This is a genomic window from Uruburuella testudinis (genome assembly GCF_022870865.1).
GTDB lineage: Bacteria > Pseudomonadota > Gammaproteobacteria > Burkholderiales > Neisseriaceae > Neisseria > Neisseria testudinis.
In genome coordinates, this window is record NZ_CP091508.1 from 1087229 (window position 1) to 1144899 (window position 57671).

Below are 57671 nucleotides of genomic sequence, written 5' to 3' on the forward strand. Positions count from 1 at the left end.
CATGCGGGGTTGATTGATTTGGTGCTTCAGCGCCTTAGTGAAACCAATCTTCTTCGAGCTCAGGCGAACCAATGTTGTTAGGTTATTTTTGTGAATGGGTGTGCATCGTTCTGCTTTGTTGTTCGGCCTGTGTTCAAAGAGAATCGGCATTTTGACAATTTGATTTACGGGTATATCTTGCTCCTGAAAATGTATCTGCCGGGCTGAAAATCCTTGCAATATGCTTAATTTTGCTGTGTTTTTCGTCCGGTATCTGTATTATCAAGAACAAAAACTCCCTCTATAGCGCAGTAGAAGTGTTGCAATTAAGCAGAAATTATCGCCGCTTGTTTTTTAGCATTTGGCCTATTGGAAAAACCTGATTATAATAAACCTTATGAAAAAACATCTTCCTCTCTTATTTGCATTGGCGGCGCTTTCCGGCTGTAGTTCGATTTATCTGCCTACACTCAAAGAAGTGCCTGTCCGGCCAACCAATACCACCGTGGATACCTCAAAAGACACTTATCGTTTGGCTTCACGCCATTGGACTGATGTCTCTAAAATCCGCGATGAAGCCACACGCCTCAGTTATCAGGTAAGCCAAGGCCAGATTACCAAGGTGCAGGCGGCGCAATATCTCAACCGCTACCGTATCCAATTGGTAGGGCGTAATGCGGTGGATGACAGCATGTATGAAGTTTATCTGCGCTCTGCCGTAGACAGCCAGCGTGGTGAAATCAATACGGCACAATCCAAGCTGTATATTCAAAATGCTTTGAAAGGTTGGCAGCAGCGCTGGCCGAGCATGCGCAGCAAACCGTCAAATCCTGCTTTTACCAACTTCCTGATGGAAGTGATGAACATGAAGCCCTTGCAATAAACAGTTTTAAACTCTTGGGTTTATAAATCAAGGCCGTCTGAAACACTGATAAAACCGTGTTTCAGACGGCCTTGATTTGTTTTACAGGTTCATATTCATTCATTCGAAATTAAGCTGACAAGATGGAGAGCTGAAAACAGTATGCGCAGTAAGTATGGCAAACCAACGTGATGATACCCACAAAAGTCAGCTAACCAGGCGGCGAGCCGAAGATAGTGCACACATACGGTAAGACGAGCTAATGCCGTTAGGTTATTTTTATGAATGGGTATGAGATGATTTTTATATTTTTATAAATGAATATCAACCACGATGATATCTCATCTTCGGTTTCGGAATATTTTTTAAGATATACCTATTTGAAAAGCCATGCTGATAATGAATATGGCGAAATGATGGAGGCCGTCTGAAATTTCAGACGGCCTCAATAAACGATATATGCTGAATCAAATTTTGCTTGCGGTCGTGATGTTGATGATGAAGCGGTAAGACAACATAGGCCGGCTTTATCCGGCAAACAACGCATCGTTTGAAAACAAGCTCAGCATATTTGATGGTTTTTTTGTCGGATTTTATTTGCCCAACAACTTGTTGGTGGCCAATCGGGCGCGTTCACGGATTTCATCGGTCAGGTAACTTTTCATTTGTGAATAAACTAAGGCAATCACTGCGACATCATCGGTAAAGCCCAGCGGGCCGAGCAGATCAGGGATGCTGTCAATCGGGCTGAAAAAATATACTAAAGCGCCCAGAATAATCATTTTGGCGCGGCGGGGCGTTGTCGGGTCTTTGAATAAAAAATAAAGGGCATAGAGCTGACGTACGGCCGGCGCACCCAAGCGCCCGGCAAAACGAGCCAGCTTTTTCAAAAAGCCCGGCTCATCGAGCTGCTTGCGGCGGAATTTGGGAATGAAATCTTCCGGTGCAGCATTATTCATAATCAGTCCTTTCAAGTATGGGCCTGCCGGCATGGTGTGGAGCAAATGGTATCCGTTCATTGCGCCGGCAGACTTCAGAAAATCATTGGTAAATAATATAGGGAAAAGATGATGTGTTTCAAGGGCGCGGGTATGGGCTTTGCTTGATTTTAAACATAGGCGGGGTGCCTGGTGGAAGTGTGAACGGGGTTTTGCATGTATTGGGCTAAAAATTATTTAGTCAGTATGCTTAAATATAAAATTTACTATCAAATATATTTACAATGTTTATATTGGTGTAGTATAATTACTCTATATGTGATGGGGCACTCATAATGGAAAAGCACAGCTGGAATAAATTGGTCACCTCTTCGGTGTCTATGGCCTTTTTGGCAATCACAAGCTGGGCAACTGCTTACAGTTATGGCTGGGGGCAGGCGGCGTATTATGGTTATCCTTGGTGGCATGTGGAAGTGGGGCGCAGCAATATCGCGCGCAGTATTGCTTATGTGGGCGTGGTTTCCCTCACGTTGCTGGTCAGCTATATTTTGGGTTATGTGCTGTTGTGTGCTGTCAAGAAGACCCAGCTGTTTACCAATGTGGGCTGCTTGCGTATTTTTGTATTGATTTCGGTATTTTTTGCACCGGTTGCGCTTGGTTTTTATATTTTTGCGGGTCATTTACCGCTTTATTTGTGGTCGGGCTATTTGCTGTTTGGGTTGGCGGTTTCGATTATCTTTCACCGGAAAGGTAATTTATTCACGTTGGATTTCGGCCGGCATAAAAATAAAGAGCAATATTCATTGGCTTTTTTAATATTTATTTTTCTGTATTTTTCTGGATTGGCCTATGGCATCGGTTGGTTGCGGCCGTATTTCAGAACCACTTATGATGTGGTTACTTTTAACCAACGCAGCTATTATTTATTGGCCAGCAACAGTGATACTTATATTTTGGCCGAAAAAATAAAGCATAATCAAAAGTTTGTGTTTTTTAATTATAAAACGCTTATGGGTTATGAAATCAATGTGGTGAATATAAAATAGAGGATGTTTGTAAAAAGTGTAAAGCAAAGGCCGTCTGAAACCTGATGTTCAGACGGCCTTTATGATGCTGATTTTAAATATATTGTTGCTTTTCAGAAGGGGTTACAGCAAATGGGCAACACCTGCTTTTTCTTCTTCAAGCTCTTGCAGGGTGATATTAATACGCTCACGGCTGAATTCATCAATTTCCAAGCCTTCAACCAACTTATATTCGCCATTTTCACAAGTAACCGGGAAGCCGAACATAGTGCCTTCGGGAATGCCGTAAGAACCGTCGGAAGGAATGCCCATGGTTACCCATTTGCCATTGGTGCCGAGCACCCAGTCGTGAATATGGTCGATGGCGGCATTGGCCGCAGATGCAGCAGAAGAAAGGCCGCGGGCTTCAATAATGGCCGCGCCGCGCTTGCCTACGGTAGGCAGGAAAACATCCGCGTTCCATGCCTGATCGTTAATCAAGTCTTTAACGCTTTCACCGTTAACAGTGGCAAAACGGTAATCGGCATACATGGTGGGCGAGTGGTTGCCCCATACACACAGGTTTTCGATATCGGCAACAGCTTTGCCGGTTTTCTCGGCAACCTGGCTTAGGGCGCGGTTATGATCCAGGCGCAGCATGGCGGTAAAGTTTTTGGCAGGCAGATCAGGAGCCGATTTCATGGCAATGTAGGCGTTGGTGTTGGCGGGATTGCCCACAACCAATACTTTGACATTGCGGTCGGCTACTTTATTTAATGCTGCACCCTGCACGGTAAAGATGGCGGCGTTGGCTTGCAGCAAATCGGCACGTTCCATGCCTTTGCTGCGCGGACGGGATCCGATCAGAATGGCAATTTGTGCATCTTTAAAGGCTTCTTCAGGATTATCGGTGGTAAACATGCCGGCCAAAAGCGGAAATGCACAGTCTTGCAGCTCCATCATGACGCCTTTTACAGCATTTTGCGCCTGAGGCAAATCAAGCAGTTGAAGGATGACGGGTTGGTCTTTACCGAGCATTTCGCCGCTGGCAATGCGGAACAGAATAGCATAGCCGATTTGGCCTGCTGCGCCGGTAACGGCAACACGAACGGGTGATTTCATACCAAGATTCTCCTGAGTGAACGGTGTTATTGGAATACAGCATCTTTAAAAACAGTTTGAGAATATATTGTCATATTATTCAGTTATGCTCAATATTGCATATCCGTTTTTAAGGCGCTGCAGGCTGTTTGGCGGCCCGGCGGTTTTATTTCTATAGAATCAAATAATGCTGCCGAAGTGAATTAAGTTTTGTAGGCCGATCTGCAACAATCTGTATCATACCAAAATTATAAAAAGGGGCAATAATATTTTGTAATCGCTTGAAACTTTATCTAGAGGCAGAAAATAGTAAATCTGGGAAATCAATCTATTATGCGGTTATGCTGTTTGTGGGCAAATATTGCAGGTGCCGTCTTGGTTATGTGCTTGCTATTGCTGATAATGCCGACGGGCATAATTGCTGAATATGGCGGTTTTGCTGAATATTTCAAAAAAAGTGATTGTCATATTGGATGCATTGATGGCGAAGCTGAATCATTGTTGTTTGGCCGCAGCATAGTCAATGACAATGAAATTATAGAGTGTGTCAATGGCCGAAGTGGTCGGCAGAACGAAATACGGTTGCTTAAGTTGTTGTTGTTGCTGGATTCTGAGTGGGTGTAATCGGATGAAAGCCCTTTATTTTGTAAGACTGTTGTTAAATTTCATTAAAAAATATCTAGAAAGGGCTGTTCAATAACTGGTAAACGATGTAAATTATGCGCTACCGTAGTTCCGTGTAATCTGTAGTAGCGATTGGCGGATCTGCTTCGGTTTTGAGTTTTTGAGAAAAACATTATAAAGAGGAATTGAAATGCAGACGAAACAGCGCCCTGTATTCCTTGAAATCCCCAACATCAGGTTGCCGATTCCCGGGATTGTTTCTATTCTGCACCGCATCAGCGGGGTCATTTTATTTGTGAGCCTGCCGTTACTGCTGTGCTTTCTGGCCGGTACGCTGAGCAGCGAATCCGCATTTGCCACGTATCAATCGGTCGTTTCCCATCCCTTGGTCAAATTGGCGTTGATCGGCTTGTTGTGGGCTTATCTGCACCACTCGATTGCCGGTATCCGTTTTCTGCTGCTTGATGCCCATAAAGGCTTGGAGCTGCATACGGCGCGTGCTACGGCGAAATTTACGCTGGTAGCCGCTTTGGTGTTGACCGTTATTTTGGGGGCGTGGTTATGGTAGACCGTAAACTGGCCGGCGCGCACTATGGTTTGCGTGATTGGGCGATGCAGCGTATTACTGCGGTAATTATGCTGATTTATACCGTTGCTTTTGTTATTTTTTTACTGGCTTTGCCGAGCAGTTATGAGGCATGGCAGTCGTTTTTTGCCCAGACCTGGGTGAAGGTTTTGACTCAAGTTACTTTTGTGGCGTTGTTTTTGCACGCATGGGTCGGTATCCGCGATTTGTGGATGGACTATGTGAAGTCGTTCGGCTTGCGCTTGTTTTTGCAATCGGCCACCATCGTTTGGCTGGCGGGCTGTTTGGTTTATTCAGTTAAAGTAATTTGGGGGTTGGTATGAGTTTTCCTGTTCGTAAATTTGATGCCGTGATTGTCGGCGGCGGCGGCGCCGGGTTGCGTGCTGCTTTGCAGTTGTCCAAATCCGGTTTGAATACTGCTGTATTATCTAAAGTGTTCCCTACCCGTTCGCATACTGTTGCGGCTCAAGGCGGCATTTCCGCATCGTTGGGCAATGTGCAGGAAGACCGTTGGGACTGGCACATGTACGACACCGTAAAGGGTTCCGATTGGCTGGGCGACCAAGATGCGATTGAATTTATGACCCGCCGTGCACCGGAAGCTGTGATTGAGCTGGAGCATATGGGCATGCCGTTTGACCGTGTGGAAAGCGGCAAGATTTACCAGCGCCCGTTTGGCGGCCATACTGCGGAACACGGTAAACGTGCGGTAGAGCGCGCTTGCGCTGTGGCCGACCGTACCGGTCATGCGATGTTGCACACGCTGTATCAGCAAAACGTGCGCGCCAATACACAGTTTTTTGTGGAATGGACAGCGCTGGATTTAATCCGCAATGAAGACGGCGATGTTATCGGTGTTACGGCGATGGAAATGGAAACCGGCGAGGTTTATATTTTCCACGCCAAAGCTGTGTTGTTTGCTACCGGCGGCGCGGGGCGTATTTATGCGTCTTCCACCAATGCATTTATGAATACCGGCGACGGCCTGGGCATTTGCGCCCGTGCCGGTATTCCGTTGGAAGATATGGAATTTTGGCAATTTCACCCCACCGGCGTGGCCGGTGCCGGCGTGTTGATTACTGAAGGTGTGCGTGGTGAGGGCGGTATTCTGCTCAACTGCGATGGCGAGCGTTTTATGGAACGCTATGCGCCTACCGTGAAAGATTTGGCTTCACGCGATGTGGTATCCCGCGCCATGGCCATGGAAATTCATGAAGGCCGGGGCTGCGGTAAAAATAAAGACCATGTACTGTTGAAAATCGATCATATCGGTGCTGAAAAGATTATGGAAAAACTGCCGGGTATCCGCGAGATTGCCATTCAGTTTGCCGGTATCGATCCGATTAAAGACCCGATTCCGGTGGTGCCGACCAACCATTACATGATGGGCGGTATTCCTACCAATTATCTGGGTGAAGTGATTGTGCCGAAAGACGGTGAATACGAAGTGCCGGTCAAAGGCCTGTATGCCGCAGGCGAATGTGCCTGTGCGTCTGTGCACGGTGCCAACCGGTTGGGCACGAATTCGCTGCTGGATTTGGTGGTATTCGGTAAATCGGCCGGCGACAGCATGGTGGATTATGTGAAGGCGCAAGAGGATTGGAAAGCGCTGCCTGCCGATGCGGGTGCTTTAACGGCACAGCGTCTGGCGCGTTTGGAAAACCAAACCGGCGGCGAAAATGTAGACGAAGTGCGCCGTGATCTGCAACGCATGGTGCAAGGCCATGCCGGCGTATTCCGCACCGATGCCATCCTGAAGGAGGGCGTGGATAAAGTGATGGAAATCGCTGAGCGCGTGAAAAAAACCGAAATCAAAGATAAAAGCAAGGTATGGAATACTGCGCGTATCGAAGCGTTGGAGCTGGATAACCTGATTGAAGTGGCTAAAGCCACACTGGTTTCTGCTGAAGCGCGTAAAGAGTCGCGCGGCGCCCACGCTTCAGACGACCATCCTGAGCGTGACGATGAAAATTGGATGAAACATACACTGTATCATCCGCTCACCAATACCCTGACTTACAAACCGGTTCATACCAAACCACTTACCGTAGAATATATCGAACCGGCCAAACGCGTTTACTAAGGAACACAACACATGGAAAAAATACATTTTCAAGTGTACCGCTACAATCCTGATGTGGATGCCAAGCCGTACATGCAAGATTACGAATTGGAAATCGAGCCCAGCGATGTGAAGCTGCTTGATGCGCTGGTCAAGCTCAAAGCGCAAGACGACAGCTTGTCGTTCCGCCGCTCCTGCCGCGAAGGCATTTGCGGTTCAGACGGCATGAATATCAACGGCAAAAACGGTTTGGCCTGCCTTACTGATATCCGCAGCCTCAAGCAGCCTATCAAGCTGCGGCCGCTGCCGGGTTTGCCGGTGATTCGTGATTTGATTGTAGACATGACTCAGTTTTTCAAACAATATCACTCCATCAAGCCGTATGTGGTGAACGATGAGCCGGTAGATGCCAACAAAGAGCGTCTGCAAAGCCAGGACGACCGTAAAGAATTGGACGGCCTGTATGAATGCATTCTCTGCGCTTGCTGTTCGACCGCCTGCCCGTCGTTTTGGTGGAATCCCGATAAATTTGTCGGCCCGTCAGGTTTGCTCAACGCCTACCGCTTTATTGCCGACAGCCGCGACACCATCACCAACGAGCGTTTGGACGACCTCAACGATCCATATCGTCTGTTCCGCTGCCACACCATTATGAACTGCGTGGACGTGTGCCCGAAACACTTGAATCCTACCCGCGCCATCGGTAAGATTAAAGAAATCATGTTGAAACGGGCCGTGTAAACGATGACCAAGTTTGACGACACCGAGAAGCGGCGCATCCGCTTCCAAACCCGCCGTGGGCTGCTCGAGCTGGATATTCTGCTCGGGCGGTTTATGGATAAGAAATTCCAGCACCTGAGCGATGATGAATTGACTGTGTTTGTAGAAATTTTGGATTTGCCTGACCAGCAGTTTTTAGCCTTAGTCAACCAAAAAGAAGCAACCGACAAACAGCATTTTATCCCGCTGTTGGAAAAAATCAGAAAGGCCTGATGCAGCCTTAGGGTATCCTGACCATTCATATATCATCACCTTTTTTGCGCGAAAAGCACATCTGCTGCGTTAAAAAGCCTTGTAAGATGTTTAATCTTGCTGCGTTTTTTGCCTGGCATCTGTATTTTTCTCACAAGAAATCTGAATCATTCTGAATGGTCAGGGCACCCTAGGGTTTCCAGACGATTTGTTTATGAGGAATTTTTACTCCTAAAATGCAGATTTAAGGCAAAAATACTCAGAAACCGAATGGTTTGGAAACGTTGGCTTCACAAGCATGATGTACTGGCCGTCTGAAACAAAAAACCAAGCAGTTTAGGCTGCAACAGCTTTCACATAAGAAAAAAGGAGTTAAAAGAGATGTCTAAAAACGTTAAATTGCAACTGGAAGGCAAAGAAACTTTAGAGTTGCCGGTATTGGAAGGCACCTTGGGCAATGATGTGGTCGATATCCGCACCTTTACCAAAGGCACCGGCATGTTTACTTTTGATCCGGGCTTCGTATCTACAGCAAGTTGCGAGTCAAAAATTACATTTATTGACGGTGAAAAAGGCCAACTTTATTATCGCGGTTATCCGATTGAGCAGCTGGCTGAAAACAGCGATTATCTGGAAACCTGCTATCTGCTGATTAACGGCGAACTGCCTACAGCCGAGCAAAAAGCCAAATTCGAGCACACCGTATCGCGCCATACCATGGTGCATGAGCAGCTGACCTGGTTCTTCCGCGGCTTCCGCCGTGATGCCCACCCGATGGCGATGATGGTCGGCGTGGTCGGTGCATTGGCCGCTTTTTACCAAGACAGTCTCGACATCAGCAATGCCGATCACCGCCGCATTGCCGAATTCCGCCTAATTTCTAAAATCCCGACGATTGCGGCCATGTGTTACCGTTATTCCAACGGTTTGCCGTTTAATTATCCGAAAAACGATTTGTCATATACAGCCAACTTCATGTATATGATGTTTGCCACACCTTGTGAAGAGTATGTGCCCAACCCGGTGTTGGTGCGTGCGCTTGATCGCATCTTTATCCTGCATGCCGATCACGAGCAAAATGCTTCTACCTCTACCGTGCGCCTGGCCGGTTCTTCAGGTGCCAATCCGTTTGCTTGTATTGCCGCCGGTATTGCCAGCCTGTGGGGTCCTGCTCATGGCGGCGCCAATGAGGCCGTGCTGAAAATGCTGGATGAAATCGGTGATGTATCGCGTGTGCCTGAGTTTATGGAAGGTGTGAAAGAGCGCAAATACCGCCTGATGGGCTTCGGCCACCGCGTATACCGTAATATGGATCCGCGCGCGAGCATTATGCGTGAAACCTGCTATGAAGTGCTGAAAGAATTGGGTCTGGAAAACGATCCGAAATTCAAATTGGCCATGGAGCTTGAAAAAATCGCACTCAACGACGAATTCTTCATCGAGCGCAAACTGTATCCGAATGTTGATTTCTACTCAGGCATCGTATTGTCGGCACTGGGTATCCCGGTATCGATGTTTACCGTGATTTTTGCATTGGCACGCACCGTCGGCTGGATTTCGCACTGGCATGAAATGATCGCTGAACCGGGCCAGAAAATCGGCCGTCCGCGCCAGCTCTACACAGGCTCGCCGCGCCGCGATTATGTACCGGTAGACAAACGCTGAGTGTTCACGACATCAAACGGCCGTTTTAATGGTTTTCAGACGGCCTGTTTGACAAACATCGCATTTTGTCTGTTCGGAGATAAAGTTTGGTGTTGGCGTATATTGATCTGCAACAGTTTTTGGTTAAAGCAGCATAGGTTAAATGTCAACAATATCTGGCGATAGACGACTACGGAGAGTAGAATAGGCCATATTTCAGAAACAGCCGTTTTGTTTTGAAATAAGGCAGGTTCTACTCTTTATTTTTAACAGAAAAAGGGCATAAGCCATGATGGACGACAAACAGAGCTTTTCATATTTATTCGGCTCTAACGCACCTTATATTGAAGAGTTATACGAAAATTTCCTCAACGATCCCAATTCAGTAGACGAGCACTGGAAACAATATTTTACCCAGCTTGCTGCCCAACCCGGCGCAGTAGAGCGTGATGTGGCGCACCGGCCGATTCAAGAATCATTTGCCAACCTGGCCAAACGCAAGGCCACGGCCGCCGTGTCCGGCGGTATGGACTTTAATCTGATGCAGAAGCAAGTGTCGGTGTTGCGCCTGATGTCTGCTTACCGTATTCAAGGTGCCGGCGCTGCCCAGCTTGATCCGCTCAAGCGACGCCAGGCCACCAATATCGAGGCACTCAGCCCGGCCTATCACGGTCTGACCGATGCCGATATGGCGGTACAATTCCGCATGGGCGAGGGCGATTTTGCCGGCAGCGACAAATTGCAGCTGTCTGAGTTGATCAGCAAATTAAAACAAACATATTGCGGCCATATCGGCATCGAATACATGCATATTTCCGATTCCGAAGAGCGCCGCTGGATCCGCAACCGCTTTGAAACCGATCTTTCTACCCCCAAATACAATGCGGAAGAAAAACGCCGTATTCTGAAACAAATCACCGCTGCCGAAACGCTGGAGCGCTACCTGCACACCAAATATGTCGGCCAAAAACGCTTTTCGCTCGAAGGCGGCGAGAGCACCATTGCCGGTTTGAATTATCTGATTCAAAATTCCGGCCAAGACGGTGTGGAAGAAGTGATTATCGGCATGGCACACCGTGGCCGTCTGAATGTGTTGGTGAACACCTTGGGCAAGCTGCCGCGCGATTTGTTTGCCGAATTCGAAGGCAAGGCAGAGGCAACCCTGCCTAGCGGCGATGTGAAATACCACATGGGTTTCAGCTCGGATATCGCTACCCCTCACGGCCCGATGCACGTTTCATTGGCATTCAACCCCTCTCATCTGGAAATTGTCAATCCGGTGGTAGAAGGCTCGGCTCGCGCCCGTCAGCGCCGCTACGGCGCCAACGGCCAAGAAGCCATTTTGCCGGTGCTGATTCACGGCGACTCAGCCTTTATCGGCTTGGGCGTCAACCAAGCGACTTTCAACCTTTCCAAAACCCGCGGCTACACCACGGGCGGCACCATTCACATCGTAATTAACAACCAAATCGGCTTTACCACTTCCGATGTTCGCGATACCCGCTCAACTGCGTATTGCACCGATATTGCCAAAATGGTCGAAGCCCCGATTCTGCACGTTAACGGCGATGACCCGGAGGCTGTCTGCTACGTGATGCAAGTGGCTATGGATTACCGCAAACAGTTTAAAAAAGATGTGGTTATTGATTTGGTATGCTATCGCAAGCTCGGTCATAACGAAGGCGATGATCCCTTCCTGACCCAGCCGATGATGTATAAAGCCGTGTCGAAACACCCGGGCACCCGCGCCATTTATGCAGAAAAACTGGTTAATGAAGGGGTGGTTACCGCTGATGAAGCCGAATGCTTTATCCAGGAATACCGTGATGCACTCGATAAAGGCGAGCATGTCGAGCAAACCCGGATTACCGACTATCAGCGTAAAAACCTGATGGACTGGAGCCAATACAACGGCACAGAATGGGATATGCCGGTAGATACCTCGCTGCCGGCTGCTGATGTGAAGCGTTTGGCCGATAAGTTTACCGAAGCGCCGGAAAATTTCCAGCTGCACAACACCGTGAAAAAAGTGCTGGAAAACCGCAAAGCCATGTCGGTCGGCGAGCAACCGCTTGACTGGGGGATGGCCGAAACCCTTGCATATGCAAGTTTGGTAACCAATGGCACCGGTGTGCGCATTTCAGGTGAAGACTCCGGTCGCGGCACATTCTCGCACCGCCATGCCGTATTACACGACCAAAACCGCGAAAAAAGCGATGCCGGCGCCTATATACCGCTGCAACACATGGCCGACGGTCAGGCCGACTTTATGGTGATCGATTCGATTTTGAACGAAGAAGCCGTGTTGGCCTATGAATATGGCTTTGCCTGCTCTGCACCCGACAAACTCACGATTTGGGAAGCTCAGTTTGGCGACTTTGCCAACGGCGCGCAAGTGGCGATCGATCAGTTTATCACTTCTGGCGAAACCAAATGGGGCCGCCTGTGCGGGTTGACCGTGTTGCTGCCGCACGGCTATGACGGGCAGGGGCCGGAGCATTCCTCAGGTCGTTTGGAGCGTTGGCTGCAATTGTGTTCCGAACACAATATTCAGGTGGTAATGCCGTCTGAAGCGGCGCAAATGTTCCACATGTTGCGCCGTCAGGTATTGCGTCCGTATCGCAAACCGCTGATTGTATTCATGTCGAAACGTTTATTGCGCTTTAAAGATTCGATGAGCCCGCTGAGCGATGTAACCGAAGGCTCCGCTTTCCGCCCGGTTATCGGCGATGTGGAAGAGCGCGACAACAGCAAAGTAAAACGCGTGATTATTTGTGCCGGACAGGTGTATTACGATTTAGCCAAAGCGCGTGCAGAACGTGAATTGGTTGATGATGTTGCGATTGTGCGTTTGGAGCAGCTGTATCCCTTCCCCTATCAGGAAATCAAGGCCGAGCTGGCGAAATACAGCAACGCCCGGGAAGTGATGTGGGCGCAGGAAGAACCGCGCAACCAAGGTGCTTTTTACCAGATCCGCCACCGTATCGAACGCGTGTTGGAGCCGTCGCAAACACTCACGTTTGCCGGCCGTCCTACCAGCGCTTCGCCGGCCGTCGGCTATATGAGCAAACACGTTGCCCAGCTCAAACAGCTGCTGGATGATGCATTAAACTTCAACTAAACACCAAAGGCCGTCTGAAAACTGATTTCAGACGGCCACACATCCCACTGGAGAATAAAATGATTGTAGAAGTAAAAGTACCCGTGTTGTCTGAGAGTGTGTCTGAAGGCACTTTGATGTCTTGGCATAAAAAAGTCGGCGAATATGTGGAGCGCGACGAAATTCTGATTGATGTGGAAACCGATAAAGTGGTGCTGGAAGTGCCTTCACCGCAAGCCGGTGTGTTGGTGGAAATCATTGCACAAGACGGCGAGACGGTGGTGGCCGAACAATTGCTGGCCAAAATCGACACAGAAGCCAAGGCCGAAGCCGGCGCAGCAGCCCCGGCTGAAGACAACGGCAGCGATGAAGCCGCCGCCGAGCCCCAAGCCGCCGCTTCGTCAAACGCCCAAGCCGGCGTAGCCATGCCGGCAGCTGCCAAACTGGCTGCCGAAAAAGGCGTGGATGTGAACAGCGTTCAAGGTTCGGGACGTGACGGCCGCGTGTTGAAAGAAGACGTGCAAAAAGCTTCGGCTGCACCCAAAGCGGCTGCTGCCGTATCCGCAGCGCCTGCGCCTGCGGGCGAGCGCCCTGAGCAGCGTGTGCCGATGAGCCGCTTGCGCAGCCGTGTGGCCGAGCGTTTGCTGGCTTCCCAACATGAAAATGCCATTCTGACAACCTTTAATGAAGTTAATATGCAGCCGGTGATGGATTTGCGGGCCAAATACAAAGAAAAATTCGAAAAAGAGCATGGTGTCAAACTGGGCTTTATGTCGTTCTTTGTCAAAGCCGCGGTGGCTGCGCTGAAAAAATACCCGGTGGTCAACGCCTCTATCGACGGCAATGATATCGTGTATCACGGCTATTTCGACATCGGTATCGCCATCGGCAGCCCGCGCGGTTTGGTTGTGCCCATTTTGCGCGATGCCGATCAAATGAGCATTGCCGATATCGAAAAAGCCATCGTTGATTACGCTGTCAAAGCCAAAGACGGCAAAATCGCCTTGGAAGACCTCACCGGCGGCACGTTCAGCATTACCAACGGCGGCACTTTCGGTTCGATGATGTCTACCCCGATCATCAATCCGCCGCAATCGGCCATTTTGGGTATGCATGCCACTAAAGAACGCGCGATGGTGGAAAACGGCCAAGTAGTGGTGCGCCCGATGATGTATCTGGCGCTGTCTTACGACCACCGCATCATCGACGGCCGCGAAGCCGTGCTGACGCTGGTCACCATTAAAGATCTGCTGGAAGATCCGGCTCGTTTGCTGCTGGATTTGTAATCTCGTTTCAGACGGCCTGAATACATTATTCAGGCCGTCTGAAAAGATACTTTGAAAGGAGTCGTCATGAAATACGCTGTGTTGTTATCTGCTTTGGTGTTGAGCGCCTGTGCCGGTCTGGCAGGCAAAGAGTATTCGGTTGAGGCTTACAACAGCCGCGGCCAATTGTTGAATAAGCGTATCGCGTTAGACAGCAATAAAGCCGGTATTCCGGTGGCGCGTGATTCGCTGTGCAAAACTTATCCGAACGCCACTATCCGTGTTTACAACAATATCACCAAACAAGAATTGAAAGATGCCAGCCCGTATTCATGCCGGCGCTAACTGTAGAAAAGGCCGTCTGAATACCCATTGGTAAAAATAAGCGATAGCCGTTCAATGAAATGATCAACGTGGCGGCGAGCTGGTTGCCTTGCAGAGAGTAGGGCTGCCGGCCGATTTGGTGCTTTACGCTGTGTAAACCGGCTCCCTTTGAGCATAGCTGGGTTATTTTTTGTGAATGGGCATGATACGCGCAGACCGGTTTCAGACGGCCTCTGCTTACCGCATAAAGGATTGAAAAATGTCACAATTTGACGTAGTTGTTATCGGCGCCGGCCCCGGCGGATATATTGCCGCCATCCGCGCCGCGCAATTGGGTTTTAAAACCGCTTGCGTGGATGCCGGTTTGAATAAAGCGGGCGACGCCCCCGCACTCGGCGGCACTTGCCTCAACGTGGGCTGTATTCCCTCAAAAGCCCTGTTGCAATCTTCAGAGCATTTCCATGCCGCGCAACATGATTTTGCCGAACATGGCATTACTGTGGGCGAGGTGAAATTTGATGCTGCCAAAATGATTGAGCGTAAAGATGCGATTGTTACCAAGCTGACCGGCGGCATTAAATTTCTGTTTCAGAAAAACAAAGTTGAAAGCCTGTTTGGTAAAGGCAGCTTCAAAGGCAAAAACGGCGATTTATACCAAATCGAAGTTGATAACCATGGCGAAAAAAGCGTGGTTGAAGCCAAATATGTGATCGTGGCTACCGGCTCTGTGCCGCGCCCGCTGCCGCTGATTGATATTGATAATGTCAACGTGTTGGATAATGAAGGCGCACTGAATCTTATCGAAGTGCCGAAAAAACTCGGCGTTATCGGCTCCGGCGTGATTGGCCTGGAAATGGGCTCGGTGTGGAAGCGCGTCGGCTCAGAAGTTACCATTCTTGAAGCCATGCCCACTTTCTTGGCGGCGGCCGATCAGCAAATCGCCAAAGAGGCACTGAAAATCTTCACCAAAGAGCAAGGCCTGGCGATTGAGCTTGGTGTGAAAATCAGTGAAATCAAAAATACCGATAACGGTGTGAGCGTGTCTTACGAAGCGGGCGGCGCGCAGAAAACCGAAACCTTCGACAAGCTGATTATTTCCATCGGCCGTGTGCCGAATACCGATGGCCTCAATGCTGAAGCCGTAGGCCTGGAAAAAGACGAACGCGGTTTTGTTAAAGTGGATGACGAGTGCCGCACCAATCTGGCCAATGTTTGGGCCATCGGCGATGTGGTGCGCGGCCCGATGTTGGCACACAAAGCCAGTGATGAAGGTGTGGCGGTTGCCGAGCGCATTGCCGGTCAAAAACCGCATATCGATTTCAACAGCATTCCGTTTGTGATTTACACCGACCCCGAAATTGCCTGGGTGGGTCAAACGGAAGAGCAATTGAAAGAAGCCGGCATAGCCTATAAAAAAGGCACTTCAGGCTTCGGCGCCAACGGCCGCGCATTGGGCTTGGGCAAAGCGAAAGGCACTGTGAAAGTGTTGGCCGATGCCCAAACCGACCGCATTCTCGGTATACACATGATCGGGCCGATGGTTTCAGAGCTGGTGGCAGAGGGTGTGATGAGCATGGAATTCAAAGCCAGCAGCGAAGACATCGCCCGCATCGTGCATGCTCATCCGACTTTGTCTGAAGTGTTGCACGAAGCCTCATTGGCAGCAGACAAACGCGCCTTGCACGGCTAGGGTAGGGTTCCTCAGCGTTTTGATTCAGCATCAAGGTTATCCGGCATATTGTCGGATAACCTTGTTTTTTTGAACGGCATCAGGCCGCCTGAAAAATATTTGCTATTATTTTAATGTTAATAAATAAAAAATGGAGGTTGATTAGGCGTTATGGTTGTGATTGTCGGTATAAATCTACAAATGAGCTAATACAAGAGTCATACCCATTCACAAAAGTAAGCGAACAAGGCGGCGGGCCGAAGACAGCACGGTGAGCACGGAGCCGATTGACTTGGCGCTTCAGCGACTTAGTAAAACCAGCCCTCTTCGAGCTCAGGTGGGACAACGCCGTTAGGTTGTTTTTGTGAATGGGTATAAGCGTTGAAAATCATGAATATATAAAATATGCTTATAAAATATAAACCGATTGTTTGAAACCGATTGTTTGTAGTCAAACAGGCAGATGGTTGTCTAACTTGTTGTTATCAATTGTTTAAATGAAGAGTAAGGCCGTCTGAAACATCATTCATTTTAAAGCAGCGAAATTTAATTACTTAAATAAAATGTTGAAATCTAATTAAATTTCTTATGTTTGAGAAGAAATCTTGCAGTAAAATCGGCAGGAACCTGCTTTCAAAAACCACATAAAGTCAGCAGTATCCACAGCAGATTATTCACAAACAAATTTGATATGAAGGAGTAGTAATGATGGCTCAACAATACACTTGGCTGCATATCGGCTTGGGTTCGTTCCAGCGCGCCCACCAGGCATGGTATCTCAATGAACTCATCAAATCGGGGGATGATGCTTGGGCAATCGCGGCGGGTAATATTCGCAACGACAGCGAACACACCATCGAAGCCTTGTTGGCGCAAAACGGCGAATATGTGCTGGAAACCGTCAGCCCGCATGATGAGCGTGAATATGAAGTGATCCGCTCGATTAAAAAGCCCATCCGCTGGCAGGCCGATTTGGCACCGCTGATTGAAGAGGGCGCGGCGGAAAATACCAAAGTGATTGCGTTTACCGTTACCGAGGCCGGTTATTATCTCGACAGCCGTTATCACCTAGACCAAGATAATCCGAGCATTCAGGCAGATTTGAAAGGCGGCCACGAAACCATCTACGGCATTATCGCCAAAATCCTGAAAAAGCGTATGCAGCTGGCCGATGGCAACGTGACTTTATTGTGCTGCGACAATGTGCGCCACAACGGCGAGCGCTTTCACGACGGCCTGGTCGAATTCCTGACCCTCACCGGCCATCTGGATGTGATCGACTGGCTGAAAGACCATGCAACCACGCCGAACACCATGGTCGACCGTATCGTGCCGCGCCCGGCGGAAGACTTGCCCGCACGCATTCAGCAACAAACCGGCAGAATCGACCAAGCGCCGGTGATGGGCGAGACTTTTATCCAGTGGGTAATCGAAGACAATTTTAAAGACAATGTCCGCCCCGCGCTGGAAAAAGTAGGCGTGCAGCTGGTAGATTCGGTGATTCCTTACGAAGAAGCAAAAATCCGCGTGCTCAATGTGCCGCATGCCGCAATTGCGTGGGCGGGCACTTTGCAGGGCGAACTGTTTATCCACGACAGCACCTTAAACGAGCGTGTGCGCCAAGCGGCTTATGATTATGTTACCCAAGATGTGATTCCCAGCTTGGGCGACAACGGCATTGATTTGCCGCAATACCGTGATGTGGTGTTGGAGCGTTTCACCAACCCGCACATCAAAGACACCAATCAGCGCGTAGCCGCCGATGGCTTTTCAAAAATTCCCGCCCAAATCCAGCCGACATTAATCGAGCGCTACCGCAGCGGCGCGCGCCCTGAGGCTACGGCTTTGCTGCCGGCGCTGTTTTTTGTGTTTATGGAACAATGGCACGAAGGCCGGCTGCCCTATACCTATCAAGACGGCATTCTTGACGAAGCAGCGGTGCATGCCATGTATCAATCTGCCGATCCGGTCAAAGTTTTTGCCCAAGATAAAGCCTTGTTTGGCGAATTGGCCGACAACGCCGACTTCGAAGCGCTGTTGCGCGAAAAAATCGAAGAAGCGCGCACATTCTTGATTTTTTAAGGAGCCGGTCATGTATTTAGGTCTTGATTTTGGCACTTCAGAAATCAAGGCGCTGCTGACGGATGAGCACGGTCAAATCGTGCTCAGCCACGGCATGCCCTTGAGTATCCAACGCCCCCATCCGCAATGGTCGGAGCAATCGGCCGATGAGTGGTGGCAGGCAACCAACGATTTAATCACACATTTGCGCCAACAATGCGGTGCGCGCTGGCAAGAAGTGAAAGCCATCGGGCTTTCCGGCCAGATGCACGGCGCGGTGCTGCTCGATGCCGCCGGCCAAGTGCTGCGCCCGGTGATTTTGTGGAACGATACCCGCAGTGCCGCCGAATGCGCCGAATTGGAAACCGCCGCGCCGAATCTGCATGCCGTTACCGGCAACTTGGCCATGCCCGGTTTTACCGCGCCCAAATTATTGTGGGTGAAAAAGCATGAGCCGGAAATCTTCGCCAAAACCGCTGCCGTATTGCTGCCGAAAGATTACATCCGCTTTTTGATGACCGGAAAAAAAGTGTCTGATATGTCGGATGCGGCCGGCACCTTATGGCTGGATGTGGCCCGGCGTGACTGGTCGGATGAAATCCTTGCCGTGTGCGGTCTTAAGCGCAGCCACATGCCTGAATTGACAGAAGGCAGCGACAACAGCGGCACGTTGCTGCCCGAAATTGCACAGCAATGGGGCTTGAGCGAATCGGTGATTGTGGCCGGCGGCGGTGGCGATAATGCAGCCAGCGCGGTAGGTGTCGGTGCGGTACGGCCGGGTGATGCGTTTATTTCACTGGGCACTTCCGGCGTGGTGTTTGTGGTTAACGAAGCTTACCGCCCCGCACCTGAGTTGGCCGTACATTGCTTCTGCCATGCCTTGCCCGGGCGCTGGCACCAAATGAGCGTGATGCTTTCCGCTGCTGCCTGCTTGAGCTGGTATTGCAAACTGGTGGGCGTGAAAGAGGCTGAATTGTTGCAGGAAATTGAAGCATTGAGCGCAGAAGCCAGAGCAGAGGCGCCGATTTTCCTGCCTTATCTTTCCGGCGAGCGCACCCCGCATAACGACCCGCTTGCCAGCGGCATATTTCACGGCATCCGCCACAGCGCCGATCGCGCCGTGATGGGCTATGCCGTACTCGAAGGCGTGAGCTTCGGCATTGCCGACGGCGTGCGCGTGTTGCAGGAAAGCGGCACCGAAATCAATCGCTGTTCACTGCTCGGCGGCGGCGCGCGCAGCACTTATTGGGCGCAGCTGCTGGCCGATATTTTGCAGCTGGAAATCGTTACCCACAAGGGCGGTGAAAGCGGCGGTGCGCTCGGTGCGGCCAGGCTGGCGGCGTTGGCAGACGGCAAAACAGAAGCCGAAGTGTGTAACAAACCCGAAACCGACCGGGTTTACCGGCCCGATGCGCGGCAGTTTGACAGGCTAAACCGGCGTTACCAAACTTTCCGCGCACTCTATCGGCAAGATGAGGCCTTCAGAAATCTAGCGGGATAATTACACCATCTGTGCAGACGGCAGGGTGCTGAAGCACTGCCTGCGCCGGCAGAATGGCTTTAATAAGCCCGGCCGCCTGCGTTACCCCGTTTATCGTTATTTTTCAATCAAGCTTGGCAGCTTGCAAACACAATCTGCAAAGCGCGGTGTGGCTGTTTTCAGACGGCCTTCCGTTTATTTTTATGTTGGAGCAGGTATGAACACTTCCGCAGTCACCAAGCAATGGCTGGGTTTGCCCCTGAATTTATTGTGGGGCTATATCGCCATTGCGTTGTTTATGACCGGCGACGGCTTCGAGCTGGCGTTTCTTTCCCATCACATCACCAGCCTGGGTTTCAGCCAGTCGCAATCTTCGTTGGCCTTTTCGATCTACGGCCTGGCCGCCGCTTTGTCGGCTTGGGTGTCGGGCGTGTTTGCCGAAATCATTACCCCGCGCAAAGCCATGATTATCGGCTTTGTGATGTGGTGTGTGTTTCACACGCTGTTTTTGGTTTTCGGCCTCGGCGATGCCAATTATCCGCTGATTCTGCTGTTTTACGGCATTCGCGGTTTTGCCTATCCGCTGTTTCTGTATTCTTTCATCGTGATGATTGTGCAAAACGTGCACAGCTCGCAAATCAGCCCGGCCATGGGCTGGTTTTGGACCACTTATTCGGTGGGCATCGGCGTGGCGGGCAGCTATATTCCCAGCTTCACCATCCCGATGATTGGCGAACGCGGCACCTTGTGGCTGGCGCTGGCGTTTTGTTTTGCCGGCGGCCTGGTGGCCTTGACCATGCTGCGCAAGGTGAATTCGTCGTCGCATATGCACCATCTTTCCACCAAAGAAAAATTCACCGAATTGAGCCGCGCGGTTACGCTGCTGGTGAGCAACCGCAATATTCTGTATGCCAGCATGATCCGCATCATCAACACCTTGTCGCTGTTTGGCTTTGCGGTGATTATGCCGATGATGTTTGTTGACGAATTGGGTTTTTCTACGCCCGAATGGCTGAAAATCTGGGGTGTGTTTTTCGCCACCACGCTGTTTTCCAACGTGTTGTGGGGCATTGTCGGCGAACGGCTGGGCTGGATGCGTGTGGTGCGCTGGTTTGGCTGTATCGGTATGGCAATCTCGACATTGAGCTTTTACTATCTGCCGCAATATTTCGGCCACAATTTTTACATGGCGTGGATTCCGGCGATTCTGCTCGGCACATTTGTGGCGGCGTTTGTGCCCATGACCGCCGTGTTTACCAGCTTGGAGCCGAATCATCAAGGCGCGGCGATTTCGATTTACAACCTCTCTGCCGGCATGTCGAATTTTCTTGCGCCCACCATCGCCACCATTTTGCTGCCGTATTACAGCTTTATCGGCGTGGTGTATGCCTATACCGCGCTTTATTTGTTTGCTTTCGTGCTCACTTATCTTTTGAAAGTGAAACAGCCGGGCTTCGGTGGTGAGCCGAAGACAATACAATGAGTATTGCAAGGAGGGTGGTTGTTTTTGTGAATGGGCATAAGCACAACCTGCTGCCTGTTAAGCACAATTAAAGCTGTTTTCATCATGAGGCCGTCTGAAAGCATTGTGTTTTCAGACGGCCTTGATTTGAATGGGCAGCCCCATTGCTTTGACCATTCTATATTCTCTATCTCCGCTGCTTTGCAGACCATCAGGCCGTCTGAAAATGTGGCTGCAAAGGCCTTATGCCGATTCGCAAAAGTAAGCGAACAAGGCGGCGAACTAGAGTGTCCTGATGTGTCATATATCATCATCTTTTTTGTGCTAAAAGCACATCTGCTGCGTTAAAAAGCCTCGCAAGATAGCCAATCTTGCTGTGTTTTTTGCCTTGCATCTGCTCTTTTATCACAAAAAATCTGAATAATTCTGAATTGTCAGGACACCCTAGGGTGTCCGGACAATTCGATTTACGGGTGTATTTTGCCCCTGAAAACGCATCTGCTGCGTTAAAAAGCCTCGCAAGATGTCCAATCTTGCTGTGTTTTTTGCCTGGCATCTGCATTTTCAGGAACAAAAATCCCCTCATAAACAAATTGTCCGGACACCCTAGCGCCGTTAGGTTATGTTGTCAAAGGGTATGAGCGAACCATGTGCAGGCAGGTTTGTCAAGCCGGAGTGGAGTCGGTATACTAAAACTGCATGCTGGATATCTAAGTGATGGTTTGCATGATTGGTGATATCGGCAATTCTGCATCGGGCGTTTGGCTGCCGGCTTTTGCTGAGATCGAAGCCTTGCCCTTATCAAGAGGAGAAGAGAAATGCATTTGAAAAAGCTGACTGTTGTAGCCCTTTCGGCATGCTTTGGTTTGAGTGCTTGCCAAAAAGAAGAAGCGCCGCCCGCCGCGCCGCCTGCAAGTGAGGCACCGGCTCCTGCAAGAGCAGAGTCTGCTCCGCAACAGCCGGTGGAATCAATGCCGCCTGCCACAGCCACTGCGCCCGGCTCGGGCAGCAACCTGATTCGTGAGCCGGTAGCCGCGCAAGAGCAGCCGTTGCAGGCGATTCAAACCAAGATGGGGCCGAAAGAATCAGTCATACACTTAACTTCGGCCAAGGTAACCGGCCAGATTCTGACGGTAGAATTTGTGGCGGTGCCAAAGAAAAGGGGTGACGGCCGTTATGAATGGTTGAATTTGACACTGCCCTTGAAAAATGTGAGCTATATTGATGATGCCACTGCCAAGAAAGTATCTTTATTGCAGGATGACGGTGAGGCTTATATGGCCAGCCCGCTGAACGGTACCGGCAAAAGTATCCGGCTGGATGGACACAGCCCCATAACCGCAACGTTGAAGTTTCCCGCCCCGCCGGAAACCTCGCCCACCATCAGTGTGAATTTCTCCGATATCGGCTCGTTTGACGGTGTGCCGGTCAGCCGCTAATGGTTTTCAGACGGCCTCAATTTCATATTGAGGCCGTCTGAACATAAAAAGGAGTCAACATGAAGGCGAAACAACCATTATGGCCGGCCTTGCTGACTGTGATGCTGGCCGCTTGCGGCGCCGAACCTGAAGCACCGCAGAGGCCCGAACAAATCGCGCCGGAGCCTGCCGCCTCGGCTGTGGCCGCCGTGTCGTCGCCGGTGGCGGCACCTGCAACGGCCGTGGCCGCGCAGGCTGCATCAGTTGCGGCGCAGGGCAGCAGTTTGGGCACGGCCGGCAGCAGCTTGTCGGCGGCGGGCGGCAATTTGAGCGCACGGCAAAACGAGTTCAATATCGAAATCAACTTGTCATCTGATGTATTGTTTGATTTCGACAAAGCCGAATTGAAGCCTGAAGCTGATGCCGAGCTGGAAAAAGCTGCCGAAGTGATACGCGAAAAAGGCAAGGGCATCATTTTGATTGTCGGCCATACCGACAGCAAGGGCAGCGATGCCTACAACAAACAGCTTTCACTGACACGCGCCGATGCGGTGAAAAATTGGTTTGAAGCGCACGGCCTGCATCAGGATTACCAAACCGACGGCGCCGGTGCCGCCAAGCCCGTGGCGCCGAACAGCCATGCCGACGGCAGCGATAACCCCGAAGGCCGCGCCAAAAACCGCCGCGTAGAAATTGTGATTAATAAAACCAAAACCTTGGGCGAATGAGGGCATCAATCTACAGTATTTCAACGCCGTAAGAGGCTGGGCCTGCCGAAGCCATTTGGGTTGGAAATATTTTTTAAGAGATACCCATTCAACAGGGCGGCACCCTGCATTAGAATAAGCTGATAAAGCGGCGGCACGGCGCAGTCGGGTTATTTTGATGAATCGGTAGGATGAAAGGCCGTCTGAAAATATTTTGCAACTGATTAATCAGATGTAAAAACTGTTTCAGACGGCCTGATTTTGATTAGAATGCACTTATCTCTGCAACATGCAAAGGAGCCGTTATGGCCACACATTCACCCTCTAAGGGCTTGGTTTTATTGGGCATCACATTGGCAATCGGGCTAATTGCCGCTGCTTTTGTGTTGGGTATGCAGTTTAAAAATTTCCGCCAACCCGGCACCATCACCGTGAAAGGCTTGGCTGAAAAAAGCTATCAGGCCGACCGCGCCGAATGGCAGACCAGCGTGGCTGTGCACGGTGATACCTATGCGCAGGTGCTGGCGCAGCTGCAACAGGCCGAGCCGGTGTTGGCACGATTTTTAACCGCACAAGGCTTCAACGCCACCGAGGTGCAGCGCTTCACGCCGATGGTCGAACCTGCTTACACCGAAGTGCGGCAGGAAGACGGCAGCATACGCCAGGTGCAAAACGGGTATCAAGGCGAACAGCGACTGCTGGTAAGCAGCAGCAATCTGACCGCCATCCAAAAAGCACAGCAGGCCGTTTTACAGTTGCGCGCGGATAACGAAGCCATCCGTTTCGAACAGCCGCAATATCTGCTCGGCAATCTGGAAACCATCAAACATGCGCTGATTACCCAAGCCACGGAAGATGCGCACAAACGGGCGCAGGAATTTGCCAAAACCGGCGGCGCGGCGGTGGGCGCGATGCGTTCGGCTTCACAAGGCTCATTTAATATTTATGCCGAGGGCGGCGGGAGCAGCAGCGACGATTACGGCGGCGTGTATGATAAAACCACCATCGGCAAAAACGTGCGGCTGGTGGTGACCATCGAATACGGCATCGGAAAGGAATAATTTTTTTATAAAAACCATCCGGCTGCATTAGGGTAATAAGATTGCCGCATCAAAAACAAGGCCGTCTGAAAGAATTTTCTTTCAGATGGCCTTGTTTTTTCATCGGATTATTCCACAAGATTTACCCCATCAAACCACCGATATATTTCACCAGCGTGATGCCGCTCAAGACCGCCATCAACACCACCACCACAAGGCCCGCCAGCGTCATCCACAGCGGGTGTTTGTAGTCGCCGACAATTTTGGTTTTATAGGCCGCCAGCAGCATCAGGCCGAGGGCGATCGGCAGAATCAGGCCGTTGAGCGTGCCCACCAGCACCAAGATTTGCGCGGGGCGGCCAACCGTGGCCAATACGGCGGTCGATACGATGATGAAGCCGATAATCCATTTGTTGCGGTGGCGCTCGATGGCGGGGCTGAGGCCGGCGATAAACGATACCGAGGTATAGGCCGCGCCAATCACCGATGTAATCGAAGCCGCCCAAATCACCACGCCGAAAATCAGCAGGCCGACATTGCCGGCCACATGTGCAAACGGTGTGGCGGCAGGGTTTTTCGGGTCGAGCGCCACGCCTTGCGACACCACGCCGAGCACGGCCAGAAACAGCACCACCCGCATAACGGAAGCAATCAGAATCGCCGATACCGAGCTTTTGCTCACTTCCGGCAGCGCCGCCCGGCCTTTGATACCGGCATCCAGCAGCCGGTGGGCGCCGGCAAAGGTGATGTAGCCGCCGACCGTGCCGCCGACCAGCGTGACAATCGCAATCGCATCAAGCTCGAGCGGTGCCACCGTGCGCAAGGCTGCTTCGCCCAACGGCGGATTGGCTTTGGCGGCCACATAAATGGTGAGCGCAATCATGATAAAGCCCATGACTTGGGCGAAGCGGTCCATAATTTTGCCGGCTTCGCGAAACAGAAAAATGCCGATGGCGATGGCGCCGCTGATAATCGCGCCCATTTCCGGGGTGATGCCGGTGAGAATGTTCAAGCCCAAGCCCGCGCCGCCGACATTGCCGATGTTGAAAGCCAGGCCGCCCATCACAATCAGCAGCGCCAGAAAATAGCCCGCACCGGGCAGCACTTTGTTGGCGACATCCTGCGCGCGCAGCTCCGATACGGCGATGATGCGCCAGATATTGAGCTGTGCGCCGATGTCGAGCAGAATCGACAGCAAAATCACAAAGCCGAAGCTGGCCAGCAGCGTTTGCGTGAAGGTGGCGGTTTGGGTGAGGAAGCCGGGGCCGATGGCCGATGTGGCCATCAGAAAAGCCGCGCCCATCAGCGCGCTGCGGTTGGAGGGTTTCGACATGAAGGCTCCTTGATCGGTAAAGTAAAAGTTGTCGGAACGGGCTTAATCATTGCGGTTTGCGGGTCGTTTGAAATCATTCAGGCCGTATTGCTGTATAACCCGTGCTTTTCAGACGGCCTCAATCCTAGGGTATCTTGACAATTCAGAATTATTCAGATTTTTTGTGATAAAAGTGCAGATGCAAGGCAAAAAACGCAGCAAGATTGGGTATCTTGTGAGGCTTTTTAACGCAGCAGATGTGCTTTTAGCGCAAAAAAGATGATGATATATGACACATCAGGATACCCTAACACCGTTTGCTTGCAAGGCGGCACTGATTTTGTCGGCGAATGCCAGCGCGTGCGCACCGTCGCCGTGCAGGCAGATGCTGTCGGCCTGCACGGCAATTTCGCCGCCGCCGTCTACCGTGTTGACCGTGCCTTGCCGCACCATCTGCAATACTTGCGCAATCGCTTCTTCATCGCTGTCTACCTGGGCATCGGCTCTGCTGCGCGGCACCAGCGAACCGTCGGGCAGATAGCGGCGGTCGGCGAATACTTCTGAAATCACTTCCAACCCGGCGCTGCGTCCGGCTTCGAGCAGGCAGCTGCCCGAGAGCCCCATCAGTTTCAAATTAGGATTGAAACGGCGTACGGTATCGGCAATGATATCGGCCAGCGCCTGATTGCGGGCGGCTTGATTGTAGAGTGCGCCGTGCGGCTTTACATAGGCCGTCTGAAGCCCTTCGGCATCGCACAGGGCTTGCAGTGCGCCGAGTTGGTAATTCAAATACGCACGCAATTCGGTTTCAGACAAAGCCATATCGGTGCGGCCGAAATTTTCACGGTCGGGATAGCCCGGATGCGCCCCGATGCGCACATGGTGCTGTTTGGCCCAAACCAGCGCACGGTGCATATCGGCAGCGCTGCCGGCATGCAGGGCACAGGCGATGTTGGCGGAGGAAACGCGTTGCAGCAGGGCTTCGTCGCTGCCGCAGCCCTCGGCAAGGTCGGCATTCAAATCAACGTGCATGTTTGGCTATCCTTTTGATTTGGTTTAAATAGATTTGGTTTTGATGCAGCAGCCGCGCCGCTTTTCCGGTTGAGGCCGTCTGAAAATAAATTTTGCCGCCAAAGCGCACTTGTGCCAGTTTTCCCAAATCGGCGGCAGCCACACAGGCGATTTTGGGGTAGCCGCCGGTGGTTTGGGTGTCGGCCATCAACACAATCGGCTGGCCGGACGGCGGCACTTGAATGCTGCCGAAAGCCACTGCGTGCGAGAGCATTTCCAGCGGCTGCAACAGCGCCAATCGGCTGCCTTGCAAGCGGTAGCCCATGCGGTTGCTGCTGCTTTGCAATACCCAGCCCTGCTGCCACAGTGCCTGCTGCGCTTCGGCGGTGAACGTATAGTATTCGGATGAGGGCAGGGCGTGGATGCGGTTGGTGAGTGGAATCGGTGCGATGCCGATATGCGGCAGTTTGCGGGCGTCGCCGCCCAGCGGAATTTCATCGCCCGCCTGCACGCAACGGCCTTGAAAACCGCCGAATGCCGCTTTTAAATCGGTGCTGCGCGCGCCCAGGATTTCCGGCACATCAAAGCCGCCGGCCACACACAAATAGCCATACATGCCGCGCACGGCACGGGCGAGCGTGAGCGTTTGGCCGCGCCGTGCGGTGTAGCGCCAGTAAGAATGCACCGGTTCGCCGTCGAGCGCGGCTTCATACAGCGCACCGGTAATGCAAAACGGCGTATCACGTGTAAACGAAACGCTGATGCCGCCGAGTGCGATTTCCAACGCCGCCGCGCCGGCCGGATTGCGCAGCAGCAGATTGCCCGCCTGCAAAGCCAATGTATCCATCGCGCCGGCATGGCCGATACCGAAGCGGCGCAGGCCGAAACGGCCGAGATCTTGAATATGAGCGATGGCCTGCACCGCCTGCACGCGCATCATATACATACCTCGCCGGCCACAAAACGCACTGTATCGCCCGCCAGCAAAAGCGTGGGCGGATATGAGGCCGTCTGAAACAAAGCCATATCGGTGCGGCCGATAATCTGCCAGCCGCCGGGCGAGGCAAAAGGATACACGCCGGTTTGGCTGCCGCCGATACCCACTGAGCCGGCCGGCACGTTGGTGCGCGGCTCGGCGCGGCGCGGCGTGTGCAGATGTTCGGGCAGGCCGCCCAAATAAGGAAAACCGGGCTGGAAACCCATCATAAATACGGTATACACCGGCTCGGTGTGGCGGCGCACGATGTCGGCAGGCGTGGTGTGGTGGTAGGCGGCGACTTCAGCCAAATCTTCACCGTATTCACCGCCGTAGCAGACCGGAATCTCAATATGCCGCCCCCGATGCGCTTGCGCTTTGATGCGCGGCCACAAGTGTTTCAGGCCGTCTGAAAGCTTTGCCAAATCAGCTCCCGGTTGTGCAAACACCGTGAGATTGTTCATACCCGTTACCGTTTCCAAAACCCCTTCCAATTCGGCGGCTGCATCGGCAAACGCCCACAAACGCTGCTGCTTGCCGGATTCGGCAGGCGGCGGCAACGTGCAGACAAGCGCAGATTCGCTGATGGGGGATAGGGTGATTGTAGACATGTTAGCTTTTGTTATCGTTTGTATGCGGTTGGTTATAGCGCTTTTGTCAACAAAATGTCAAGCGGCAAGCCTCGGCAACAGGCAGGTTTTTATCAGAAGCAGTGCATGCTGTCTGAAAAAACCGGCCGGCTATGTGCGAATAAGCATTCAGACGGCCTAGGATGTCCTGATCATTCGATTTAAGGGCGTATTTTGTCCCTGAAAACGCATCTGCTGCGTTAAAAAGCTTCGCAAGATGTTTAATCTTGCTGCGTTTTTTGCCTGATATCTGTACTTTTATCACAAAAATCTGAATGATTCTGAATGGTCAGGACACTCTAAGGTGGTGGCGAGCGGCTATTCTTGCCGTTGCCAAGCCGGAAGATTAGACGGGCAGGCCTTATTGCACCCGGTGCAGATTTTATTGCGGCATATCCGGGGCTGCTGATGTGTGGGTGTGCAAGTGGCAATGTGATGGTTTGATATGGAAATTTTGATTCGATACGTGCACTTTTCATATCATGCAAAGGCTGCGGCGTATGTAAAAAAACGATATTTGTGCCGGTTTCATTGATTACGGTTAAAAAATGCCGCTCAATCGGGTTTATAATCTGCGCTGATTGTAATTTTATTTCAGAGTGCGTTATGGACATAGCCATTGCTTTATTGCCCGCGTTGTTTTGGGGCTCGATGATTTTGTTTACCGTGTATATCGGCGGTACGGCCTACAGCCAGATTTTAGGCATTACTGCGGGCGCGTTGTTGTTTGCCGTGGCGGGGTATTTTTTTACTGATCCGGTGATTACGCAAAAAGTGTTTTGGGTGGGGCTGGCTTCGGGGGCGTTTTGGACCATCGGCCAAATCGGCCAGCTGCAAAGTATTAAAAAAGTAGGGGCGGCGGTAACCATGCCGATTTCTACCGGCATGCAGCTGATTGCCACCACCTTGTTTGGGGCGTTGGTGTTGTCTGAATGGCACGATGCGGTTACCACAGGTTTGGGATTGAGCGCATTGATGTTGATTTTGCTGGGCGTGTTTCTGACTTCGGCCAAGGCAAAGGGAATGCAGCCGGATGCGGCGGGCAGCGCGGCGATGCGCGGGGCATTGGTGATGTTGTCGGTGTCGACTTTCGGCTATCTGGCTTATGCGGTGCTGGCGGCTTTTTTTGAAATCAAAGGTTCGGATGCGATTTTGCCGCAAAGTGTGGGCATGCTGCTGATGGCGCTGTTGCTCACGGCTAAAGAAAAGCCGTATAACCGCGATGCGTTTAAAAATATTTTGCCGGGCATTATTTGGGCTTTGGGCAGCTTTTTTATGTTTGTGTCGCAGCCGCGCGTGGGTGTGGCCATCAGCTTTTCTCTGGCTCAGGTGGCGGTGGCGATTTCTACGTTGGGCTCGATTTTTATTCTGAAAGAGCGGAAAACGCCGGATCAGATGAAAAAAGTGGTTATCGGTGTGGTGCTGATTGTGTTGGCTGCGGTGTTGTTGGGGATTGCAAAAGATTATTGAGCGGCTATAGATTCGGCAGCCGGATATTGAATGCCGGATGTTTGCCATATCGTTTCAGACGGCCTGATGAGGGCGTAGTGGAATGAATAAAAAGTGCTGTGGTGTTGCTGTGCCTTGTATCACTTCTTTCTTCATTTCACTATATGTGTGGGGTTTTCGGTTCGCCGCCGTGTCAGCTTACTTTTGTGAATGGGTATAAATAATAATGTTAATGTTTCAGGCCGTCTGAAAGATAATTTTCAGACGGCCTGATAACGTTTTTAACCGGTATTTTGGTGTTGGCTGTTATTCGCCCAAATCCAGCACGGCGGAAGTGTACACATCTTGCACATCGTCGAGATCTTCCAGCGCATCAATCAGCTTTTGCATTTTTTGCGCTTCTTCGCCGCTCAATTCGGTTTCGTTTTGCGCACGCATGGTGACATCGCCGTCTTCTGATTTGAAGCCGGCTGTTTCCAGAGCGGCTTTCACGTCTGCCCAATCATTGGGGGCGGTGATGACTTCCAGCGAGCCGTCATCTTGGGTGAGCACGTCTTCGGCACCGGCTTCGAGCGCGGCTTCCATCAGCGCATCCTCGTCAACGCCCGGTGCAAACAGCAGGTAGCCCTGATGCACGAAGTTAAACGCCACGCAGCCGTCGGTGCCGAGGTTGCCGCCGTTTTTGGTAAATGCATGGCGCACATCGGCCACAGTGCGGGTTTTGTTGTCGGTCAGGCAGTCGACCATCAGTGCGGCGCCGCCGATGCCGTAGCCTTCATAGCGCAGCTCGATATATTCCACGCCTTCAAGATTACCGGTGCCTTTGTCGATGGCGCGTTGGATGTTGTCTTTGGGCATGTTGTTTTCAAAGGCTTTATCCATTGCCAGGCGCAGGCGCGGGTTGGATGCGGGGTCGCCGCCGCCCATTTTGGCGGCAACGGTGATTTCTTTAATCAAACGGGTGAAAATCTTGCCGCGTTTGGCATCTTGTCGTTCTTTTTTGTGGCGGATATTCGCCCACTTGCTATGGCCTGCCATATTGATTCCTTGATGTAGGCCGTTTGAAACCGCAAACGGCGCTGATAAAATTTAAAGGCGGATTTTAACATGAAAAACCGGTGCTGAAAAAGTGGCGTTGCGGCCGTGGTGTGCAGCCGGGGCGGCCGGCGGCGGGCTTGGGGCGGTGGAAATATTTATCTGAAATCAAAGTTTGCGGCTTTTTTAATTCATATATAAATAAATCAAGGTATGATTCGGTTCGGATCAACAAGAGAGCGGTATATATGGAATCTATGCTGGCGGCAATCGTGGGTGCGGTCAATACGGTGTTGTGGGATTATCTGCTGATTTATGCACTCATCGGCATCGGCCTTTTCTTTACGGTATATTTGGGGGCACCGCAGCTCACCCAATTCGGCGCGGCGATGAAAACCGTATTCGGCGGTTTGTTTAAGAAAAAAGATGCTGCCGGTAAAGACCATAAATCGCTGTCGCAGTTTCAGGCGCTGGCGGTGGCGATTTCGGCACAAATCGGCACCGGCAATGTGGCCGGGGTGGCGACGGCGATTACGGCGGGCGGGCCGGGGGCAATTTTCTGGATGTGGCTTTCTGCGGTGCTCGGCATGTCGACGATTTTTTCTGAAGCGGTGTTGGCGCAGAAATACCGGGTGGTCAACCACGGCAAATATATCGGCGGCCCGGCGTTTTATATCACTCATGGCTTGGGCCCGAAAATCGGCCGTGCGCCTGCGCGCCTGCTGGCCGGTGTTTTTTCGGTGGCGATTATTTTGGCTTTGGGCTTTATCGGCAATGCCACACAGTCGAATTCAATCGCTTCTGCGGTAACGGTGGCGTTTGAAGTGCCGGCGTTGGCGGTGGGGCTGGTGTTGGCTGCGCTGGCCGGCCTGATTATTGTCGGCGGCGTCAACCGCATTGCACGGGTGGCGCAATTGGTGGTGCCGTTTATGGCGGTGGTTTATATTGTGTGTGCGGTGGTGATTCTGTTTCAATTTTCCGATCATATCGTGCCGATGATCGAGCATATTTTGGTGGCGGCGTTCGATCCGGCGGCGGTGGGCGGCGGTTTGGCCGGTATCGGTATGCGCGAAGCCATCCGCTTCGGCGTAGCGCGTGGTTTGTTTTCTAATGAGGCGGGTATGGGCTCGACACCGCATGCCCATGCCACAGCGCAAGTGGCGCATCCGGCACAGCAGGGCATGGCGGCTTTTGTGGGCGTGTTTATCGATACGATTTTGGTGTGCACGGCCACTGCGCTGATTATTCTGCTGACCGATGCCAATCTGCTCGGCCTCAAAGGCGCAGCGGTTACGCAGGAGGCGTTTCACATTGCGTTTGGCGGTTTCGGCCAAAAATTGCTGGCGGTGTGCCTAACTTTTTTTGCATTCACTACCATTATCGGCTGGTATTATTTTGGCGAATCGAATATCCGTTTTCTGTTTCACGGCAAAGGTTTGAGTGCTTACCGTGTGCTGGTGTTGGCGGCGATTGTGCTCGGCACGCTCGGCAAGGTGGATTTGGTGTGGAATTTGTCGGATATGTTTAACGGCTTTATGGTGATTCCGAACTTGATTGCGCTGTTTTTACTGCGTAAAGAAGTGCGCGCGATTTACGATGATTATCTGAATCAGGTGAAGTCGGACAAGCCTTTGCATTTTGATTATAAACAACATTTGTAAAGCTTGAGGCCGTCTGAAACTGGGTTTTCAGACGGCCTCAAGCTTTTATGGTTATAAAAATATTATTTCAGCATATTATCGCCATTCGGAAAACGGCAATATTCAAACCAAACCGAGCTTTTTCAGCAACGCATCGCTGCCCGCACGCACCAATTCGTAGGTTTCGTCGAAATTGTCGGTATACCACGGATCGGGCACGTGGGTGTAACCCAGCTCAGGCACCAGATCTGTAAGTTTGAAAATTTGCTCAGGGCGGTGGCCGAACAGGCGTTCCAGTTCGGCCAGATTGTCATCATCCATGGCAATCAGGTAGTTGAAATCAGTGCCGTCGCTTTTTTGCACTTTGCGGCTGGTAAACCCCCGGTTATCAATGCCTTGCCGTTTGAGTTTGTTTAATGTGCCGCGATGCATGTTCGCACCGTCATGCCAGCCGGAAGTGCCGGCGCTGGCAACTTCTATACGGTGCGCCACGCCCGCAGCTTCGGCCTGATGGCGCAACACATATTCAGCCATCGGCGAGCGGCAGATGTTGCCGAGGCAGACGAATAAAACCTTATATTGCGGCATCATGCGTTCCCCGCAAACAATGGGTTGCAGCCGGGCATTTTCACAGCGGCGGCGTAGTTTGGCAGCTCTTCCTGCTCCAAAATCGGGTCGTACAGCAGGCGGATATTTTCCACTTGGCATTCCACCATCAAATCCAAAAAGTTTTGCTGAACGACTTCAATCCGCTCCAGCGGCGATAGCGGCCAGGCAAACACTTGCGGCTCCAATTCAAACTGGCTGTCGGTGGCATTAAAACCAAACAAAAGGCTGCCGCCTTGCTGAGCTGCCATCACCACGCCCACACGCGGGCTTTGCAGGCGGATGGCGCGGATGGCATTGGCGGTGAACACGTCTAAAGCCATGCGCAGGCGCATATGGCTGCCTTCGGTAATGGCGTTTAGCAGGGTGGCGGGGGAGAGCGGGTTGGCAAACAGCGTCAGATTAGGTGTAGCAAGCGCCTGCTGCCAAACTTGCATCAACGGCAATGCAGCATCACGAAGATTCAGGTTTAAGGCCGTCTGAAGGGTTTTACTGCCATAGCCCAGCGCGAATACGACATGCACCGATTGCCCTTCCGGCACGGCCAAATCCGCTGACGGCAAAGCAGCGGCAAAAGCGGCAGCCGCTTCGGTATTTTGTTTGGCGGCAAACCATTGCCCCGCATTAACGGCAGCCAAATCTTCAGCGCGCACCAATTTGGGCAGCCAGGCGGCTTGAGCCAGCGGACGTAACGAAGGATAGTTGGCCAGGCAGGCGGCTAACTCTACCGAGGGTGCGTCAAGCGGCAGTGTGAGCGCTTGATTGCAGCCGGCTACCAATACCACCGGTAAGGCAAACCATTGCATTTCATCATCGGTTTTCGCCTGCAAAGTTTGTTCCAGCGCACCCAACAGGGCTTTGTAGGATTCAGCATTCGGTGCCATGCTCATGGCTACGGAAAGGCCGAGGTAATGGTTTTGCTGCAACATATTATAAATGGCGGCCTGCAATGATTCTTCGGCCAATTTGCGTTGCGCGCCCGAAGTAGGATGGGCGATTTGACCGGCATACAGCAGCAGCTCGTTTTTAACCGGGTCGGTGGGGTAGGGGCGGGTGTCGGGCAGGATATGCGGGGCATTCATCGGAGGGTCTTTTTATTGATGCAAACAAAAAGAATTATATCAATATTGGCGGATTTGATAAGGGGTTTGATGGTGTTGCAAAATAACATGAAAAAATGCTTGCGCAGATGTGAAAGTTTTGTTACGGTAAGGTCAAGTACACAGAAAAAGGAGTGTCGATGGATATATTGATTGCATTATTGCCCTTCGGTATTGCGTTGGCTGCTTCAGGTTATTTTAAACCTGTGTTGTACACCCAAAATATGGTGACTTTAGCGAAAGCGGCGTAACCGCTTGCCTAACTTGAAGCAGAGCCGGAATAATAAAAGATTTATGCTGACCCAGCCATGACAAATCAATGTGCTACAGCAATCGAACCGCCGCTTATGGCGTTTATCCGGCAACCAGATATAACTTCTGCAATCCGCTGCTTCCGATGCACTGAATGTGCGGAAAGCCTGCCCGAACCGTAATAATGCCCTAAGCTCCACTCGGAGTATCCCAAAATTTGAGTCAAAGTGAAGCAATATTTCATTTTAACCATAACGCCCCGCCCTAATACAGCGGGGCGTTTTTCATAACCTGTTTTGCTGAAAAAACGGCATCATACAAATAACGTTTCGCAGGATTTCCCGGTCAATTCGTTTGATGAGGGGGTTGCCAACGAGATATTTTTGCAATTCAGATATGCATACAGACTTTTATAGCTTGCAAGCTTGCCATGTCTTCAAAAATTTGTTAGTTTAAAAATGCATTACAACAACAAACAAGGAGTTTTTATGAAAAAACTGATTGCATTATTGCCCTTGAGTGTCGCGTTGGCAGCCTGCGGCTCATTAAAACCGAAAGATGTGCAAGCAGAAGTAGATTATGTTTGTGAAAACGGCGTGTCTATGCGTGTGGCGGAAGGCAACAACCGCATCAAACTGACCGCGCTGAACGTAACAGGCAACCCGAGCACAGTATTACAACAAGCGCCCGCAGGTGAGGGTGTACGTTACGCCAATAACGACGGTTTCTTCGGCCAACCCTCCGAATGGCGTGTGCAAAATGGTGAAACCGTGCTGACTTACAGCAGCAATGGCGAAAGTATCCAAACTAAATGTCAGATAAAATAAAACGTTGGAATACCTTGGTAAATAAAATCATAGGTATCGAATGAAAAAACGCCCCGTATTGTATGATGCGGGGCGTTTTGTATACCTATTTGAACATTGCCTAGGTCATGACCGCGGATATACCAAGTAAAAATCCGGCTCTAATTCGAAGACCGGATAATTAATAGAATGAGCGTGATTGCAATTAACAAAGCATTGGTTGGTGGTGCCTGGAGCCGGAATCGAACCGGCACGGGCTGTTTAGCCCCAACGGATTTTAAGTGTTAAACTATATTTGTCAACGTGAGCTCGGGATAAGCCAACACGTTTTCTATTCCCTAGCGGGCAAGCAAGCGACATTGATTTTTACCCCGGCTTAAACGGTATCAAGTAATTGAAAAATACCACCAATGCGATTGGCGCGATTCACGATAACCGGTTATTTTCGTTAGGTCTTTATAATTGCAGCATTGACAGTGCCGTTTTCCATCACTGGGTTGAAATGCTACTGTTGCCAGAGTTGCCCCGGCGCAGCGTTACCGTAATGGGTAATGCCAAATTTCATAAAAGGCAGGACATCCAAGACTTGATTGGAAAAGCGGGGCATACGATTCTTTGGCTGTCTCCATACGGCCCCAACCTAAATCCGATTGAGCAAACTTGGGCTTGGATTAAACAGAAACGGAAAGATTGGAGGGTGGATTGCCTGGATACGCTGTTTTTCTATTTCTTGTAGATTTATGGCAGATTTTAACTTCTCTGGCTGTGGCTTACTTTTGTGAATGGGTATCAGCCGAGTGATTTTTGTTATTTCAATACAAATTTTGCTAAAGCTTTAATCTGATTATCGGGCGATAGGCCGTCTGAAATATTTGCTCTGAATGGAGTTTGCACAGAAGCTTTATGGCCGCTCAAAAAAAACGGATGCCCGAAGGCATCCGTTTTTATTATCCAAAGCCTTATACCACGGCTTCTTCTTTTTTCTTTTGCGGTTTGGCCAGGTTGTCGCGGTTGAGGCCGAACATCAGCAGCAACGGGCTGGCCACCAGCACCGATGAATAAATACCGAACACGATGCCGATGGTCAGCGCCAATGAGAAACCGTGCAGCGCCGCACCGCCGAAAATCAGCATTGAGAGCACCATCGCTTCGGTTGAACCGTGGGTGATGATGGTTCGGCTCATGGTGGCGGTGATGGCATTGTCGATCACTTGCGGCACAGTTTTGTTGCGCATGGTCGGTTTACGGAAGTTTTCGCGGATACGGTCAAACACCACAACTGATTCGTTAACCGAATAGCCCAACACCGCCAGCACCCCGGCCAATACCGTGAGTGAAAATTCCCATTGAAACAGCGCAAAGCAGCCGATAATAATCACCACGTCATGCATGTTGGCGATAATGGCCGCCACGGCAAAGCGCCATTCGAAGCGCACCGATAGATAGATGATGATGCCCGCAATCACCATACCCAGCGCCAGCAAGCCGTTGGTTACCAGCTCTTCACCGACTTGCGGGCCGATAAATTCGACCTGGCGCAGGCTGACATCGGCATGGTTTTGTTTCAAGATGTTCATCACATCATTCGAAAGCTGCGCCGAGGTTGCTCCTTCTTTATTGGGCAGGCGGATCATAATATGGCGGTTGGTGCCCAGTGCCTGCACCTGCACATCGCCGATGTTCAGCGAATCGAGGTTGTTGCGCACGGTATTGACGTCAACGCCTTGCTCGTATTGCACTTCCATCACCGTGCCGCCGGTGAATTCCACTGAGTAATTCAGCCCTTTGGTGGTTAAGAAAAATACGGCGGCAATAAAGGTAATCAATGAGATAAACGTGGTGAGCTTACCATAGCTCATAAACGGAATATCGCGTTTGATTTTAAAGAATTCCATGTTGCTTACTCCTTGCCGGCGGTTGCGGTTTCAGGTTTCCACACCGAGCCGATGGATATTTTTTTCAGTTGGCGTCGGCGGCCGTACCACAGATTGGCCAGCGCGCGGGATACCACAACAGATGAATACATTGAGGTCAGAATGCCCAAGCAATGCACCACGGCAAAGCCGCGCACGGGGCCGGAGCCGAAAATCAGCAGGGCAATACCGGCAATCAGCGAGGTAATGTTGGAATCAACAATGGTGGCCCAAGCATGCTGGTAGCCCAAGTTGATGGCGGTTTGGGGCGGCACGCCTGCGCGCAGCTCTTCACGGATACGCTCGTTAATCAACACGTTGGAGTCAATGGCCATACCCAGCGTCAGCGCCAGCGCAGCAATGCCGGGTAGTGTGAGTGTGGCTTGGAGTGCTGATAAAATAGCAATCAGAAACAGCAGGTTGGCAGAAAGCGCCACCACCGAGAAAAGGCCGAATACGCGGTAGTAAACCACCATAAACAGCGCCACGGCAGCAAAACCCCACAAGGTAGAATTAAAGCCTTTTTCAATATTTTCCTGCCCCAGAGAAGGGCCGATGGTGCGCTCTTCCACAATCTGCATCGGCGCGGCCAGCGAGCCTGCACGCAGCAGCAGCGAGGTATCGTTGGCTTCGGCGCTGCTCATGCTGCCGGAAATCTGTACGCGGCCGCCGGTGATGGCAGAACGGATAACAGGAGCGGTGACTACTTCGGCCTTGCCTTGATCGATTAACACCATGGCCATGCGTTTGCCCACGTTGCGTGCGGTCAGATCGGCAAAGATATTGCCGCCGGTGCTGTCGAGATTGATGCTGACGGCAGGGGCGTTCATTTCATCGAAGCTCGGTTGGGCATCATTGATGTTGTCGCCGGTCAGCTCTACTTGGGTGCTGACCAAGGTCGGTTGCGGATGTTCACCGGCACTGTAGAGCAGTTCGTAACCCGCAGGTACATTGCCGGCCAAGGCTGCCTGAACCTGCGCCGGGTCATCCGACACCATGCGCACTTCCAGCGTGGCTGTGCGCCCGATAATGTCTTTGGCTTTGGCTGTGTCTTGCACGCCGGGCAGCTGCACCACAATGCGGTCTGCGCCTGCCTGCTGGATCACGGGCTCGGCCACACCCAGCTCGTTTACGCGGTTGTGCAGGGTGTTGATGTTTTGTTTGACCGAGTCTTCACGCACTTTATTGATCACATCTTGCGACAGGCTCAGCGTGAGGTTGTTGCCCTCGGGCGTGAAGGTGGCTTCAGGAAAAAAACGTCTCAGCTCAGGCAAGGCTTTTTGCAAATCGGCGCTGTCTTGAAACGGCACAATCAGGCTGTTGCCGGTTTGGCGGATGGTGCCGGTGCGGATTTGCTGGCGGCGCAGCTCGCGGCGGATGTCGCCGGAATAGCGTTCGAAGGTTTTGTGCATGGCCGCATCCATATCGACCTGCATGGTAAAGTGCACGCCGCCGCGCAAGTCAAGGCCGAGAAACATCGGATTGGCTTTGATTTTGGCCATCCACTCGGGGCTGTCGGCCAAAAGGTTGAGTGCGGTGATGTAGCCCTCGCCCAAGGTATTTTCGATTACATCGCGGGCTTTGAGCTGTGTTTCGGCATCTTTGAAGCGCACTTTGAGCGAATTGTCGACGATAAACATGCCGTCGGTGGCAATATTGGCCGCTTGCAGAGCAGAAGCCACGCGGGCTTCGGTTTGATCGTTGATGACGATGGCTTGTCGGTTGGTGGATACCTGCACGGCCGGGGTTTCACCAAAGAGATTGGGCAGGGTGTAGATAATGCCCAAAATCAGGGTGGCGGCAATCAGCAGATATTTCCAAAGCGGATAGCGGTTCATGGTAAACCTTTATATTATAAAGACAAACAGCCGCAGCAGAGTGCGGCGGCTATTGCGGGGCATCAATCAGGCGGCTTTGCTGGCAACAGCGTTGCGCTCAACTTCTACGATCACGCCTTTGGCAATTTCGATATTGAAAAATTTCTCACCCACATTGGTGATGGTGCCGGCAAAGCCGGAAGCCAGAATCACACGGTCACCGCGTTTCAGCTCAGCCAACATGGCTTGATGGGCTTTGAATTTCTTTTGTTGCGGGCGCATAATCAGGAAATAGAAAACCACCAGAATCAGCGCCAGCGGCGCAAATTGCATCAGGGCGCTCGGAGCGGCAGCAGCATCGGCAGCGTAAGCAAAATCAATCATGTGTCAGTCCATTCTCTCTATAATGATAACAGTGAAAAACAGCGGGCAATTTGGATAGCCGCCCAAAGTGAGCTATTCTAAAGGGCGGGGCAGATTTTTCCAAGAAATTTCCGTATTATTAACCATATTTATCAGTATATTTTTTTAAGGCCGTCTGAAAATAATGCGGTACAATATAATAAATATACTTAATATTTCATGCATCAATAGCCTGCTTTAGGCAGGCCGGCCGCTTTGCATGAAAATTTTCGACCCGCACTTACGATAAAAGCAACTCAAGGGAGCAAGGTGTGAAAGCATGGTTACGGCGTCTGCTGGGCAAAAAAGCGCGCACGGCATGGATCAGCCATCCGATATTCCTACAACACGAGCCGGGCAACGGTCACCCCGAAGCAGCAGGGCGCATTACCGCCATTGAAACAGAATTGCAACAACAAAGCATCTGGCCGCGGCTCAGGGGCGTGCAGGCGGAAGAAGCTAGCGACAAACAGCTGGCTTTAGTGCATGCCAGCCGTTATCTGAATTTTCTCGAATCAATGCGGCCGCAGCCGGGAAAAATCTACCGGCTTGATGACGATACCGTGATGAGCCATGATTCGCTAACCATCGCCCGCTACGGCGCCGGCGCCGTGATTAAGGCAGTCGACAGAGTGATGGCCGAAAAATCCCACAACGCCTTTTGTGCCGTGCGCCCACCCGGACACCATGCCCAAAGTGATAAAGCCGGCGGCTTCTGCTTGATTAACAACGTGGCGGTGGGCGCCATGCACGCCGTGGCCGCCCACCGCCTGCAACGCATCGCCATCATCGATTTTGATGTACACCACGGCAACGGCACCGAAGAAGTTTTCAAAGACGACCCGCGTATTTTATTTTTAAACAGCTGCGAAAACGATCTTTACCCCTTTCCCGGCGATATACCGGCCGGGAAAAATCCGAATATGGTCAACCTGCCGTTTTCACCGCATACCGGCAGCATCGAATTCCGCGAGCAGGTGCGCCGGCAATGGCTGCCGCGCTTGAGCCGGTTTAAACCCGAGCTGGTATTACTTTCCGCAGGCTTCGATGCCCACCGCGACGACGAAATCGGCCGCCTGAGCCTGCACGAAGCCGACTACGCTTGGCTTACCCACAAAATTATGCAGGCCGCCGGCGAATGCCCGGGCCGCATCATTTCCGTGCTTGAAGGCGGCTATCAGCTTGACAGCCTCGCCAAAAGCACCGCTGCCCATTTATATGTGCTCACCGGTATGGGCAAACCGCCGTGCGCAGTAGAATATGATGCTTATCTGAAAACACTTAAGCCATAAAACCCGAGGCCGTCTGAAAGCTTTCAGACGGCCTCAGCATTGCATTGAAGAAAAACGTATTTTTTTGTACAATCACGCATCTTTTTCACAGGCAGGCTGCTTTGGGGCAATCTGCCTGAAATCATTATTTTAAGAGCCATTTATGCCGAATATTCCCGAACAGGTGCGCCACCGCCGCACTTTTGCCATTATTTCCCACCCCGATGCGGGTAAGACTACGCTTACGGAAAAGCTGCTGCTGTTTTCGGGTGCGATTCAGAGTGCGGGCACGGTGAAGGGTAAGAAAACGGGCAAATTTGCCACTTCCGACTGGATGGAAATCGAGAAGCAGCGCGGTATTTCGGTAGCTTCTTCGGTGATGCAGTTTGAGTATCGCGACCACACGGTCAACCTGCTCGACACGCCGGGCCACCAAGATTTTTCGGAAGACACCTACCGCGTGCTGACTGCCGTCGACAGCGCGTTGATGGTGATTGATGCGGCCAAGGGTGTGGAGGCGCAAACCATCAAGCTGCTGAATGTTTGCCGTTTGCGCAATACGCCGATTGTAACGTTTATGAACAAATACGACCGTGAGGTGCGCGATTCGCTGGAGCTGTTGGACGAGGTGGAAAGTGTGCTGAAAATCCGTTGCGCACCGGTTACGTGGCCGATCGGTATGGGCAAAAACTTCAAAGGTGTGTATCACATTTTAAATGATGAGGTGTATTTGTTTGATGCCGGCGGTGAAAAGCTGCCGCATGAATTTGAGGTGATTAAGGGTATTGATAATCCGCGTTTGGACGAACTGTTTCCGCTGGAAATGGATAATCTGCGCGGTGAAATCGAGCTGGTGCAGGCGGCATCGAATGAATTTGATTTGGAAGAATTTCTGGCCGGCGAGCTGACACCGGTATTTTTCGGTTCGGCGATTAATAATTTCGGCGTGCAGGAAATTCTCAATTCGCTGCTGGATTGGGCGCCGGCGCCGCAGCCGCGTGATGCCACCGTGCGCACGGTCAGCCCTGATGAAGCTAAATTTTCGGGCTTTGTGTTTAAAATTCAGGCCAATATGGACCCTAAACACCGCGACCGCATCGCCTTTTTACGGGTGTGTTCGGGCGAATTTACGCGCGGCATGAAAATGAAGCATTTACGCATCAACCGCGATATTGCCGCTTCGAGCGTGGTCACGTTTATGTCGCACGACCGCGAGTTGGTGGAAGAGGCGTATGCGGGCGATATTATCGGTATTCCCAACCACGGCAATATTCAAATCGGCGACAGCTTTTCCGAAGGTGAATTGCTGGCATTTACCGGCATTCCGTTTTTTGCACCGGAGTTGTTTCGCAGCGTGCGCATTAAAAACCCGCTGAAAATGAAGCAGTTGCAAAAAGGTTTGCAGCAGTTGGGTGAAGAGGGGGCGGTGCAGGTGTTCAAGCCCAACAGCGGTGCGGATTTGATTCTCGGCGCGGTGGGCGTGTTGCAGTTTGAAGTGGTGACTTCGCGGCTGGCGGCGGAATACGGCGTGGAAGCGGTGTTTGAAAGCGCCAGCATTTGGTCGGCACGGTGGGTGTCGTGTGATGATAAGAAAAAGCTGGCCGAATTTGAAAAAGCCAATGCGATGAATTTATCGGTTGATGCCGGTGGCAATCTGGCTTATTTGGCGCCCAACCGTGTGAATCTGGGCTTAACGCAGGAGCGCTGGCCGGATATCGTGTTCCATGAAACGCGTGAGCATGCGGTCAATTTGAATGCTTAAGGGGTTTTGAATAAAAATAATGATGAGGCCGTCTGAAAAATATTTTTCAGACGGCCTCATGTGTTTTGTATTTATAAAAGTAAGCCAATGTAGTCAGATTGTGTTGATAAAGGGATATTATTTCTGATGCGTTTGTGCGGCTTCATCCAGCGATTGCAGCCACGACAGTTTTTCGCCGATTTTGATTTCCAGTCCGCGCGGCACAGGTTGGTAAAAATCGGGCTCGGCCATGCCTTCGGGCATATAGGTTTCGCCGGCGGCGTAGGCGTGGGGCTCATCGTGGGCATAGCGGTATTCGCGGCCGTAGCCGAGCTCTTTCATCAGCTTGGTGGGGGCGTTGCGCAGGTGCACGGGCACTTCATCACTGGGGTTTTGTTTCACAAAAGTGCGCATTTGGTTGTAAGCCATATAACCGGCGTTGGATTTGGCGGCGGCAGCCAGATACAGCACCGCTTGTGCCAGCGCCAGCTCGCCTTCGGGCGAGCCCAGCCGCTCGAATGTGGCGGCGGCATCGTTGGCGATTTGGAAGGCGCGCGGGTCGGCCAGGCCGATGTCTTCCCAGGCCATGCGCACGATGCGGCGGGCGAGGTAGCGTGGGTCGGCACCACCGTCGAGCATGCGGCAAAACCAGTAGAGTGCGGCGTTGGGGTGGGAGCCGCGCACGGATTTATGCAGCGCGGAAATCTGGTTGTAGAAGCTTTCGCCGCCTTTGTCGAAACGGCGGATTTGGGTGCCGAGGCTGTTGGCGAGAAATTCGCTGGAAAGTTCGCCGATGTTTTGGGTTTGGGCGGCGCGCAGCAGCTGTTCGAGCAGGTTGAGCAGGCGGCGGGCATCGCCGTCGGCGGTGGCGAGCAGCAGGCCGAGTGCATCATCGTTGATGTGCATGTTTTGATATTCGGGCAGGGCAAATACTTTATCGGCCAGTTGTTGCAGCTCTTCCGGTGTGAGCGATTTGAGCGTATACACTTGGGCGCGGCTGAGCAGGGCGGGGTTGACTTCAAACGATGGGTTTTCGGTGGTGGCGCCGATAAAGGTGAGCAAACCGCTTTCTACGTGCGGTAAAAATGCATCTTGCTGGGCTTTGTTGAAGCGGTGCACTTCGTCGACAAATAAAATGGTGGCCTGATCGTGTTGCAGCGCGATTTCGGCTTTTTCAATGGCCTCGCGGATGTCTTTCACGCCCGAAAACACGGCGGACACGGGCAAAAATTGGGCGTTGAAACTTTGTGCCAGAATGCGCGCCAGCGTGGTTTTACCCACGCCCGGCGGCCCCCACAGCAACATGGAATGGGGCTTGCCGCCTTCCACGGCAACGCGCAGCGGTTTGCCGGCGCCGATGAGGTGCTGCTGGCCGATAACTTCATCGAGCGAATGCGGGCGCAGGCGTTCGGCCAGCGGGGCGTCGGGTTGGCGGGAAAAAAGGTCGGCCATGATGGTGTTTCCGTGAGGCGGGTGCGGTAAATGCAATTATTATAGCGCAACAGTTCTCGCTGTATGCCGCTTGCGGTACAATGTGCGGCAATGTATGCGGCAGCTGCCGCCCGATTATCGGATGAGAATCTTTTCAGACGGCCTTTTAGCGATGATGAGCGAGTGCGAAAAAATGTTGGCGGGTTTGCCGCATAACCCGATGGATACGCAGTTGGACGAGGCGCGCAACCGTGCCAAAGAGCTGTTGCACGATTACAATATCCTCACCCGCCCGGGCGATATCGCAGCCCTCCGGCGCTTGATGGGCGAGCTGTTGGGCAAAGGCGGCGAAGGTGCGTTTATTGTGCAGCCGTTTTATTGCGACTACGGCACGTATATCGAAGTGGGCAAAAACTTTTTTGCCAATTTTAATTGCACCATTCTGGATGCGGGCGGCGTGTTTATCGGCGATAATGTGCTGCTGGCGCCGAATGTGGGTTTGTATACCGTCGGCCATCCGCTCGATGCCGGGCTGCGCAAGCAGGCTTGGGAAGATGCCGCGCCGATTACGATTGGCGATAATGTGTGGATAGGCGCGGGTGTGACCATTGTGGGCGGGGTGAACATCGGCGCCGACAGTGTGATTGCTGCCGGTAGTGTGGTGACTAAAGATATTCCCGCCGGTTCGCTGGCGATGGGCGTGCCCTGTAAGGCGGTGCGCAAGATTACCGATGCCGACCGTGCCGCTTATCAGGCGCGCATCGACGGCGCTTTTGTTGATTTGGAAAAGTGAGATAACGATGAAAAAAATTCTGCTGACGGCGGCTGCCGTCTTGGCTTTGGGCGCTTGCGGCACCGGCGGCGGCTCGTTTGACACCGGCTTGGGCATGGGCAATTCGCTGGTAAAAGCGGCGGTTGACAACCAGTGCCGCACCGAGTTGAACAACCGCAACGAATGGCGTTTGGCCATGCTCACCCAAAGTGCGCAACAGCAACAGGTGTGGGAAGACAAAATCTGCGGTTGCGTGAGCGAAGAAGCGCCGAATCAGATGACGGCCACCGAGCTGATGCAGGTTGTCAGCCCGAGCACGCGCACCCAGGCGCTGGCGAATGTGACCGCTAAAACAGTAAGCGCCTGCGTGAAGCGTTTGTATACCCGATAATGTTTCAGACGGCCTGTGTTGTGAATCAAGGCCGTCTGAAATGTATTTTCACCATTGGTTTGATTGTTAAAAAGAAATCTGCATATGAAATACATCAGCACCCGCGGCGACACCGCGCACAAACCGTTCAGCGAAGTATTATTGATGGGGCTGGCGCCCGACGGCGGCCTGATGCTGCCCGAGCATTATCCGCACATCAGCGAGCAAACCTTGCAGCAATGGCGCGGTTTGAGCTATTCGGAGCTGGCGTTTGAAGTGATGAGCCTGTTTATTACCGATATTCCCGCTGCCGATTTGCGCGACATCATCAAGCGCACGTATACCGAAGAGGCGTTTGGCAGCCGGGAAATCACGCCGGTGCGCACACTTTCAGACGGCCTCAAGATTCAAGCTTTGTCTAACGGCCCCACGTTGGCGTTTAAAGATATGGCGATGCAGTTTCTCGGCAATGTGTTTGAATATGTGCTCGCCAAAGAGGGCAAAACGCTGAATATCCTCGGCGCCACCAGCGGTGATACCGGCTCGGCGGCCGAATATGCTTTGCGCGGCAAACAGGGTATCAATGTGTTTATGCTCTCGCCCGAGGGTAAAATGAGCGCTTTCCAGCGTGCGCAGATGTTCAGCCTGCAAGATGAAAATATCCACAATATCGCCGTGCACGGCATGTTTGACGATTGCCAGGATATTGTTAAAGCGGTGCAAAACGATGCGGATTTTAAGGCCAAATACCACATCGGCACGGTGAATTCGATTAACTGGGGCCGGATTGTGGCGCAAGTGGTGTATTACTTCGCCGGTTATTTCAACGCCACCAGCAGCAACGAGCAAAAAGTGAGTTTTTGCGTGCCCAGCGGCAATTTCGGCAATGTTTGCGCCGGTCATATCGCCCGCCAGATGGGCTTGCCGATTCACCGCTTGATTGTGGCCACTAATGAAAACGATGTGTTGGATGAGTTTTTTAAAACCGGCGAATACCGCCCGCGCGGTGCGGAAAACACCCTGGTTACCTCCAGCCCGTCGATGGATATTTCCAAAGCCTCGAATTTCGAGCGCTTTGTGTTTGATTTGATGGACAGGGATGCCGTACAGATTCAGGCGCTGTGGGCGGAAGTGGGTGTGGGCAAAGGTTTCGATTTGAGCCTGCAACTGGACAAAATCCATGAAAAATATGGATTTGTGTCGGGCAGAAGCCTGCATAAAGACCGCCTGTCCACCATTGCCGAAGTGTATCAAACCGATGGCGAACTGGTTGACCCGCACACTGCCGACGGCATCAAAGTGGCGCGTGAAGTGCGCGAACCGGGCGAATTGATTGTGTGCCTCGAAACCGCGCTGGCGGCCAAATTCGATGCCACCATTCACGAAGCAGTGGGCGGCGGTGTAGCGATTCCGCGCCCGGCGGCATTGGCCGGGCTGGAAGATTTGCCGCAGCGCGTGCAGGTGGTGCCGAACAATGCGGATGTGGTGAAAACCATTATCCGTGAAACGCTTGATGCCGCGCAGTAACGGCAACGTTGTTCAGACGGCCTGGGTTTTCCGGCCATTCTTTGATGCAGATGTGTTTGCAGAAATAAAAATACGCTCATAAACGAATGGTCGGAGCGGCTGAGGCCGTCTGAAATCTTGTAACAGCAAACATTGATTTGAGAAACGCTTTCGCTTAAAATTGTGTGTTTGCTCTAATTGCGAAGAATGTATGCACGAATCTAAAGAGCAGTCGGCCTTGCAGCTGTATAAGCGGCTGGCTGTTTATCTCAAAGGCTATTGGAAGGTTTTTGCCGTTGCCGTCGTGTCGATGCTGATTGTGGCGGCGACCATGCCTTTGTTTGGCTATCTGCTCAAGCCTTTGATTAATGAAGGCTTTGTAGATAAAAACATGCAGAAGATGAGCTGGCTGCCGCTGGCAATTATCGGCTTGTTTATTTTGCGCGGCGTGTTTAATTTCATCAATGAATATTGCACCAGCTATCTTTCCAGCCATTTGGTGCAAAGCATGCGCGAAGAGATGTTCGGCAAGCTGATGAAGCTGCCCTCATCGTATTTCAGCAACAATGCCAGCGGCCGCGTGATGTCGCGCGTGCTCAACGATGCCAACCAGATTGCCGATGCCGGTTTTAATGTGATTACGGTGTTGGCCAAAGACGGCGTGAGCGTTATCGGCCTGCTCGGCCTCTTGATGTATCTCAACTGGCGGCTGACGCTGATTACCTTTGTAATTCTGCCGGTGGTGGCGGTGAGTGTGCGCCTGGTCAGCAAGCGCCTGCGCCGCCTGTCGCACGGCAATCAGCAGCAGATGGGGCAGATGACGCAGGTGCTCAACGAAAGCATCGACGGTGCGCGCGTAATTAAGGTATATGGCGGGCAAAAGCGGGAAACCGCGCGGTTCAGCCATTCGGCTGCGGGAGTGCGCCGCAATAATGTGAAACAGGCCTCGGCCAGCGCGTTGGGCACCGGCATTACCCAAATCATGGCTTCGGTGGCGCTGGCGGTGATTATTTATATGGCGGCATTTGAAGCCAACAAAGAGGGTTTCAGCGCCGGCGATTTTATGTCGTTTCTGACCAGTATGATTATGATGTTCGACCCCATCAAACGCATGACCGGGGTGATGCAGTCGCTGCAACGCGGCCTGGCGGCGGCAGAAAGCGTGTTCGGCTTTTTGGATGAGGGCGAAGAAGCCGACGGCGGCGTGCTTGAATTGGACAATAAGCCCGGTGCGATTGAGTTTGTGAATGTGGTGCACCGCTATCCCGAGGCCGAGCGCAACAGCCTCAACGGCATCAGCCTCACTGTGCCGCAGGGCAGGGTGATTGCATTGGTGGGCGCATCGGGTTGCGGCAAAACCACGCTGGCCAACCTGATTCCGCGCTTTTTCAATCCCACCGAAGGCGAAGTGCGCATCAGCGGCACCGATATCCGCGAATACACGCTGGAAAGCCTGCGCGAGCAAATGGCGCTGGTGAGCCAGGATGTGGTGCTGTTTAACGATACGGTGGCCGGCAACATCGCCTACGGCCAGTTGAGCAAGGTGACCGAGGCCGACATTATCCAAGCGGCCAAAGCCGCCAATGCCTGGTCGTTTATCCAAGCGATGCCACAGGGCTTGCAGACTGAAATCGGTGAAAACGGCCTGAAGCTTTCAGGCGGCCAGCGCCAGCGTATTGCGATTGCACGGGCTTTGCTGAAAAATGCGCCGATTCTGATTCTGGATGAAGCCACCAGTGCGCTGGATAACGAATCGGAGCGCTTGGTTCAGGCGGCCTTGGAAAACCTGATGCAAAGCCGCACCACCATTGTGATTGCCCACCGCTTGAGCACCATTGAGAAGGCCGACAACATTGTTGTGATGCACGAAGGCCGCATTGTCGAGCAGGGCACGCACCAAGATTTGTTGAAACGCGGCGGTCGTTATGCCGATTTGCACAATCTGCAATTTGACGATACGCCGTCTGAAAGCGTTCAGACGGCCTCTTGAAATTTATACACTAGGAAACCCGAAATGGCAGCATTCAATACCCAGAAAGTTTTATCTGTTCACCATTGGACCGATGCTTATTTTACCTTTACCTGCACCCGCGACGACAGCCTGCGTTTTGAAAACGGCCAATTTGTGATGGTCGGCCTGATGGTAGACGGCAAGCCGTTGATGCGCGCCTACAGCGTAGCCAGCGCCAACTGGGAAGAGCATCTGGAATTTTTCAGCATCAAAGTGCAAGACGGCCCCCTGACCAGCCGCCTGCAACATTTAAAAGAAGGTGATGAAGTGCTGATCAGCAAAAAGCCCACCGGCACGCTGATTTGCGGCGACCTCAACCCGGGCAAACACCTTTACCTGCTCAGCACCGGCACCGGTATCGCGCCTTTTCTGAGCATTACTAAAGATCCGGAAGTGTATGAGCAGTTTGAAAAAATCATTTTGGTACACGGCGTGCGCTATAAAAAAGATTTGGCCTATTACGAGCGCTTTACCCAAGAGCTGCCCGAACACGAATACTTGGGCGAGCTGGTGAAAGACAAGCTGATTTATTATCCCGTGGTGTCGCGCGAAGAATATCCGCACCGCGGCCACATTACCGATCTGATGATGAGCGGCAAAATGTTTGAAGACATCGGTCTGCCGCCGATCAACCCGCAAGACGACCGCGCCATGCTGTGCGGCAGCCCGGCCATGCTGAAAGATACCAGCGGCGTGTTGAACCATTTCGGCCTGACGGTATCGCCGAAGATGGGTCAGCGCGGCGATTATCTGATTGAGCGTGCGTTTGTCGACCAGTAAATCCAATCATGGTCAGGACACCCGGGCGACATAGCCCGGCAGATGATTCGGCCACGGCATCATATCTGCCGGTTTGCATCTGGATGGTAAACCCGGCGGGAAAAGGCGGCTTCGGCTGCCTTTTTTGCGCTTTTCGAATCTGTATCATATCTATCTATTTGCAAAAGTAAGCAGACAAGGCGGCGGGTTGAAAAACAGCACACACGTGCGGGGCTGGCTGACTTGGCGCTTCAGCGTCTTAGCGAAAGCAGCCTTTTTCGAGCTCAGGCGAGCCAACGCAGTTAGGTTATTTTTGTGAACAATATCAGACTTGTGTAGTGATATCCAGGCTATTTGATTTACAGGTGAATTTTGTCTCTGAAAATGCATCTGCTGCGTTTTTTGCTTGGCATCTGCATTTCCAGGAGCAGCCTGCCCCTCATAAACCGACGTCAGGACACTCTGGCCGGCAACGCTTATCTGTAAACTGGATTTAACTTTTATTTACAGATATAATGTCGGACTATTTTTAATATTCAGACGGCCTCTAAAGCGGCACAGACACTTTGAGGCCGTCTGAATGTCTAATCCGAAATCATACCCGTTTAAAACAGCTGGCAATCTGACTGCGCGCCCGCTTGAGCCGGAAAAGGGCAGTTGCCGATGCAGCTCTCGGCCGCTTTCGCGCCACTGTTTGGGTTTGCCTTAATTTCGGGTTCGGCAGCAACCCGCTTAGCGATGTATGCCTTATGAACAGCCTGATTACCCTGATTTCCATACTTACGCCGCTTTTTCTCGGCTTTTTCATCCGCGTGCCCAAACGCTGGCTGCCGTTGGTCGATAAAGGGCTGGGCTGGTTGGTGTATCTGATTTTGCTGCTTATCGGCGTATCGTTGTCGCAGGTGGAAAATCTCGGTGCGCAAATGCAGACCATTATTTCCGCCACGGTGTTGCTGTTTGTGTGCGTTATCGGCTTGAATCTGCTGGTGCTGATGTGGTTTGACCGCCGCTATCCGTGGCAGGTAACAGGTAACGGTAAAAAAGCCAATGTCAGTATCCGCGGCAGCCTGAAGCAGGTGGGTTGCGTGTTGTTGGGTTTTTTGGCCGGCAATGCTTTACCTGCAGCCTGGCTGCCGTCTGAAAATCTCGGCACTTATTGCCTGATGTTGCTGGTGTTGCTGGTGGGAGTGCAATTGCGCAGCAGCGGCATCACTTTGCGGCAGGTGCTGATCAACAAGCGCGGTGTGCAAACCTGCGTGCTCATCACATTGTCGTCGTTGGCGGGCGGTTTGCTGTTTGCCGCGCTGATGCCGCAAGTGTCGTGGAGCAAAGGGCTGGCGCTGGCTTCTGGTTTCGGCTGGTATTCGCTGTCGGGCATTGTGATGACGGAAGCCTATGGGCCTGTGTGGGGCAGTATTGCGCTGTTAAACGATTTGGCGCGCGAGTTTTTTGCGCTGGTGTTTATTCCGCTGCTCATGCGCGGCCACCCCAGTGCGGCGGTCGGTGTGGGCGGCGCCACCAGCCTGGATTTCACTTTGCCGGTGATTCAAAGCTCGGGCGGTTTGGCCGCCGTGCCGCTGGCCATCAGCTTCGGGTTTGTGATTAATGTCTTGGCGCCGGTGCTGATGGTGGTGTTTTCCGCCATGCATTTTTAAGTCATGATAAACGACACATCAGGACACCCTAGGGTGTTCTGACCATTCGATTTACGGGTGCTTTTTGCCCCTGAAAACGCATCTGCTGCGTTAAAAAGCCTCGCAAGATGTCTAATCTTGCTGTGTTTTTTGCCTGGCATCTGCATTTTCAGGAACAAAAATCCCCTCATAAACAAATTGTCATGACACCCTAGCATCATGTGCCTGATTTTTCAAAAATATCTTTGATTTCAAATACACGATAAAACCAATATTCAGCCAACAATATGCCGCCTAGAATCCAACGACACGAAAAAATCATTGCGCTGGTGCGCGAACACGGTTTTATGCCCATCGACGGCTTGGCCCGTGCCTTGAGCGTTACGCCGCAAACCATCCGCCGCGACATCAACCACTTGTGCGAAGAACATATCTTGCGCCGCTATCATGGCGGAGCCGCCTTGGGCGAGCGCTTGGAAAACGATGATTTCCAAAGCCAGAAAAACAAGATGCAAAGTGAAAAAGCCCATATTGCCGATGTGATTGCTGCCCACATTCCCGATAACGCATCGCTGTTTATGAGCATCGGCACCACCATCGAGGCCGTGGCGACGGCGCTGGTAAAAAATCATAAAAACCTCTGCATCATCACCAATAATATTCATGTGGCTGCGATTATGTCCGGCCGCAGCGATTACACAGTGATCATCACATCAGGTGTGGTGCGGCCGCTCGACGGCGGCGTTACCGGGGTGGCCACGGTCGACTTTATCAATCAATTCAAGGTGGATTATGCGGTGTTGAGCGCATCGGGTATCGATCAAGACGGCTCGCTGCTTGATTTTGACTATAAAGAAGTCAGCGTGATGCAGGCGATGATGGAAAACGCCCGCTTGCGCTATTTGGCGGTCGACCACAGCAAATTCGGCCGCAATGCCTTGGTGCGCATGGGCGACATCACCGATTTCAGCACGGTGTTTACCGACCGGGCGTTGAGTGCGCCGATGCGTGAAAAGCTGGAAGGGGCGGGCGTGAAATGGCTGGTGGCCGAACGTGAGTCGGTGCATGATGCCTAGGTATCATGACCATTCAATTTAAGGGTGTATTTCCCCTAAAAACGCATCTGCTGCGTTAAAACGCCTCGCAAGATGGCCAATGTTGCTGTGTTTTTTGCCTGGCACCTGCATTTCGAGGAACAAAAATCCCCTCATACACGACACATCAGGACACCCTGGCAACGGACAGGGAAGATTTTGTTTGAGCAAACTCTGATTGTGTAGGGTGTTACAGCTTGAGGCCGTCTGAAACACTGTTGTTTTCTGCGTTTCAGACGGCCTTGACGGTATCAGAACACGCTACAGCTGCCGAATCTGCACGGCGGATACTTTGATTTCTACCGCCCAATCAGGATTGGCCAGTTTGGCTTCCACGCAGGCGCGGGCAGGTGCGCGGCCGGGCGCTACCCATTCGTCCCAAGCTTGATTCATGGCATCATAGTTATTCAAGTCGGGCAAAAAAATGGTGGCTTCGAGAATATGCCGTTTATCAGAGCCGCATTCGGCCAGCCATTTATCGATTTGCGCCAACACATCGCGGGTTTGCGCGGTTGCATCTGCATCGGTGCGCTCCGGCACCATGCCGGCGAGAAAAACAAAACCGTTGGCGACGGTAGCTTCCGACAAACGCGGGGTTTGGCCGTGATATTGCACAGTCATTTTCTTTCCTTTGCTAGGGTGTTCTGACCATTCGATTTACGGGTGTATTTTGCTCCTAAAAACGCATCTGCTGCGTTAAAAAGCCTCGCAAGATGCCCAATCTTACTGCGTTTTTTGCCTTGCATCTGCATTTTCAGGAACAAAAATCCCCATAAATCGAATGGTCAGGCTCCCTTAATATTATGAGACAGAGCGCTTATGGTAACATATAGCCGAAAATATCGTTCAGACGGCCTGATATGAGCAAATCCGATTACCCCGTTACCCCGGCCATCCGTTTTTTGCGGGCACACAATATTGATTTTGAAGCGCACGTTTTAAATTATATCGAACACGGCGGCACGGCTTATGCAGCAGCGCAATTGAATGTGCCCGAGCGTCAGATGATTAAAACCATCGTGCTGCAAAATGAGCGGAAAAAAGGGCTGATTGTGTTGATGCACGGCGATAAGGAAGTGTCTACCCGCAATCTTGCCCGCGAGTTGGGTATGAAGCATATTGAGCTGGCCGATGCCGGGCAGGCGCATAAATGGACAGGTTACCTTTTCGGCGGCACCAGCCCTTTCGGCACCAAAGCCGCCTTGCCGGTCTATGTGGAACACAGTATTTTCGATTTGGCGCTCATCTACATCAACGGCGGCAAGCGCGGTTTTCTGGTTGCCCTCCGCCCCGAAGCGCTGAGCAGCCTCAATCCGGTCAGCGTGAGCGTTGCCACCGATGCTTAAACGAAAGGAAAAACATGAGTCACGATATTATCGAACACCAAAATCTGCCTGCCCCTGAAAACCTGCGCACTTACGCCATGGTGGTGTATGCGCTTTATCTGGCTTCGCTGGTGGTGGGCATCACTTTGCTGGTGGGGGTGATTATGGCCTATGTGAAGCGCGGCGATATGCGCCACACCCTTTATTACAACCACATGCAGTATTTGATTAAAACTTTTTGGTACAGCGTGTTGGGCTTTTTTATCGGCGGCATTACCCTGGCGCTGGCCGTTGGCGGCCTGATTTTGGTGGTGGTGAGCATTTGGTTTATCTACCGCGTGGTGGCCGGTTTTATCAAGCTTTACGACGGCAAAAGTGTATCGCCTGAGGGCTGGCTGTGAGCTTTGGCAAGCAACATGTGCTGGTTGAGGCCGTCTGAAACCCATTCATAAAAATAACCCAACAGTGTTGTCCAGCCTTGTTATCTTGCTCGTGAATGGGTAGAAGCATTGCGGCAAACCTTTTTGAAAAGCAATCATGCATTATTTGATAATCAGCATCGTGTGCAGCGTGGCTGTGGCGGTGTTGCTGAAAATTTCCCGTAGTAAAAAAATCGACATCGAGCAGGCTGTGGCGGTGAATTATCTGGCCGCCATTGCTTTATGCATGTGGTTTCTCAAGCCCGAACTGGGCGCTTGGAAAAGCCATCTGCCGGATTGGTGGCTGTTTGCGGCGCTGGGTGTTTTATTGCCGGCGGTGTTTGTGGTGATGGGGCGGGCGGTGGCGCATACCGGCATTGTGAAATCTGATGCAGCGCAGCGCTTGTCGTTATTTTTACCGATTGCCGCTTCATTTTTGATTTTCGGCGAAACATTATCGCCAGGGCGCTTGATCGGCATCGTATTGGCATTTGTGGCTTTGTTGTGCCTGCTGTGGAAAGGCGGAGGCGGCAACAAAGCAGGCGCTTCCGTCACCGAGGCCGGATTGTTGTTGGGCGTGTGGGCGGGCTATGGCGTGATTGATATCCTGTTTAAACAAGTGGCCAAAAGCGGCACGGCTTTTTCCGGCAATTTATTGGTGGCGTTTTGTGTGGCGGCGGTGCTGATGTTCGGCTATTTGTTTTACAAAGGCAGCAAATGGACGGCCGCCGGCATACTCGGCGGCCTGCTGCTCGGCTGTTTGAACTTCGCCAATATTTTGTTTTACATCCGCGCCCATCAGGTATTCAGCAGCAATCCGACCTTGGTATTCGCCGGCATGAATATCGGCGTGATTGTATTGGGCACACTGGTGGGGGCGCTGGTGTTTAAAGAAAAAATCAGCCAGATTAATGCTGCCGGTATTGCAGTGGCCGTGGCGGCAATCGGGTGTTTGTTTTATTGGCCGTATATCGCGCGGCTGGCCGGGTTGTAGCAGATTTGATGCCCGTTTGCAAAGGTAAACGCAGCCACTGTATTTTTGCCCGGCGGAGTTAAAAATACAGTGGCTACACTTGCTGTCTGGCAGCATTCGTTTGGTGTTGCAGCGCTCTGTTTCCCCTTCGTCCTAACGGGGGCAGGGTGGGGTGAAGCCGTGAAGGATTTTATATCTCACGGATTATGTTATCCCGAACTCACGTTATATATATTCGCCCTATATCAAAAGGCCGTCTGAAAAGATTTTCAGACGGCCTTGCTTTCAAAATATTATTTTATGCTGTTGCGTTGCGTTTGCCGAAATACACAAAGCCGGCAATGCCAAGCACAATCATCGGCAGGCTCAGCCATTGCCCCATCGACAAGCCCAATGTGAGCAGGCCGAGGTAGTCGTCGGGCTGGCGGGCGAATTCGGCAAGAAAGCGGAAAAAACCGTAACCGGCTAAAAACACCATGGCCACTTGGCCGGTGGGGCGCGGTTTTTTGGAAAACAGCCACACAATCACAAACAGCGCCACGCCTTCCAGCGCAAATTGGTAAAGTTGCGAAGGGTGGCGCGGCAGCATGCCGTATTCGGCCAGCCACATTGCCCATGGCGGGTTGTGGGCGGCGGCGGCCACATCTTCATAACGCGCTTGCGGGAAACCCATTGCCCAAAATGCATTGAGGTCGGTGACGCGCCCCCACAACTCGCCGTTGATAAAATTACCGAGCCGGCCTGAAGCCAGCCCCAGCGGCACCAGCGGCGCCACAAAATCGGCCACTTTCCAAAAGCCGATGTTGTGTTTGCGGCCAAACAGCCACATCGCCGCCAGCACGCCCAAAAAGCCGCCGTGAAACGACATACCGCCTTCCCACACTTTGAAAATATCCAGCGGATTGGCCAGATAGTCGGATAATTTGTAAAACAATACATAGCCCAAACGGCCGCCCAGAATCACGCCGAACACGCCCCAGGTCAGAAAATCATCCAGCATTTCTTTGGTAAACACGCTGTTGCCCTGCGCAATGCGGCGGCGGCCCAGCCAGATAAACAAAATAAAGCCGACAATGTAGCTGAGCGCATACCAGCGCACGGCCAGCGGGCCGAGGCTGATTAAAACCGGGTCGAACTGCGGATGTATCATCATGATGTATGGCCTTGAAGTTTTTTCAGACGGCCATTATAGCCGAAAGGGGCGCGGGTGTTGCAGCGGCAAGCGTAATGAAAAGCTAAAGGCAGCGGGTGCATGCAGTCAGCCGGCTGAGTAAACGGGCATAAAAGGCCGTCTGAAAAACGATAAAAACACATCAGACATTTTGTCGGCTGTTTAATTGTCAACGATTGGTATAAAATACGCTCAAGCTTTTATTATTCATAATAAAGGCCGTCTGAAACGTTCAGACGGCCTTAGGGTGTTCTGATGGGTCATCAATGAGGGGATTTTGACTCCTGAAAACGCAGCAGATGCGTTTGCAGGGGTAAAAAGCACCCGCAATCAACACATCAGGATGCCCTAGTATTTTCAAGGAAAAACCATGCCAGCCTACCGCTCCAAAACCTCTACCCACGGCCGCAATATGGCCGGCGCGCGCGCGCTGTGGCGTGCCACAGGTATGGCCGATGATGATTTCGGCAAGCCGATTATCGCCATTGCCAACTCGTTTACCCAGTTTGTGCCCGGCCATGTACACCTGCACAATATGGGCCAACTGGTGGCGCGCGAGATTGAAAAAGCGGGCGGCATCGCCAAAGAATTCAACACCATCGCCGTAGACGACGGCATCGCCATGGGGCACGGCGGCATGCTCTACAGCCTGCCCAGCCGCGATTTGATTGCCGATTCGGTGGAATATATGGTTAACGCCCACTGCGCCGATGCGCTGGTGTGCATCTCGAATTGCGACAAAATCACCCCCGGCATGCTGATGGCCGCCTTGCGCCTGAATATTCCCACCGTATTTGTGTCCGGCGGGCCGATGGAAGCGGGCAAAGTAATCGGCGTGGCCAATATAGTCGACGAGCGCAAGCTGGATTTGGTCGACGCCATGGTAGATGCCGCCGACGACACTATCAGCGATGAAGCAGTGGCCGCGGTAGAGCGCAGCGCCTGCCCCACCTGCGGTTCGTGTTCCGGCATGTTTACCGCCAATTCGATGAACTGCCTTACCGAAGCGCTGGGCCTGTCGCTGCCGGGCAACGGCTCGCTGCTGGCCACCCACGCCGGCCGCAAAGAGCTGTTTCTCGAAGCCGGCCGCCTGATTGTAGAAATCACCAAGCGCTATTACGAGCAGGATGACGAACGCGTATTGCCGCGCAATATCGCCACCAAAGCCGCCTTTGAAAACGCCATGAGCCTCGATGTGGCCATGGGCGGCTCTACCAACACCGTATTGCACCTTTTAGCCGCCGCATCCGAGGCCGGCGTGGATTTCAAAATGGCCGATATCGACCGCATCAGCCGCCGTGTGCCGTGCCTGTGCAAAGTCGCCCCCGCCACCCAAAAATACCACATGGAAGACGTGCACCGTGCCGGCGGCGTGATGGGCATTTTGGCCGAACTCGACCGCGCCGGCTGTCTGCAAACCGAAGTATCTGTTATACATGCCAACTCTTTGGCCGATGCCTTGGCGCAATGGGACATCACCAACCCCGCCAACACTGAAGCGCATGCCCGTTATAAAGCCGCACCCGGCGGCGTGCGCACCACCGAAGCTTTTTCGCAAAACCGCCAATGGCCGAGCCTCGACCTTGATCGTGAAAACGGCTGTATCCGCAGCAAAGCGCACGCCTATTCGCAAGATGGCGGCTTGGCCGTATTGTTCGGCAACATCGCCGAGCGCGGTTGTGTGGTGAAAACCGCCGGTGTGGATGACAGCATTCTCAAATTCAACGGCCGCGCCCGCGTGTTTGAAAGCCAAGATGCCGCCGTGGCCGCCATTCTCGACAACCAAATCGTGGCCGGCGACATCGTGATTATCCGCTACGAAGGCCCCAAAGGCGGCCCCGGCATGCAGGAAATGCTTTACCCCACCTCTTATCTGAAATCCAAAGGCTTGGGCAAAGAATGCGCATTGCTGACCGACGGCCGTTTTTCAGGCGGCACCTCAGGCTTG

Annotated in this window: 54 protein-coding genes (1 of these 54 cut by a window edge); 36 read left to right on the plus strand and 18 right to left on the minus strand. The window is 52.1% G+C overall.

Going from position 1 to position 57671, the window contains the following annotated elements; translation table 11 throughout:
• Positions 1–376: 376 nt before the first annotated feature.
• Positions 377–862: a prokaryotic membrane lipolipid attachment site family protein gene (locus tag LVJ83_RS05080; RefSeq protein ID WP_244786927.1), complete on the plus strand. Its 486-nt coding sequence runs from the start codon at positions 377–379 to the stop codon at positions 860–862.
• 572 nt (positions 863–1434) lie between these two features.
• Here LVJ83_RS05080 and LVJ83_RS05085 read toward each other — a convergent pair.
• Positions 1435–1800, minus strand: a complete 366-nt coding sequence (locus LVJ83_RS05085) for a YkvA family protein (protein ID WP_244786929.1) — start codon at positions 1798–1800, stop codon at positions 1435–1437.
• A 314-nt stretch (positions 1801–2114) separates the two neighbouring features.
• Here LVJ83_RS05085 and LVJ83_RS05090 point away from each other — a divergent pair, with 314 nt between their 5' ends.
• Positions 2115–2825, plus strand: coding sequence for a hypothetical protein (locus LVJ83_RS05090; protein ID WP_244786931.1), 711 nt, complete (start codon positions 2115–2117; stop codon positions 2823–2825).
• 102 nt (positions 2826–2927) lie between these two features.
• Here LVJ83_RS05090 and LVJ83_RS05095 read toward each other — a convergent pair whose 3' ends face one another.
• On the minus strand, positions 2928–3905 hold the full coding sequence (locus LVJ83_RS05095; RefSeq protein WP_244786932.1) for a malate dehydrogenase: 978 nt from the start codon (positions 3903–3905) through the stop codon (positions 2928–2930).
• Positions 3906–4232: 327 nt separating this feature from the next.
• On the opposite strand from LVJ83_RS05095, the gene LVJ83_RS05100 reads away from it, so the two are divergent.
• The 14 genes from LVJ83_RS05100 (at position 4233) to LVJ83_RS05165 (ending at position 21154) form a co-directional block, all read left to right on the plus strand.
• The gene (locus tag LVJ83_RS05100) at positions 4233–4508 is read left to right on the plus strand and encodes a hypothetical protein (protein ID WP_244786934.1); all 276 of its coding nucleotides are present in this window, start codon (positions 4233–4235) and stop codon (positions 4506–4508) included.
• A 190-nt stretch (positions 4509–4698) separates the two neighbouring features.
• Positions 4699–5076 carry a succinate dehydrogenase, cytochrome b556 subunit gene (gene sdhC / locus LVJ83_RS05105; protein ID WP_244786936.1) on the plus strand — a complete coding sequence of 126 codons (378 nt, stop codon included), beginning with the start codon at positions 4699–4701 and terminating at the stop codon, positions 5074–5076.
• Positions 5070–5417: a succinate dehydrogenase, hydrophobic membrane anchor protein gene (gene sdhD, locus LVJ83_RS05110; protein ID WP_244786938.1), complete on the plus strand. Its 348-nt coding sequence runs from the start codon at positions 5070–5072 to the stop codon at positions 5415–5417. Before sdhC ends, sdhD begins: the two co-directional genes overlap by 7 nt.
• Positions 5414–7177, plus strand: a complete 1764-nt coding sequence (sdhA, locus tag LVJ83_RS05115; RefSeq protein ID WP_244786940.1) for a succinate dehydrogenase flavoprotein subunit — start codon at positions 5414–5416, stop codon at positions 7175–7177. The genes sdhD and sdhA overlap by 4 nt, the downstream gene beginning before the upstream one ends.
• 12 nt (positions 7178–7189) lie before the next feature.
• Positions 7190–7897: a succinate dehydrogenase iron-sulfur subunit gene (locus LVJ83_RS05120; RefSeq protein WP_244786942.1), complete on the plus strand. Its 708-nt coding sequence runs from the start codon at positions 7190–7192 to the stop codon at positions 7895–7897.
• Positions 7898–7900: 3 nt separating this feature from the next.
• Positions 7901–8149 (plus strand): FAD assembly factor SdhE, encoded by a 249-nt coding sequence (locus LVJ83_RS05125; RefSeq protein WP_244786944.1) that lies wholly within the window; start codon positions 7901–7903, stop codon positions 8147–8149.
• Between the two features lie 360 nt (positions 8150–8509).
• Positions 8510–9793 carry a citrate synthase gene (gltA, locus tag LVJ83_RS05130; protein ID WP_244786946.1) on the plus strand — a complete coding sequence of 428 codons (1284 nt, stop codon included), beginning with the start codon at positions 8510–8512 and terminating at the stop codon, positions 9791–9793.
• A 268-nt stretch (positions 9794–10061) separates the two neighbouring features.
• Complete coding sequence (locus LVJ83_RS05135; protein WP_244786948.1) at positions 10062–12893, plus strand: 2-oxoglutarate dehydrogenase E1 component; 2832 nt, start codon at positions 10062–10064, stop codon at positions 12891–12893.
• Between the two features lie 59 nt (positions 12894–12952).
• Positions 12953–14158, plus strand: coding sequence for a 2-oxoglutarate dehydrogenase complex dihydrolipoyllysine-residue succinyltransferase (gene odhB, locus LVJ83_RS05140; protein ID WP_244786950.1), 1206 nt, complete (start codon positions 12953–12955; stop codon positions 14156–14158).
• A 66-nt stretch (positions 14159–14224) separates the two neighbouring features.
• Entirely contained in the window at positions 14225–14482 is a 258-nt protein-coding gene (locus tag LVJ83_RS05145) for a hypothetical protein (RefSeq protein ID WP_244786952.1), read from the plus strand.
• A gap of 238 nt (positions 14483–14720) precedes the next feature.
• Positions 14721–16151, plus strand: a complete 1431-nt coding sequence (gene lpdA, locus LVJ83_RS05150; RefSeq protein WP_244786954.1) for a dihydrolipoyl dehydrogenase — start codon at positions 14721–14723, stop codon at positions 16149–16151.
• Positions 16152–16835: 684 nt separating this feature from the next.
• Positions 16836–18212, plus strand: coding sequence for a D-arabinitol 4-dehydrogenase (gene dalD / locus LVJ83_RS05155; protein WP_244786956.1), 1377 nt, complete (start codon positions 16836–16838; stop codon positions 18210–18212).
• Positions 18213–18222: 10 nt separating this feature from the next.
• Positions 18223–19692 carry a xylulokinase gene (gene xylB, locus LVJ83_RS05160; RefSeq protein WP_244786958.1) on the plus strand — a complete coding sequence of 490 codons (1470 nt, stop codon included), beginning with the start codon at positions 18223–18225 and terminating at the stop codon, positions 19690–19692.
• Between the two features lie 196 nt (positions 19693–19888).
• The gene (locus tag LVJ83_RS05165) at positions 19889–21154 is read left to right on the plus strand and encodes an MFS transporter (protein WP_244786960.1); all 1266 of its coding nucleotides are present in this window, start codon (positions 19889–19891) and stop codon (positions 21152–21154) included.
• A gap of 289 nt (positions 21155–21443) precedes the next feature.
• Here the strand turns inward: LVJ83_RS05165 and LVJ83_RS05170 are convergent, their stop codons facing one another.
• Entirely contained in the window at positions 21444–21719 is a 276-nt protein-coding gene (locus LVJ83_RS05170; protein WP_244786962.1) for a hypothetical protein, read from the minus strand.
• A 232-nt stretch (positions 21720–21951) separates the two neighbouring features.
• Here LVJ83_RS05170 and LVJ83_RS05175 point away from each other — a divergent pair, with 232 nt between their 5' ends.
• From LVJ83_RS05175 to LVJ83_RS05185, 3 genes are all read left to right on the plus strand, one after another.
• Positions 21952–22572, plus strand: a complete 621-nt coding sequence (locus LVJ83_RS05175) for a phosphoribosylglycinamide synthetase (protein ID WP_244786964.1) — start codon at positions 21952–21954, stop codon at positions 22570–22572.
• Positions 22573–22631: 59 nt separating this feature from the next.
• A complete protein-coding gene (locus LVJ83_RS05180) occupies positions 22632–23279 on the plus strand; it encodes an OmpA family protein (protein WP_244786966.1) in 648 nt (215 codons plus the stop codon).
• A gap of 284 nt (positions 23280–23563) precedes the next feature.
• Positions 23564–24319 carry an SIMPL domain-containing protein gene (locus tag LVJ83_RS05185; RefSeq protein WP_244786968.1) on the plus strand — a complete coding sequence of 252 codons (756 nt, stop codon included), beginning with the start codon at positions 23564–23566 and terminating at the stop codon, positions 24317–24319.
• Between the two features lie 121 nt (positions 24320–24440).
• Here LVJ83_RS05185 and LVJ83_RS05190 read toward each other — a convergent pair whose 3' ends face one another.
• The 5 genes from LVJ83_RS05190 to LVJ83_RS05210 form a co-directional block, all read right to left on the minus strand.
• Positions 24441–25631 (minus strand): NRAMP family divalent metal transporter, encoded by a 1191-nt coding sequence (locus LVJ83_RS05190; protein ID WP_244786970.1) that lies wholly within the window; start codon positions 25629–25631, stop codon positions 24441–24443.
• 276 nt (positions 25632–25907) lie between these two features.
• Entirely contained in the window at positions 25908–26642 is a 735-nt protein-coding gene (gene pxpA, locus LVJ83_RS05195) for a 5-oxoprolinase subunit PxpA (RefSeq protein WP_244786972.1), read from the minus strand.
• Complete coding sequence (locus LVJ83_RS05200) at positions 26632–27561, minus strand: 5-oxoprolinase subunit C family protein (protein ID WP_342345085.1); 930 nt, start codon at positions 27559–27561, stop codon at positions 26632–26634. The genes pxpA and LVJ83_RS05200 overlap by 11 nt, the downstream gene beginning before the upstream one ends.
• Positions 27558–28208: a 5-oxoprolinase subunit PxpB gene (pxpB, locus tag LVJ83_RS05205; RefSeq protein WP_244786976.1), complete on the minus strand. Its 651-nt coding sequence runs from the start codon at positions 28206–28208 to the stop codon at positions 27558–27560. Before pxpB ends, LVJ83_RS05200 begins: the two co-directional genes overlap by 4 nt.
• A 317-nt stretch (positions 28209–28525) precedes the next feature.
• On the minus strand, positions 28526–28840 hold the full coding sequence (locus LVJ83_RS05210) for a hypothetical protein (RefSeq protein WP_244786978.1): 315 nt from the start codon (positions 28838–28840) through the stop codon (positions 28526–28528).
• Between LVJ83_RS05210 and LVJ83_RS05215 the strand changes: the two genes are divergently transcribed.
• Positions 28833–29696 carry a GRP family sugar transporter gene (locus LVJ83_RS05215; RefSeq protein WP_244786980.1) on the plus strand — a complete coding sequence of 288 codons (864 nt, stop codon included), beginning with the start codon at positions 28833–28835 and terminating at the stop codon, positions 29694–29696. The two genes, LVJ83_RS05210 and LVJ83_RS05215, sit on opposite strands and share 8 nt — an antisense overlap.
• A gap of 285 nt (positions 29697–29981) precedes the next feature.
• Here the strand turns inward: LVJ83_RS05215 and LVJ83_RS05220 are convergent, their stop codons facing one another.
• Positions 29982–30713 carry a YebC/PmpR family DNA-binding transcriptional regulator gene (locus LVJ83_RS05220; protein WP_244786982.1) on the minus strand — a complete coding sequence of 244 codons (732 nt, stop codon included), beginning with the start codon at positions 30711–30713 and terminating at the stop codon, positions 29982–29984.
• 245 nt (positions 30714–30958) lie between these two features.
• Between LVJ83_RS05220 and LVJ83_RS05225 the strand changes: the two genes are divergently transcribed.
• Positions 30959–32371, plus strand: a complete 1413-nt coding sequence (locus tag LVJ83_RS05225) for an alanine/glycine:cation symporter family protein (protein ID WP_244786984.1) — start codon at positions 30959–30961, stop codon at positions 32369–32371.
• A 102-nt stretch (positions 32372–32473) separates the two neighbouring features.
• Here LVJ83_RS05225 and LVJ83_RS05230 read toward each other — a convergent pair whose 3' ends face one another.
• Positions 32474–32938, minus strand: coding sequence for a low molecular weight protein-tyrosine-phosphatase (locus LVJ83_RS05230; RefSeq protein WP_244787656.1), 465 nt, complete (start codon positions 32936–32938; stop codon positions 32474–32476).
• Positions 32938–34038 (minus strand): conjugal transfer protein, encoded by a 1101-nt coding sequence (locus tag LVJ83_RS05235; RefSeq protein WP_244786986.1) that lies wholly within the window; start codon positions 34036–34038, stop codon positions 32938–32940. Before LVJ83_RS05235 ends, LVJ83_RS05230 begins: the two co-directional genes overlap by 1 nt.
• 758 nt (positions 34039–34796) lie before the next feature.
• On the opposite strand from LVJ83_RS05235, the gene LVJ83_RS05240 reads away from it, so the two are divergent.
• The gene (locus LVJ83_RS05240) at positions 34797–35135 is read left to right on the plus strand and encodes an MliC family protein (protein ID WP_244786988.1); all 339 of its coding nucleotides are present in this window, start codon (positions 34797–34799) and stop codon (positions 35133–35135) included.
• Positions 35136–35508: 373 nt separating this feature from the next.
• Positions 35509–35850, plus strand: coding sequence for a transposase (locus LVJ83_RS05245; RefSeq protein WP_244786990.1), 342 nt, complete (start codon positions 35509–35511; stop codon positions 35848–35850).
• A gap of 223 nt (positions 35851–36073) precedes the next feature.
• On the opposite strand, the gene secF is transcribed toward LVJ83_RS05245, so the two are convergent.
• The 3 genes from secF to yajC form a co-directional block, all read right to left on the minus strand.
• Positions 36074–37009, minus strand: coding sequence for a protein translocase subunit SecF (secF, locus tag LVJ83_RS05250; RefSeq protein WP_244786992.1), 936 nt, complete (start codon positions 37007–37009; stop codon positions 36074–36076).
• Between the two features lie 5 nt (positions 37010–37014).
• Entirely contained in the window at positions 37015–38865 is a 1851-nt protein-coding gene (gene secD, locus LVJ83_RS05255) for a protein translocase subunit SecD (RefSeq protein WP_244786994.1), read from the minus strand.
• Positions 38866–38931: 66 nt separating this feature from the next.
• A complete protein-coding gene (yajC, locus tag LVJ83_RS05260) occupies positions 38932–39228 on the minus strand; it encodes a preprotein translocase subunit YajC (protein ID WP_244786996.1) in 297 nt (98 codons plus the stop codon).
• 290 nt (positions 39229–39518) lie between these two features.
• Between yajC and LVJ83_RS05265 the strand changes: the two genes are divergently transcribed.
• Entirely contained in the window at positions 39519–40538 is a 1020-nt protein-coding gene (locus tag LVJ83_RS05265; RefSeq protein WP_244786998.1) for a histone deacetylase family protein, read from the plus strand.
• Positions 40539–40680: 142 nt separating this feature from the next.
• Positions 40681–42279, plus strand: coding sequence for a peptide chain release factor 3 (locus tag LVJ83_RS05270; RefSeq protein ID WP_244787000.1), 1599 nt, complete (start codon positions 40681–40683; stop codon positions 42277–42279).
• Between the two features lie 117 nt (positions 42280–42396).
• On the opposite strand, the gene LVJ83_RS05275 is transcribed toward LVJ83_RS05270, so the two are convergent.
• Positions 42397–43710: a replication-associated recombination protein A gene (locus LVJ83_RS05275; RefSeq protein WP_244787002.1), complete on the minus strand. Its 1314-nt coding sequence runs from the start codon at positions 43708–43710 to the stop codon at positions 42397–42399.
• A gap of 121 nt (positions 43711–43831) precedes the next feature.
• Between LVJ83_RS05275 and LVJ83_RS05280 the strand changes: the two genes are divergently transcribed.
• The 6 genes from LVJ83_RS05280 (at position 43832) to LVJ83_RS05305 (ending at position 50762) form a co-directional block, all read left to right on the plus strand.
• On the plus strand, positions 43832–44482 hold the full coding sequence (locus LVJ83_RS05280) for a sugar O-acetyltransferase (protein ID WP_244787004.1): 651 nt from the start codon (positions 43832–43834) through the stop codon (positions 44480–44482).
• Positions 44483–44489: 7 nt separating this feature from the next.
• A complete protein-coding gene (locus LVJ83_RS05285; RefSeq protein ID WP_244787005.1) occupies positions 44490–44852 on the plus strand; it encodes a hypothetical protein in 363 nt (120 codons plus the stop codon).
• 84 nt (positions 44853–44936) lie between these two features.
• Entirely contained in the window at positions 44937–46358 is a 1422-nt protein-coding gene (gene thrC / locus LVJ83_RS05290; RefSeq protein WP_244787007.1) for a threonine synthase, read from the plus strand.
• A 190-nt stretch (positions 46359–46548) separates the two neighbouring features.
• Positions 46549–48327: a lipid A export permease/ATP-binding protein MsbA gene (msbA, locus tag LVJ83_RS05295; protein ID WP_244787009.1), complete on the plus strand. Its 1779-nt coding sequence runs from the start codon at positions 46549–46551 to the stop codon at positions 48325–48327.
• A 24-nt stretch (positions 48328–48351) separates the two neighbouring features.
• Positions 48352–49128, plus strand: a complete 777-nt coding sequence (locus LVJ83_RS05300; protein ID WP_244787011.1) for a ferredoxin--NADP reductase — start codon at positions 48352–48354, stop codon at positions 49126–49128.
• 728 nt (positions 49129–49856) lie between these two features.
• Positions 49857–50762, plus strand: a complete 906-nt coding sequence (locus LVJ83_RS05305) for a LysO family transporter (protein ID WP_244787013.1) — start codon at positions 49857–49859, stop codon at positions 50760–50762.
• On the opposite strand, the gene LVJ83_RS05310 is transcribed toward LVJ83_RS05305, so the two are convergent.
• Positions 50759–50932 (minus strand): hypothetical protein, encoded by a 174-nt coding sequence (locus LVJ83_RS05310; RefSeq protein ID WP_244787014.1) that lies wholly within the window; start codon positions 50930–50932, stop codon positions 50759–50761. The two genes, LVJ83_RS05305 and LVJ83_RS05310, sit on opposite strands and share 4 nt — an antisense overlap.
• Before the next feature lie 96 nt (positions 50933–51028).
• Here LVJ83_RS05310 and LVJ83_RS05315 point away from each other — a divergent pair, with 96 nt between their 5' ends.
• Positions 51029–51817 carry a DeoR/GlpR family DNA-binding transcription regulator gene (locus LVJ83_RS05315; RefSeq protein WP_244787016.1) on the plus strand — a complete coding sequence of 263 codons (789 nt, stop codon included), beginning with the start codon at positions 51029–51031 and terminating at the stop codon, positions 51815–51817.
• Positions 51818–52096: 279 nt separating this feature from the next.
• Here the strand turns inward: LVJ83_RS05315 and LVJ83_RS05320 are convergent, their stop codons facing one another.
• Positions 52097–52456 carry a RidA family protein gene (locus tag LVJ83_RS05320; protein WP_244787018.1) on the minus strand — a complete coding sequence of 120 codons (360 nt, stop codon included), beginning with the start codon at positions 52454–52456 and terminating at the stop codon, positions 52097–52099.
• 239 nt (positions 52457–52695) lie between these two features.
• On the opposite strand from LVJ83_RS05320, the gene LVJ83_RS05325 reads away from it, so the two are divergent.
• The 3 genes from LVJ83_RS05325 to LVJ83_RS05335 all read left to right on the plus strand — a co-directional run bounded on the left by LVJ83_RS05325 (position 52696) and on the right by LVJ83_RS05335 (position 54573).
• Positions 52696–53181 carry a YbaK/EbsC family protein gene (locus LVJ83_RS05325; protein ID WP_244787020.1) on the plus strand — a complete coding sequence of 162 codons (486 nt, stop codon included), beginning with the start codon at positions 52696–52698 and terminating at the stop codon, positions 53179–53181.
• A gap of 14 nt (positions 53182–53195) precedes the next feature.
• A complete protein-coding gene (locus tag LVJ83_RS05330) occupies positions 53196–53561 on the plus strand; it encodes a DUF4870 family protein (RefSeq protein WP_244787022.1) in 366 nt (121 codons plus the stop codon).
• A 136-nt stretch (positions 53562–53697) separates the two neighbouring features.
• Positions 53698–54573, plus strand: coding sequence for an EamA family transporter (locus LVJ83_RS05335; RefSeq protein ID WP_244787024.1), 876 nt, complete (start codon positions 53698–53700; stop codon positions 54571–54573).
• Positions 54574–54850: 277 nt separating this feature from the next.
• On the opposite strand, the gene lgt is transcribed toward LVJ83_RS05335, so the two are convergent.
• Positions 54851–55705 carry a prolipoprotein diacylglyceryl transferase gene (gene lgt, locus LVJ83_RS05340; RefSeq protein WP_244787026.1) on the minus strand — a complete coding sequence of 285 codons (855 nt, stop codon included), beginning with the start codon at positions 55703–55705 and terminating at the stop codon, positions 54851–54853.
• A 388-nt stretch (positions 55706–56093) separates the two neighbouring features.
• On the opposite strand from lgt, the gene ilvD reads away from it, so the two are divergent.
• Positions 56094–57671, plus strand: partial view of a dihydroxy-acid dehydratase gene (ilvD, locus tag LVJ83_RS05345; protein WP_244787028.1) — the 5' portion only. The gene runs 288 nt beyond the window's last position; only the first 1578 of its 1866 coding nucleotides appear in the window; the start codon lies at positions 56094–56096; its stop codon lies off the right edge, out of view.

Coding starts and splice junctions, on each gene's coding strand:
- LVJ83_RS05325 (WP_244787020.1), top strand. CDS start 52,696: ATGAGCAAATCCGATTACCCCGTTACCCCGGCCATCCGTTTTTTGCGG.
- LVJ83_RS05085 (WP_244786929.1), bottom strand. CDS start 1,800: ATGAATAATGCTGCACCGGAAGATTTCATTCCCAAATTCCGCCGCAAG.
- LVJ83_RS05315 (WP_244787016.1), top strand. CDS start 51,029: ATGCCGCCTAGAATCCAACGACACGAAAAAATCATTGCGCTGGTGCGC.
- lpdA (WP_244786954.1), top strand. CDS start 14,721: ATGTCACAATTTGACGTAGTTGTTATCGGCGCCGGCCCCGGCGGATAT.
- LVJ83_RS05090 (WP_244786931.1), top strand. CDS start 2,115: ATGGAAAAGCACAGCTGGAATAAATTGGTCACCTCTTCGGTGTCTATG.
- dalD (WP_244786956.1), top strand. CDS start 16,836: ATGATGGCTCAACAATACACTTGGCTGCATATCGGCTTGGGTTCGTTC.
- LVJ83_RS05330 (WP_244787022.1), top strand. CDS start 53,196: ATGAGTCACGATATTATCGAACACCAAAATCTGCCTGCCCCTGAAAAC.
- LVJ83_RS05275 (WP_244787002.1), bottom strand. CDS start 43,710: ATGGCCGACCTTTTTTCCCGCCAACCCGACGCCCCGCTGGCCGAACGC.
- xylB (WP_244786958.1), top strand. CDS start 18,223: ATGTATTTAGGTCTTGATTTTGGCACTTCAGAAATCAAGGCGCTGCTG.
- LVJ83_RS05285 (WP_244787005.1), top strand. CDS start 44,490: ATGAAAAAAATTCTGCTGACGGCGGCTGCCGTCTTGGCTTTGGGCGCT.
- sdhD (WP_244786938.1), top strand. CDS start 5,070: ATGGTAGACCGTAAACTGGCCGGCGCGCACTATGGTTTGCGTGATTGG.
- gltA (WP_244786946.1), top strand. CDS start 8,510: ATGTCTAAAAACGTTAAATTGCAACTGGAAGGCAAAGAAACTTTAGAG.
- LVJ83_RS05215 (WP_244786980.1), top strand. CDS start 28,833: ATGGACATAGCCATTGCTTTATTGCCCGCGTTGTTTTGGGGCTCGATG.
- LVJ83_RS05170 (WP_244786962.1), bottom strand. CDS start 21,719: ATGAGGGGATTTTTGTTCCTGAAAATGCAGATGCCAGGCAAAAAACAC.
- LVJ83_RS05310 (WP_244787014.1), bottom strand. CDS start 50,932: ATGAGGGGATTTTTGTTCCTGAAAATGCAGATGCCAGGCAAAAAACAC.
- LVJ83_RS05235 (WP_244786986.1), bottom strand. CDS start 34,038: ATGAATGCCCCGCATATCCTGCCCGACACCCGCCCCTACCCCACCGAC.
- LVJ83_RS05190 (WP_244786970.1), bottom strand. CDS start 25,631: ATGTCGAAACCCTCCAACCGCAGCGCGCTGATGGGCGCGGCTTTTCTG.
- LVJ83_RS05320 (WP_244787018.1), bottom strand. CDS start 52,456: ATGACTGTGCAATATCACGGCCAAACCCCGCGTTTGTCGGAAGCTACC.
- pxpB (WP_244786976.1), bottom strand. CDS start 28,208: ATGTCTACAATCACCCTATCCCCCATCAGCGAATCTGCGCTTGTCTGC.
- secF (WP_244786992.1), bottom strand. CDS start 37,009: ATGGAATTCTTTAAAATCAAACGCGATATTCCGTTTATGAGCTATGGT.
- LVJ83_RS05185 (WP_244786968.1), top strand. CDS start 23,564: ATGGCCACACATTCACCCTCTAAGGGCTTGGTTTTATTGGGCATCACA.
- LVJ83_RS05165 (WP_244786960.1), top strand. CDS start 19,889: ATGAACACTTCCGCAGTCACCAAGCAATGGCTGGGTTTGCCCCTGAAT.
- sdhC (WP_244786936.1), top strand. CDS start 4,699: ATGCAGACGAAACAGCGCCCTGTATTCCTTGAAATCCCCAACATCAGG.
- LVJ83_RS05120 (WP_244786942.1), top strand. CDS start 7,190: ATGGAAAAAATACATTTTCAAGTGTACCGCTACAATCCTGATGTGGAT.
- LVJ83_RS05240 (WP_244786988.1), top strand. CDS start 34,797: ATGAAAAAACTGATTGCATTATTGCCCTTGAGTGTCGCGTTGGCAGCC.
- LVJ83_RS05200 (WP_342345085.1), bottom strand. CDS start 27,561: ATGATGCGCGTGCAGGCGGTGCAGGCCATCGCTCATATTCAAGATCTC.
- sdhA (WP_244786940.1), top strand. CDS start 5,414: ATGAGTTTTCCTGTTCGTAAATTTGATGCCGTGATTGTCGGCGGCGGC.
- LVJ83_RS05180 (WP_244786966.1), top strand. CDS start 22,632: ATGAAGGCGAAACAACCATTATGGCCGGCCTTGCTGACTGTGATGCTG.
- LVJ83_RS05270 (WP_244787000.1), top strand. CDS start 40,681: ATGCCGAATATTCCCGAACAGGTGCGCCACCGCCGCACTTTTGCCATT.
- LVJ83_RS05095 (WP_244786932.1), bottom strand. CDS start 3,905: ATGAAATCACCCGTTCGTGTTGCCGTTACCGGCGCAGCAGGCCAAATC.
- lgt (WP_244787026.1), bottom strand. CDS start 55,705: ATGATGATACATCCGCAGTTCGACCCGGTTTTAATCAGCCTCGGCCCG.
- LVJ83_RS05300 (WP_244787011.1), top strand. CDS start 48,352: ATGGCAGCATTCAATACCCAGAAAGTTTTATCTGTTCACCATTGGACC.
- LVJ83_RS05335 (WP_244787024.1), top strand. CDS start 53,698: ATGCATTATTTGATAATCAGCATCGTGTGCAGCGTGGCTGTGGCGGTG.
- LVJ83_RS05305 (WP_244787013.1), top strand. CDS start 49,857: ATGAACAGCCTGATTACCCTGATTTCCATACTTACGCCGCTTTTTCTC.
- LVJ83_RS05210 (WP_244786978.1), bottom strand. CDS start 28,840: ATGTCCATAACGCACTCTGAAATAAAATTACAATCAGCGCAGATTATA.
- LVJ83_RS05230 (WP_244787656.1), bottom strand. CDS start 32,938: ATGCCGCAATATAAGGTTTTATTCGTCTGCCTCGGCAACATCTGCCGC.
- LVJ83_RS05175 (WP_244786964.1), top strand. CDS start 21,952: ATGCATTTGAAAAAGCTGACTGTTGTAGCCCTTTCGGCATGCTTTGGT.
- secD (WP_244786994.1), bottom strand. CDS start 38,865: ATGAACCGCTATCCGCTTTGGAAATATCTGCTGATTGCCGCCACCCTG.
- msbA (WP_244787009.1), top strand. CDS start 46,549: ATGCACGAATCTAAAGAGCAGTCGGCCTTGCAGCTGTATAAGCGGCTG.
- LVJ83_RS05225 (WP_244786984.1), top strand. CDS start 30,959: ATGGAATCTATGCTGGCGGCAATCGTGGGTGCGGTCAATACGGTGTTG.
- odhB (WP_244786950.1), top strand. CDS start 12,953: ATGATTGTAGAAGTAAAAGTACCCGTGTTGTCTGAGAGTGTGTCTGAA.
- pxpA (WP_244786972.1), bottom strand. CDS start 26,642: ATGCACGTTGATTTGAATGCCGACCTTGCCGAGGGCTGCGGCAGCGAC.
- LVJ83_RS05080 (WP_244786927.1), top strand. CDS start 377: ATGAAAAAACATCTTCCTCTCTTATTTGCATTGGCGGCGCTTTCCGGC.
- LVJ83_RS05125 (WP_244786944.1), top strand. CDS start 7,901: ATGACCAAGTTTGACGACACCGAGAAGCGGCGCATCCGCTTCCAAACC.
- LVJ83_RS05220 (WP_244786982.1), bottom strand. CDS start 30,713: ATGGCAGGCCATAGCAAGTGGGCGAATATCCGCCACAAAAAAGAACGA.
- LVJ83_RS05135 (WP_244786948.1), top strand. CDS start 10,062: ATGATGGACGACAAACAGAGCTTTTCATATTTATTCGGCTCTAACGCA.
- yajC (WP_244786996.1), bottom strand. CDS start 39,228: ATGATTGATTTTGCTTACGCTGCCGATGCTGCTGCCGCTCCGAGCGCC.
- LVJ83_RS05145 (WP_244786952.1), top strand. CDS start 14,225: ATGAAATACGCTGTGTTGTTATCTGCTTTGGTGTTGAGCGCCTGTGCC.
- LVJ83_RS05280 (WP_244787004.1), top strand. CDS start 43,832: ATGAGAATCTTTTCAGACGGCCTTTTAGCGATGATGAGCGAGTGCGAA.
- thrC (WP_244787007.1), top strand. CDS start 44,937: ATGAAATACATCAGCACCCGCGGCGACACCGCGCACAAACCGTTCAGC.